The sequence below is a fragment of the Stenotrophomonas maltophilia genome (assembly GCF_003970865.1).
Taxonomy (GTDB): domain Bacteria; phylum Pseudomonadota; class Gammaproteobacteria; order Xanthomonadales; family Xanthomonadaceae; genus Stenotrophomonas; species Stenotrophomonas maltophilia_AR.
The window spans coordinates 1-51,642 of record NZ_RXLZ01000037.1 but is presented as its reverse complement, the minus strand read 5'-3'; the positions used below and the strand labels follow the sequence as shown (position 1 = coordinate 51,642).

The 51,642-nt window shown below is 66.8% G+C and carries 39 protein-coding genes and 2 pseudogenes; 32 read left to right on the top strand and 9 right to left on the bottom strand.

From position 1 onward, the window contains the following. Positions 1 to 179: 179 nt before the first annotated feature. The 3 genes and pseudogenes from EKL94_RS13545 to EKL94_RS13535 form a co-directional block, all read left to right on the top strand. Positions 180 to 1,985, top strand: a pseudogene (locus EKL94_RS13545) (M1 family metallopeptidase); the annotation flags it as partial. A gap of 127 nt (positions 1,986 to 2,112) precedes the next feature. Continuing rightward, on the top strand, positions 2,113 to 2,844 hold the full coding sequence (locus EKL94_RS13540; protein ID WP_126929474.1) for a hypothetical protein: 732 nt from the start codon (positions 2,113 to 2,115) through the stop codon (positions 2,842 to 2,844). Beyond that, positions 2,844 to 3,467 (top strand): HAD family hydrolase, encoded by a 624-nt coding sequence (locus EKL94_RS13535; RefSeq protein WP_126929475.1) that lies wholly within the window; start codon positions 2,844 to 2,846, stop codon positions 3,465 to 3,467. Before EKL94_RS13540 ends, EKL94_RS13535 begins: the two co-directional genes overlap by 1 nt. A gap of 179 nt (positions 3,468 to 3,646) precedes the next feature. Here the strand turns inward: EKL94_RS13535 and EKL94_RS13530 are convergent, their stop codons facing one another. Beyond that, complete coding sequence (locus tag EKL94_RS13530) at positions 3,647 to 4,585, bottom strand: carbohydrate kinase family protein (RefSeq protein WP_126929473.1); 939 nt, start codon at positions 4,583 to 4,585, stop codon at positions 3,647 to 3,649. A 283-nt stretch (positions 4,586 to 4,868) separates the two neighbouring features. Between EKL94_RS13530 and EKL94_RS13525 the strand changes: the two genes are divergently transcribed. The 9 genes from EKL94_RS13525 (at position 4,869) to EKL94_RS13485 (ending at position 16,978) form a co-directional block, all read left to right on the top strand. Beyond that, positions 4,869 to 5,915: a rod shape-determining protein gene (locus tag EKL94_RS13525; RefSeq protein WP_005419402.1), complete on the top strand. Its 1,047-nt coding sequence runs from the start codon at positions 4,869 to 4,871 to the stop codon at positions 5,913 to 5,915. Positions 5,916 to 6,036: 121 nt separating this feature from the next. After that, a complete protein-coding gene (gene mreC / locus EKL94_RS13520; protein ID WP_126929472.1) occupies positions 6,037 to 7,206 on the top strand; it encodes a rod shape-determining protein MreC in 1,170 nt (389 codons plus the stop codon). Next, complete coding sequence (gene mreD, locus EKL94_RS13515; RefSeq protein WP_021204559.1) at positions 7,203 to 7,688, top strand: rod shape-determining protein MreD; 486 nt, start codon at positions 7,203 to 7,205, stop codon at positions 7,686 to 7,688. Before mreC ends, mreD begins: the two co-directional genes overlap by 4 nt. A 3-nt stretch (positions 7,689 to 7,691) precedes the next feature. Further along, a complete protein-coding gene (mrdA, locus tag EKL94_RS13510) occupies positions 7,692 to 9,779 on the top strand; it encodes a penicillin-binding protein 2 (RefSeq protein ID WP_126929471.1) in 2,088 nt (695 codons plus the stop codon). After that, positions 9,776 to 10,888: a rod shape-determining protein RodA gene (gene rodA / locus EKL94_RS13505; protein ID WP_032130317.1), complete on the top strand. Its 1,113-nt coding sequence runs from the start codon at positions 9,776 to 9,778 to the stop codon at positions 10,886 to 10,888. Before mrdA ends, rodA (EKL94_RS13505) begins: the two co-directional genes overlap by 4 nt. Positions 10,889 to 11,086: 198 nt before the next feature. Then, the gene (rodA, locus tag EKL94_RS13500) at positions 11,087 to 12,166 is read left to right on the top strand and encodes a rod shape-determining protein RodA (RefSeq protein ID WP_185830032.1); all 1,080 of its coding nucleotides are present in this window, start codon (positions 11,087 to 11,089) and stop codon (positions 12,164 to 12,166) included. A 1,068-nt stretch (positions 12,167 to 13,234) separates the two neighbouring features. Beyond that, positions 13,235 to 14,380, top strand: a complete 1,146-nt coding sequence (gene mltB / locus EKL94_RS13495) for a lytic murein transglycosylase B (RefSeq protein ID WP_126929469.1) — start codon at positions 13,235 to 13,237, stop codon at positions 14,378 to 14,380. Then, entirely contained in the window at positions 14,377 to 15,660 is a 1,284-nt protein-coding gene (locus EKL94_RS13490; protein WP_126929468.1) for a septal ring lytic transglycosylase RlpA family protein, read from the top strand. The genes mltB and EKL94_RS13490 overlap by 4 nt, the downstream gene beginning before the upstream one ends. 100 nt (positions 15,661 to 15,760) lie before the next feature. Then, positions 15,761 to 16,978 carry a D-alanyl-D-alanine carboxypeptidase family protein gene (locus EKL94_RS13485; protein ID WP_126929467.1) on the top strand — a complete coding sequence of 406 codons (1,218 nt, stop codon included), beginning with the start codon at positions 15,761 to 15,763 and terminating at the stop codon, positions 16,976 to 16,978. 180 nt (positions 16,979 to 17,158) lie between these two features. Here EKL94_RS13485 and EKL94_RS13480 read toward each other — a convergent pair whose 3' ends face one another. Further along, positions 17,159 to 18,232, bottom strand: a complete 1,074-nt coding sequence (locus tag EKL94_RS13480) for a lipid A deacylase LpxR family protein (RefSeq protein WP_126929466.1) — start codon at positions 18,230 to 18,232, stop codon at positions 17,159 to 17,161. 263 nt (positions 18,233 to 18,495) lie between these two features. Between EKL94_RS13480 and EKL94_RS13475 the strand changes: the two genes are divergently transcribed. The 7 genes from EKL94_RS13475 to gnd all read left to right on the top strand — a co-directional run bounded on the left by EKL94_RS13475 (position 18,496) and on the right by gnd (position 26,011). Beyond that, positions 18,496 to 18,774 carry a YbeD family protein gene (locus tag EKL94_RS13475; protein WP_126929465.1) on the top strand — a complete coding sequence of 93 codons (279 nt, stop codon included), beginning with the start codon at positions 18,496 to 18,498 and terminating at the stop codon, positions 18,772 to 18,774. Further along, positions 18,762 to 19,472, top strand: coding sequence for a lipoyl(octanoyl) transferase LipB (gene lipB / locus EKL94_RS13470; protein ID WP_032130311.1), 711 nt, complete (start codon positions 18,762 to 18,764; stop codon positions 19,470 to 19,472). Before EKL94_RS13475 ends, lipB begins: the two co-directional genes overlap by 13 nt. A gap of 18 nt (positions 19,473 to 19,490) precedes the next feature. Beyond that, the gene (lipA, locus tag EKL94_RS13465) at positions 19,491 to 20,501 is read left to right on the top strand and encodes a lipoyl synthase (protein ID WP_049442836.1); all 1,011 of its coding nucleotides are present in this window, start codon (positions 19,491 to 19,493) and stop codon (positions 20,499 to 20,501) included. Positions 20,502 to 20,819: 318 nt separating this feature from the next. Beyond that, positions 20,820 to 22,997: a carboxy terminal-processing peptidase gene (locus EKL94_RS13460; RefSeq protein ID WP_126929464.1), complete on the top strand. Its 2,178-nt coding sequence runs from the start codon at positions 20,820 to 20,822 to the stop codon at positions 22,995 to 22,997. Between the two features lie 242 nt (positions 22,998 to 23,239). Beyond that, a complete protein-coding gene (locus EKL94_RS13455; RefSeq protein ID WP_126929463.1) occupies positions 23,240 to 23,839 on the top strand; it encodes a DUF2242 domain-containing protein in 600 nt (199 codons plus the stop codon). 17 nt (positions 23,840 to 23,856) lie between these two features. Continuing rightward, positions 23,857 to 25,095, top strand: a complete 1,239-nt coding sequence (locus EKL94_RS13450) for a hypothetical protein (protein WP_126929462.1) — start codon at positions 23,857 to 23,859, stop codon at positions 25,093 to 25,095. 10 nt (positions 25,096 to 25,105) lie between these two features. Then, positions 25,106 to 26,011, top strand: coding sequence for a phosphogluconate dehydrogenase (NAD(+)-dependent, decarboxylating) (gene gnd, locus EKL94_RS13445; RefSeq protein ID WP_014648435.1), 906 nt, complete (start codon positions 25,106 to 25,108; stop codon positions 26,009 to 26,011). Positions 26,012 to 26,194: 183 nt separating this feature from the next. Here the strand turns inward: gnd and EKL94_RS13440 are convergent, their stop codons facing one another. Then, positions 26,195 to 27,238: an oxidoreductase gene (locus EKL94_RS13440; protein WP_126929461.1), complete on the bottom strand. Its 1,044-nt coding sequence runs from the start codon at positions 27,236 to 27,238 to the stop codon at positions 26,195 to 26,197. Positions 27,239 to 27,409: 171 nt separating this feature from the next. Between EKL94_RS13440 and EKL94_RS13435 the strand changes: the two genes are divergently transcribed. The 4 genes from EKL94_RS13435 to EKL94_RS13420 all read left to right on the top strand — a co-directional run bounded on the left by EKL94_RS13435 (position 27,410) and on the right by EKL94_RS13420 (position 31,800). Continuing rightward, positions 27,410 to 27,796, top strand: coding sequence for a BON domain-containing protein (locus EKL94_RS13435; protein ID WP_126929460.1), 387 nt, complete (start codon positions 27,410 to 27,412; stop codon positions 27,794 to 27,796). Positions 27,797 to 28,029: 233 nt separating this feature from the next. Beyond that, a complete protein-coding gene (locus EKL94_RS13430; protein WP_126929459.1) occupies positions 28,030 to 29,847 on the top strand; it encodes a sensor histidine kinase in 1,818 nt (605 codons plus the stop codon). Further along, positions 29,844 to 30,284 (top strand): response regulator, encoded by a 441-nt coding sequence (locus tag EKL94_RS13425; RefSeq protein WP_005411057.1) that lies wholly within the window; start codon positions 29,844 to 29,846, stop codon positions 30,282 to 30,284. The genes EKL94_RS13430 and EKL94_RS13425 overlap by 4 nt, the downstream gene beginning before the upstream one ends. Positions 30,285 to 30,288: 4 nt before the next feature. Continuing rightward, on the top strand, positions 30,289 to 31,800 hold the full coding sequence (locus EKL94_RS13420) for a hybrid sensor histidine kinase/response regulator (protein ID WP_126929458.1): 1,512 nt from the start codon (positions 30,289 to 30,291) through the stop codon (positions 31,798 to 31,800). A gap of 75 nt (positions 31,801 to 31,875) precedes the next feature. Here EKL94_RS13420 and EKL94_RS13415 read toward each other — a convergent pair whose 3' ends face one another. Further along, positions 31,876 to 32,619 (bottom strand): proteasome-type protease, encoded by a 744-nt coding sequence (locus EKL94_RS13415; protein WP_126929457.1) that lies wholly within the window; start codon positions 32,617 to 32,619, stop codon positions 31,876 to 31,878. 90 nt (positions 32,620 to 32,709) lie between these two features. Here EKL94_RS13415 and folK point away from each other — a divergent pair, with 90 nt between their 5' ends. Continuing rightward, complete coding sequence (folK, locus tag EKL94_RS13410; protein ID WP_126929456.1) at positions 32,710 to 33,195, top strand: 2-amino-4-hydroxy-6-hydroxymethyldihydropteridine diphosphokinase; 486 nt, start codon at positions 32,710 to 32,712, stop codon at positions 33,193 to 33,195. 58 nt (positions 33,196 to 33,253) lie between these two features. Here the strand turns inward: folK and EKL94_RS13405 are convergent, their stop codons facing one another. Beyond that, positions 33,254 to 33,991, bottom strand: coding sequence for a pteridine reductase (locus EKL94_RS13405; protein WP_024957037.1), 738 nt, complete (start codon positions 33,989 to 33,991; stop codon positions 33,254 to 33,256). Positions 33,992 to 34,050: 59 nt separating this feature from the next. Between EKL94_RS13405 and EKL94_RS13400 the strand changes: the two genes are divergently transcribed. Then, a complete protein-coding gene (locus EKL94_RS13400; RefSeq protein ID WP_126929455.1) occupies positions 34,051 to 35,235 on the top strand; it encodes a class I SAM-dependent methyltransferase in 1,185 nt (394 codons plus the stop codon). Beyond that, positions 35,232 to 35,624 (top strand): VanZ family protein, encoded by a 393-nt coding sequence (locus EKL94_RS13395; RefSeq protein ID WP_126929454.1) that lies wholly within the window; start codon positions 35,232 to 35,234, stop codon positions 35,622 to 35,624. Before EKL94_RS13400 ends, EKL94_RS13395 begins: the two co-directional genes overlap by 4 nt. 117 nt (positions 35,625 to 35,741) lie before the next feature. Here EKL94_RS13395 and EKL94_RS13390 read toward each other — a convergent pair whose 3' ends face one another. From EKL94_RS13390 to EKL94_RS13380, 3 genes are all read right to left on the bottom strand, one after another. Beyond that, positions 35,742 to 38,099, bottom strand: a complete 2,358-nt coding sequence (locus tag EKL94_RS13390; RefSeq protein ID WP_126929453.1) for a beta-N-acetylhexosaminidase — start codon at positions 38,097 to 38,099, stop codon at positions 35,742 to 35,744. Positions 38,100 to 38,210: 111 nt separating this feature from the next. Next, on the bottom strand, positions 38,211 to 40,919 hold the full coding sequence (locus EKL94_RS13385; protein WP_126929452.1) for a TonB-dependent receptor: 2,709 nt from the start codon (positions 40,917 to 40,919) through the stop codon (positions 38,211 to 38,213). 143 nt (positions 40,920 to 41,062) lie between these two features. Next, complete coding sequence (locus EKL94_RS13380; RefSeq protein ID WP_126929451.1) at positions 41,063 to 42,082, bottom strand: glucokinase family protein; 1,020 nt, start codon at positions 42,080 to 42,082, stop codon at positions 41,063 to 41,065. Positions 42,083 to 42,458: 376 nt separating this feature from the next. Between EKL94_RS13380 and EKL94_RS13375 the strand changes: the two genes are divergently transcribed. The 6 genes from EKL94_RS13375 to EKL94_RS13350 all read left to right on the top strand — a co-directional run bounded on the left by EKL94_RS13375 (position 42,459) and on the right by EKL94_RS13350 (position 51,438). After that, positions 42,459 to 43,745 carry a sugar MFS transporter gene (locus tag EKL94_RS13375; protein WP_126929450.1) on the top strand — a complete coding sequence of 429 codons (1,287 nt, stop codon included), beginning with the start codon at positions 42,459 to 42,461 and terminating at the stop codon, positions 43,743 to 43,745. 39 nt (positions 43,746 to 43,784) lie between these two features. Continuing rightward, positions 43,785 to 44,852, top strand: a complete 1,068-nt coding sequence (locus EKL94_RS13370; protein WP_006391719.1) for a LacI family DNA-binding transcriptional regulator — start codon at positions 43,785 to 43,787, stop codon at positions 44,850 to 44,852. 7 nt (positions 44,853 to 44,859) lie between these two features. Further along, on the top strand, positions 44,860 to 45,888 hold the full coding sequence (locus EKL94_RS13365; protein ID WP_126929449.1) for an SIS domain-containing protein: 1,029 nt from the start codon (positions 44,860 to 44,862) through the stop codon (positions 45,886 to 45,888). Continuing rightward, entirely contained in the window at positions 45,888 to 47,036 is a 1,149-nt protein-coding gene (nagA, locus tag EKL94_RS13360) for an N-acetylglucosamine-6-phosphate deacetylase (protein WP_126929448.1), read from the top strand. The genes EKL94_RS13365 and nagA overlap by 1 nt, the downstream gene beginning before the upstream one ends. Then, positions 47,036 to 48,103, top strand: coding sequence for an acyltransferase family protein (locus tag EKL94_RS13355; protein ID WP_126929447.1), 1,068 nt, complete (start codon positions 47,036 to 47,038; stop codon positions 48,101 to 48,103). The genes nagA and EKL94_RS13355 overlap by 1 nt, the downstream gene beginning before the upstream one ends. A 299-nt stretch (positions 48,104 to 48,402) precedes the next feature. Continuing rightward, positions 48,403 to 51,438: an autotransporter family protein gene (locus tag EKL94_RS13350; protein ID WP_126929446.1), complete on the top strand. Its 3,036-nt coding sequence runs from the start codon at positions 48,403 to 48,405 to the stop codon at positions 51,436 to 51,438. Positions 51,439 to 51,531: 93 nt separating this feature from the next. Here EKL94_RS13350 and EKL94_RS13345 read toward each other — a convergent pair. After that, a pseudogene (locus tag EKL94_RS13345) lies at positions 51,532 to 51,642 on the bottom strand (IS110 family transposase); the annotation flags it as partial.

The following is a 51,642-nucleotide window of genomic DNA, read 5'->3' as shown; positions in this document are numbered from 1 at the left end:
TTTAAGGTTTCATCTTTTTTGTCTCATCTCCGCCCCTCGCGATGGTCGGATTTGTGAGTGATGTCCATGTAATAAATAGACATCTTTTTGAGCGGTATTATGTGTTTTTTTTTTTCCTCAAACGAACGCCGGCACACGGACTAGGACTCCGTCTGGTGGGCTCGGAGAGGGGTATAAGAGACAGCCGCAGCCACGACGAAAGCTCGTACGCCGAGCCGGACAAGGTCGTCATCAAGGACATCGCGCTGGACCTGAAGCTGGACTTCGACCAGAAGCAGATCGGCGGTACCGCCACCTACACCCTGGAATGGAAGCAGAAGGACGCCAAGCAGCTGGTGCTCGACACCCGCGAGCTGACCGTGTCCAAGGTCGAGGCCGTTGCCGCCGATGGCGCGCGCAGCCCGCTGCAGTTCGCGCTGGCCCCGGTCGACAAGGTGTTCGGCAGCAAGCTGACCATCGAGACCCCGGAACAGCCGGCCAAGGTGGAAGTGACCTACCACACCGCACCGACCGCCTCGGGCCTGCAGTGGCTGGCGCCGTCGATGACCGAAGGCAAGAAACTGCCCTTCATGTTCAGCCAGTCGCAGGCCATCCACGCCCGTTCCTGGGTGCCGCTGCAGGACACCCCGAGCGTGCGCTTCACCTACAGCGCGCACGTGGTCTCGCGCCCGGACGTGATGGTGCTGATGAGCGCCGACAACGATCCGAAGGCCGCGCGTGACGGTGACTACACCTTCAAGATGCCGCAGCCGATTCCGTCCTACCTGCTGGCCATCGCCGCCGGTGACCTGGTGTTCGAGCCGATCTCCGGCCGCTCCGGCGTCTGGGCCGAGCCGACCATGGTCAACAAGGCCGCCAAGGAATTCGAAGACACCGAGAAGATGATCGGTGCCGCCGAAAAGCTGTACGGCGAATACCGCTGGGGCCGCTACGACATGCTGGTGCTGCCGCCGTCGTTCCCGTTCGGCGGCATGGAAAACCCGCGCCTGACCTTCGCCACCCCGACCGTGATCGTCGGCGACAAGTCGCTGGTTTCGCTGGTCGCCCACGAACTGGCGCACAGCTGGTCGGGCAACCTGGTGACCAACGCCAGCTGGAAGGACATCTGGCTCAATGAAGGCTTCACCACCTACGTCCAGGGCCGCATCACCGAGGCCCTGTACGGCAAGGAAATGGCCGAGATGGAGAAGCAGATCGACCAGACCGACCTGCTGGCCGAAGTGAAGGACATGAGCCCGGCCGACCAGGCGCTGGCGCTGCCGCCGCTGAACGAGCGTGACCCCGATGAAGCCCTCAGCCAGGTTGCCTACGTCAAGGGTTCGTGGTTCCTGGAATTCCTGGAACAGCGCTTCGGCCGCGAGACCTTCGATCCGTTCCTGCGCGGCTGGTTCGATGACCACGCCTTCCAGAGTGCGAACACCGACCAGTTCGTCGAGTACCTGAAGAAGAACCTGCTGCCGAAGAATCCGTCGGCAGTGACCGAGGCCGAACTGAAGGCGTGGCTGGACGAGCCGGGCATCCCGGCGTTCGCGGCCAAGGCGCAGTCGCGCAACTTCAGCAGCGTCGATACCGCGCGCATCGCCTTCGCCAGCGCCGGTACCGTGCCCAGCAGCCAGGTCATCGCCGACTGGAGCACGCAGGAATGGGTGCGCTTCATCGACGGCCTTGGCGCCACCCAGCCGCTGGACAAGCTGGCCACGCTGGACAAGGCCTTCCACTTCACCGGCACCCCGAATGGCGAGATCGCCATGCGCTGGTACCCGTTGGCGATCCGCAGTGGCTACGAGCAGGCCAATGAAGGCGCCGCTGCGTTCATCGAGCGTGTCGGCCGTCGCAAGCTGATCCTGCCGATCTACGCCGAACTGGTGAAGACCCCGAAGGGGCTGGAGCTGGCCAAGGCGGCCTTCGAGAAGGCCAAGCCGGGCTACCACCCGATCACCACCGCCTCGGTGCAGGACATGCTGGCCAAGGCTGAAGCCAAGTAAGCGGTAGTGCTGGCCGCTGGCCGGTAGCCGGTCACTGCTTCACCACCAACGGCGGGGAAACCCGCCGTTGGTGTATCCGCTTTTCGCTGCCGATAGAATCGGGATGCACTCGCATAGGACCTCCGCCATGAAACGACTGATCCTGCTCACCGCCTGCACCCTGGCCTTGGCTGCCTGCAGCAATCCCGAGGAAGAGCGCAAGGCGCAGGAAGCCGCCGCGGCTGCCGTGCAGGCGCAGAAGGAAGCCAAGGCCGAAGACGTGGCCAAGCAGTACGACATGGCCGTGGCCGCGCAGGACTGGGAACGCGCGCGTCTGCATGGCGCCTCGCTGCTGGACCAGTACAAGGACACCGCTGCCGCCGAGCGCATCGCCGCAGGCTTCGACGAGGTCAAGGCCAAGGGCGATGCCGCGCGCGACCTGCGCCGCATGCAGGCGCTGTGGCAGTACAACCAGATCCCGGTGGGCAACAAGGGCAACCAGGTTTCGGCGCAGATCTACAGCAAGGAACGGGTGGACGTGGATGGCAGCGGCACCAAGCCGGTGCAGCTGGTGTTCCGCGATCATCCGGAGTGGAAGCGGCATGCGTATCTGGTGCTGCAGGCCGGCGATTTCCGTTGCCCGCAGTGCACGGTGAAAGTAACCGTGGACGACGGCAAGCCGGTGTCGATGGCGGCCTGGCGCCCGAAGACCGATGAAGCCATTGCCCTGTTCATCACCGACCAGAAGGCGCTGTGGAAGCTGGCGCGCAAGGGCAAGTCGATCAGCATCGAGTTCCCGGTCAAGGCCGGCGGCACGCGCACCGCGGTGTTCGAAACCGGTGGCGTCGACGCCAGCCGCATGCCGCAGTGGTGGCAGTGATGGTTGCGGCGGGCAGCGCAGTGCACGCGTTGTCCGCGATCCGGCACTGGGTCTTCGACATGGATGGCACGCTGACCGTCGCCGTGCATGATTTCGCCGCGATCCGCCACGCGCTGGAGATCGCCGCGGAGGAAGACATCCTCGACCATATCGCGGCGCTGCCGGACGCACCGGCGCAGGCCAAGCGTGAGTGGCTGCTGGATCACGAGCGTGCGCTGGCCGAGGAGGCGCTGCCGGCGCCGGGTGCGGTGAAGCTGCTGCGCGCGCTGTCGGCGGCGGGTTGCCGGCTGGGCATCCTGACCCGCAACGATCATGCGTTGGCGAAGCTGACGCTGGACGCGATCGGTGTCGGGGCGTTGTTCGACGATGCTGACATCATCGGCCGCGATGAAGCGGTGCCGAAGCCGTCGCCGGATGGCCTGCAGCAGCATCTTCATCGCTGGGGAATCGGGGCTGCAGAGGCGGTGATGGTCGGTGACCACGCTTACGATCTGGAGTGCGGGCGCGCCGCGGGCGCCCATACCGTGCTGGTCAACCTGCCGGAGAACCCGTGGCCCGGCAGCGCCGACTGGCATTTCGCCGATTGCCGCGAGCTGTTGGCGGCCTGGCAGCAGAAGGGGTAGTGCCGGCCGCTGGCCGGCAGTGTCGACCAAGGTCGACACCTACCAGGGCACAGCGTGTCGACCAAGGTCGACACCTACCAACAGCATTCCCAGCAGCGCATCGGGTGGTAAGCCCCCTTGTTGTTCAAGGGGGCGCGCCGAAGGCGCGGGGATAAGGTGGGATGCGCGGGCAGTTCGGCTTACGCGCCCAGCGCGTAACCGAACTGCTGCTTGAACTGCTCGTTGAACTCATCGAAGGTGAAGCGCTGGTTCTGGGTGCCCGGGTGCTCGACCTTCAGCGCGCCCATCAGGTTGCCCATGCGGCCGATGGTCAGCCAGTCGTAGCCCTTCTGGATGCCGTAGATCAGGCCGGCGCGGAAGGCATCGCCACAGCCGGTCGGGTCGACCACGCGGCGCTCGTGCGCCGGCGGGATGTCGTAGCTCTTTTCCGGGGTGTGGATGACCGCGCCCTTCGGGCCGCGGGTGGTGATGTAGGCCTTGACCCGGCTGACGATCTCCTTCTCGTCCCAGCCGGTGCGTTCTTGCAGCAGGTTCGACTCGTAATCGTTGACCACCACGTAATCGGCCTGCTCGATGAACTCGCGCAGTTCCGGGCCGTTGAACAGCGGCATGGCCTGGCCCGGGTCGAAGATGAACGGGATACCGTCCTCGTGGAATTCCTGCGCGTTCTGGATCATGCCTTCGCGGCCGTCCGGGCCGACCAGGCCCAGGGTCACGCCCGGTACGCCACGCACGTGGTTTTCGTAGGAGCGCATCATCGCGCCCGGGTGGAAGGCGGTGATCTGGTTGTTGTCGTGGTCGGTGGTGATGAACGCCTGCGGGGTGAACAGCTCGTCGATCACGCGCACGCGCGACAGGTCGATGCCCAGGCCTTCGAAGTACTCGCGGTACGGGCCGAAGTCCGAACCCACCGTGCCCATCGGGATCGGCTGGCCGCCCAGCAGGTGCAGGTTGTAGGCGATGTTGCCGGCGCAGCCGCCGAACTCGCGGCGCATGCGTGGGACCAGGAAGGACACGTTCAGGATGTGCACCTTGTCCGGCAGGATGTGATTCTTGAACTGGTCCGGGAACACCATGATGGTGTCGAAGGCAAGAGAACCACAGATCAGAGCGGACATCGATGTAAGCCTATGCGGTGAATTTTGGGGTGGGCCGGCCCGGTTCAGCGGGCAAGCAAACGGCGCCCTTGGGCGCCCGACGGCGCAAAGGTTACCCGCTGGTGCCGCTCAGGGCCAGAACCGGGTGAGACCCGATCAGGCCGAAAGCCTGTGAAGACGCGGGTTCAGCTAGTTTTTTCCTTGCTCGGCGGCAGGCGGGTTGCTAGGCTTGTCGGCCTCGATTTCTGCCCATTTTTTCGCCATCCCGCGGCGGGCACGACACCCCTCAGGACTCCTTCCTCAGATGTTCAAGAAACTCCGTGGCATGTTCTCCAACGACCTGTCCATCGACCTGGGCACGGCCAACACCCTCATCTACGTGCGCGGGCAGGGGATCGTGCTGAACGAGCCATCGGTCGTGGCCGTGCGTCAGGACCGTGCCATCGGTGGCACCCGCTCGGTGGCAGCCGTAGGCGCCGAAGCCAAGCAGATGCTTGGCCGTACCCCGGGCCACATCACCACCATCCGCCCGATGAAGGACGGCGTCATCGCCGACTTCACCTATACCGAGGCGATGCTCAAGCATTTCATCAAGAAGGTGCACAAGTCGCGCGTGCTGCGCCCGAGCCCGCGCGTGCTGGTCTGCGTGCCGGCCGGTTCGACCCAGGTCGAGCGCCGCGCGATCAAGGAATCGGCCGAGGAAGCCGGTGCCCGTGACGTGTTCCTGATCGAAGAGCCGATGGCCGCCGCGATCGGCGCCGGCATGCCGGTTACCGAAGCGCGTGGCTCGATGGTCATCGACATCGGCGGCGGCACCACCGAAGTGGCGGTGATCTCGCTCAACGGCATCGTCTATTCGGCGTCGGTCCGCATCGGTGGCGACCGCTTCGACGAGTCGATCACCAACTACGTGCGCCGCAACCACGGCATGCTGATCGGTGAAGCCACCGCCGAGCGCATCAAGGTCGAGCTGGGCTGCGCCTACCCGCAGGCGGAAGTGATCGAGATGGAAATCTCCGGCCGCAACCTCGCCGAGGGTGTGCCGAAGATGATCAAGATCAGCTCCAACGAGGTGCTTGAAGCCCTGCACGAGCCGCTGTCGGGCATCGTCAGCGCGGTCAAGCTGGCGCTGGAGCAGACCCCGCCGGAACTGTGCGCCGACGTCGCCGAGCGCGGCATCGTGCTGACCGGTGGTGGCGCCCTGCTGCGCGACCTGGACCGCCTGATTTCCGAGGAAACCGGCCTGCACGTGCAGGTGGCGGACGATCCGCTGACCTGCGTGGCCCGCGGCGGTGGCCGTGCGCTGGAGCTGGTCGACATGCACGGCAACGAGTTCTTTGCGCCGGAATAAGCCGTCCCGGCTGCCTGCGCCCGCAGCGCCCCTCCGGGGTGCGGCCCACCACGAGGGTGGGCCGGCACCGGCGGGGCGCCCGCGTGTTTCCCTTCCGCCTTCTGCCAGTTGAATCGTTGCCGTGCCGCCCTACGCCGGACCTCCCGTTGCTTCCCGATCCGGTGATGCCGCCAGCCCGCTGCGTCTGCTGGCTTATCTCGCACTGGCCATCACCCTGATCGTGCTTGACGACCAGGCCGGCTGGCTCGCGCAGCTGCGCGGGCAGGCCAACAGTCTGGTGCAGCCGGTATGGGCACTGGCGGGCCTGCCGGGCAAGCTCGGCAACCAGGTCAAGGACTCGGCGGCCAGCCACGGCCAGCTGGTCAACGAGAACCGTGAACTGCGCAACCAGCTGCTGCTGGCCAACGCGCGCCTGACCCGCCTGCAGACCGCCGCGCTGGACAACGCCCAGCTGCGCGAACTGCTGAACGTGGCCGAGCGCAGTGGCCTGGACGTGCAGCTGGCGCCGATCCTGGACATCGACCTGGACCCGGTGAAGCAGCGCCTGGTGCTCGACGCCGGCAGCCGCGAAGGCGTGCACGTCGGCCAGGCGGTGATCGATGCCGGCGGCCTGATGGGCCAGGTGATCAGCGTCACCGGCGGCACCTCCACCGTGCTGCTGCTGACCGACCCCGACCATGCCGTGCCGGTGACTGTGGCCCGCAACGGCGTGCGCCTGATCGTCTACGGCCGCGGCGACAAGCTGGAACTGCGCGACATCCCGCTCAGCGCCGGCGTGGAAGTGGGCGATGAGATCGTCACCTCCGGCCTCGGTGGTCGCTTCCCGGCCGGCTTCCCGGTCGGCAGCATCACCGGCCTGCGTCCAGACGATACCCATGCCTTCCTGGTCGGCGAACTAAAGCCGGCGGCCCAGCTCGACCGCGGTCGTGACGTGCTGCTGCTGCGCCCGGGCGCAGCAATTCGCTTGCCTGCGGCCAGCGAATTGCTTCAGCCAAGTTTGCCTTCGGCAAACCAGGCTGCCGGGGGGGCATTCCACCTTACCCCCGCGCCTTCAGCGCGCCCCCCTCAACAAGAGGGGGGCTCTCCACCCGATGCCGGGTCGGCGACGGTAGTGCCGGCCGCTGGCCGGCAGCAATCCCCGTCTGCGACGAGGAATGCTGCCCCCGCATCCTCCCTTGACCCCGCGCCTTCGGCGCGCCCCCTTGAACAACAAGGGGGCTCTACTCCGGCCAGCCCCACGGTAGTGCCGGCCGCTGGCCGGCAACCGACCACGCCGGAGGCCCGGCGATGAGCCGCCTGCGCGACAACCCGTGGGTGCTGCCGGCCAGCCTGGTGGTGGCGCTGCTGCTGGGCCTGCTGCCGCTGCCGGCGCTGCTGCAGCCGCTGCGTCCGTACTGGCTGGCGCTGGTGCTGGCCTATTGGGTGATCGAAGCGCCTGAGCGGGTCGGCCTGGGCATCGCCTTCGCCAGTGGCGTCATCGCCGACCTGCTGTACGGCGGCGTGCTCGGCGAACAGGCACTGCGGCTGGTGATGCTGGCCTTCATCCTGCAGCGCTTCCGTGCGCGCATCCGCTTCTTCCCGATGTCACAGCAGATGCTGGCCATCGGCGGCCTGCTGTTCAACGACCGCATCGTCAGCGCGCTGGTGCACATCCTGGTGGGTGAACCCACCCTGCCGTGGTCGTACTGGTGGGCACCGCTGCTGGGCATGGGCCTGTGGCCGCTGGTGTTCGTGCTGCTGGATGCGGTGCGCTTCGGTAAGCGCGGGCGCTGAGCCATGATCCCGCGCCGCCAGGTCAAGAATCCGCACGCCGAAGCCGAACAGTTCCGCCGCCGCGCGGCGCTGGGTTTCCTGGGCGTGCTGGTCTGCCTGCTGGGCCTGGGCGGCTGGTACTTCAAGCTGCAGGTGCTGGACCACGACGTCTACGCCACGCGCTCGGAAGCCAACCGCATCAAGCCGCGCCCGGTGGTGCCCGGGCGCGGCATGATCTACGACCGCAACGGCCGCCTGCTGGCCGAGAACGTGCCGGCCTTCCGCCTGGACGTGACCCCGGACAAGGTCAAGGACATGGACGCCACCCTGGAAGGGCTGGCCAAGATCATCAACATCAGCCCGGAAGAGCTGGAAGCGTTCAACAAGTCGCGCAAGGCGCGGCGCAAGTTCCTGCCGGTCACGCTGAAGCTGCGCATGAGCGACGAGGAGATGGCACGCTTCGCCGTCGATCGCTGGCGTTTCCCCGGTGTCGAGCTGGAACCCTACCTGACCCGTCGCTACCCGTATGGCGATCTGTTCGCGCACATCATCGGCTACGTCGGCCGCGTCGATGACAAGGACCTGGAGATCCTCGGCGAGGGCAACGCGGCACTGACCCACATCGGCAAGTCCGGCCTGGAGCGCTATTACGAGCAGCAGCTGCGCGGCAAGGTCGGCTACGAGCAGGTCGAGACCAACGTGCAGGGCCGTGCGATCCGGACCATTGGCCGCGTTGCCGCGCAGTCCGGCGCCGATCTGCGGCTGTCGATCGACGCCGACCTGCAGCGCGCCATGGTGGCCGCCTTCGGTGACCAGGAAGGTTCGGCGGTGGCGATGGACCCGCGCACCGGCGAAGTGCTGGCGATGGTCAGCCTGCCGTCCTACGACCCCAACCTGTTCGTCAACGGCATTTCCCATGCCGACTTCAAGGCACTGAACGACAACCCGTCGCGGCCACAGTTCAACCGCCTGGTGCTCGGTGGCGTCGCGCCCGGTTCCACGCTGAAGCCGCTGATCGGCCTGGCCGGCCTCGATTCCGGCGTGCGCCGCCCGGAAGACAAGGTGTTGTCTACCGGCATGTTCTACCTGCCCGGCACCTCGCGTGGCTGGGGTGACTCGCACCGCGGCGGCCATGGCTGGACCGACCTGCGCAAATCCATCGCGCAGTCGGTCAACACCTACTACTACAAGCTGGCGCTGGACCTGGGCATCGAGCGCTTCGACCACTACATGGAGTACTACGGCTTCGGCCAACCGACCGGTATCGACCTGACCGGCGAGATCGGCGGCATCCTGCCGTCGCCGGCCTACAAGCGGAAGAGCCGCAAGGAAGCCTGGTACCCGGGCGATACAGTCAACATCAGCATCGGCCAGGGTGACTGGAAGGTCACCCCGCTGCAGCTGGCACGGGGTGTCAGTGGGCTGGCCAACGGGCAGCTGCGCACGCCCCATCTGGTCATCCAGCAGCGTGCCGGGTTCGACCATGACTGGATGGCGACCGACCCGGGCGAGAGCAAACCGGTCAGTCCAAACCCGAACAACCTGCAGGCGGTGCGCGAAGGCATGATGGCCACCATGCTGCCTGGCGGCAGTGCGGCACGGATGGCGGCCGGCGCGCCGTACACGATGGCCGGCAAGACCGGTACCGCACAGGTCATCAGCCGCAAGGGCACCGCCGCGGTGAATCCGAAGAGCCTGCCGATGCACCTGCGCCACCGCGCGCTGTTCGTCGGTTTCGCGCCGGTCGACCAGCCGGTGATCGCGCTGGCGATCGCGGTGGAGGGCGGCGGCTACGGCGGTGCGGCGGCCGCGCCGATCGCACGCAAGGTGTTCGACGCCTATCTGCTGGGCAAGATGCCTGAAGGCATGCAGCCGCTGGACAGCGAACGCGGCACCACCGCGATCGGTGCGACCGCATTCGACAACGAAGACGTGGGCGCACGCCAGGCCGGTGACCTTGCTGCGGCACAGCTGGGCGAACACCCGGTGCTGGTCGGCGTGCCCGCGCCGGAACCGGCACCCGCACCCGCACCCGCACCGCAGCCGGGGACGCCGGTTGCGTCCGCGTTGCCGGCCACGCCGCGTCCGACCACCGCGGAGCCCGCACGATGAGAGTGTTCCTGCGTTGGGCCGGCGACATGCTGCGCCGCTTCTTCAGCACGCTGGACTGGGTGCTGTGCCTGGCCCTGGGCGCGCTGATGGTGATCGGCCTGGCCACGCTGAAGAGTGCCGGTGGCGACGGCCTGGTGATGGCCCAGGGCGCGCGCTTCGCAGTGGGCATGGCCGCGTTGTGGGGCATCTCGCGGGTACCGATCCTGCGCATCCGCTCGGCCACGCCGATGATCTACGCGATCTCGATGATCCCGTTGCTGGCGGTGTTCGTGCTGGGCACCGGCAAATACGGCCGGCAGTGGCTGGACCTGAAATTCTTCTACCTGCAGCCGGCCGAGCTGCTGAAGGTCAGCCTGCCGATGATGGTGGCCTGGTACCTGCACAAGATGCCGCTGCCACCGCGCTTCAACACCGTGCTCGTGTCCCTGGTCATCATCGGCGTACCAACCGGCCTGGTGATGTTGCAGCCGGACTTCGGCACCGGTGTGCTGATCGCCGCCAGCGGTGTGTTCGTACTGCTGCTGGCAGGCCTGCCATGGTGGTGGGTCGGCCTGGGCGTAGGCGGCGTGGCTGCGGTCGCGCCGGTGGCCTGGTTCTGGCTGCTGCGGCCGTACCAGAAGGACCGCATCATGATGTTCCTGGACCCGGAGATGGATGCGCTGGGGGCCGGCTGGAACATCATCCAGTCGAAGATCGCGATTGGTTCCGGCGGCTTCGATGGCAAGGGCTGGGGCGAAGGCTCGCAGTCGCACCTGAACTTCATTCCCGAGCAGACCACCGACTTCGCGTTCTCGGTGCTGAGCGAGGAATTCGGCTGGATCGGCGTGGCCACCGTGCTGGCGCTGTACCTGGTGGTGATCGGGCGCTGCTTGTGGATCGCCAGCCAGTCGCGCGATTCCTATTCGCGTCTGCTGGCCGGTGCCACCGGCCTGGCGTTCTTCGTCTACGTGCTGGTGAACGGCGGGATGATTTCCGGCCTGCTGCCGGTGGTGGGCGTGCCGATGCCGCTGATCAGCTACGGCGGTACCTCGGCGGTGTCACTGCTGGCCGGCTTCGGGTTGGTGATGGCGGTGCGCAGTCACAATCCGGTGCACGGCGGCTACGGTTAACTCGGCCGCGCTCTTCTGTAGAGTCGAGCCGGCGCAACTGCTTCCGCTTCCTGTAGAGCCGAGCCATGCTCGGCTGCCCTTTGTACCGTGCACGCAGGCCCCGAGCCGAGCATGGCTCGACACTAACAAACGCAGAAGCACCATGACAGCTTCACGCAAGCGCCCGTTGCTACCGTGGCGCGCGTGGAATGGAAACGAATGCTTGGCCGCTGCCGTGAGGCGGTGCGCACGATCGACCTGCCGTTGCTGGTCGCGTTGTTGATCCTGATGGGCACGGGCCTGGCGGTGCTGCACAGCGTGTCCGGCCCGGTAGCCGGGCAGGCGGCGCGCTTTGCCGGTGGCCTGGTGGCGATGTGGCTGCTGTCGCGTGTATCGCTGCTGCGCCTGCGCGCGTGGACACCGGCGTTGTATGCGTTGTCGATGCTGCCGCTGATGGCGGTGTATGTGATCGGTACCGGCAAGTACGGGCAGCGCTGGCTCAACTTGGGCGTCTTCTACCTGCAGCCATCGGAGCTGCTCAAGCTCAGCCTGCCGTTGATGATGGCCTGGTACCTGCACCGGCAGCCGTTGCCGCCCTCGCCACGTACGGTGCTGACGGCCGCAGTGCTGATCGGCGTTCCCGCCGTGCTGATCCTGATGCAGCCGAATCTCGGCACCGCCACCCTGGTCACTGCCAGTGGCGTGTTTGCGTTGTTGCTGGCCGGCTTGCACTGGGGCTGGGTGGCAACGGGTGCGGCGGGGCTGGCGGTGGCCGCACCGCTGGCGTGGTTCGGTCTGTTGCGTCAGTACCAGAAGGATCGCGTGCTGACCTTCCTCGATCCGGCGGCAGATCCGCTTGGCACCGGCTGGAACATCCTGCAATCGCGCATCGCGATCGGGTCCGGTGGCTGGCAGGGGCGTGGCTGGGGGCAGGGCACGCAGGCCACGCTGGATTTCCTGCCCGAGTACACCACCGACTTCGCGTTTTCGGTGCTGGCCGAGGAGTTCGGCTGGATCGGTGTGGCGACGCTGTTCGCGCTGTACCTGTTCGTGGTCGGGCGTTGCCTGTGGATCGCAGTGCACGCGCGCGACACGCATGCGCGATTGCTGGCCGGCAGCCTGGGGCTGGCGTTCTTCGTCTACGTATTGGTGAACGGTGGAATGATTTCCGGCCTGTTGCCGGTGGTGGGCATTCCGATGCCGTTGATCAGTTATGGCGGGACATCGGCGGTCTCGCTGTTGGCCGGCATCGGGTTGGTGATGGCGGTGCGTGGGCACCGGCCCGTGCACGGGGGATAGGGTTTCCAGCCAACGGCGCAGCCCCTCGTGGGTGGTGTCTGGGTGGTCGCGGAAAGCAGAAGCCGCGGGATGGGCCGGTCGGGTTGGGTACGCGGAGGACGCCGTGAATCCGTCCCTGGAGGCTTGGCAGCCGCATCCATGCGGCTGACACCCCCGCGTACCCAACCCGACCGCCCTCTGACAGATTTTGGCGGCCCGCCACCCACGGAGAAGAAAGAGAAGATCAAAAGCGGGTCGCGGCGCTGCGCTTGCTCGTGAGCCGAGCATGGCTATGCCGGTCGTCCTGACCGGCACCCTTCGGGCCGTCGCCATGGTCGACGTTGGCAGCGGCTCCTGCCGCTGCCTTCGGCTCCACACAAGGCAATGAAGCGACCCGCCAAGCCGTTTTTGCTTTTGATCTTCTCTTTACTTCTCCGTGGGTAGACGCGCACGGAACCTGTCCGTGGCCGGGTAGATGGGCTGCGCAGGGGCGTGAGCCGCATGGATGCGGCGACCGAGCTTACATGGATGTACTTGCAGCGCCCCCTGCGCAGCCCATCTACCCGGCCCCACCCGTGAACTGCTTTTCGCGGCCACCCGCGAGGGGCTGCGCCGTTGGCTGGAAACTTCCTGACTCTGCGCAACGCCCGTTGTGGAAGCGTTCTCACAACGATGCACGACAGCACACCCGCGGACCAAAGTCCGGAAAAAGCGTTAGCTGGTTCACACTTTTACAGCGCGTTGATCCTGATCAATGGACTTGTCGTAATCGGCCTGCACAATGGCGGCCCGTTCGGCACGGCGCGCCGTCAATCGTTGCAGCGCGAGGGGGCGTCGGGCGGGAAGCAGTACTGATCCAACGGGTACAGGGAGCGCGGAGCACTGCCACTGGGGAGCGGCAGCCGCGCGGGTACCGACCGGATCCGGTCGCCGGTTGCGTCTGCGGGGATGGGGACGCAACCGGCAACCTCTATCTGAATGGGGAAGTGCGATCACGACGTCTTCACATTTCCCGCTGTTCGCAGGCAAATCGTTGTGATTCATGGTGTTAGGGGTTTTAATTCATCCATGACCTGCTAACCTGCGACGATGATTCGACGCACTCTGGCCTGCATGCTCACCCTCGGCCTGGTCGCCTGCGCGACCCAGCCGAAGTCCCCACCGTCTTCGCCCCAGGCCAGCAGTACGCCGCGCCAGCCCGCCGCCAAGGCCCATGGCCCGGCCGAGGCCGCGCCCGAAGCCGCCGCTGCCACCGCGCCGCCGGTCGATCTCACCCCGGTGCCGTTCGAGGTCGCACGGGCCCGCTTCATTGCCGATACCGCCAAGCGCTATGGCCTGAAGCCGGAGCAGATCAGCAGCGTGCTCGACCAGGCGCAGGTGCGCCAGCCGATCATCGCCGCGATGTCGCGCCCGGCCGAACGGGTCAAGCCGTGGAACGAATACCGGCCGATGTTCATCAGCAAGGCGCGCATTGATGGCGGCCGTGCGTTCCTGGCCCAGCATCGCGCCGAACTGGATCGCGTGCAGCAGCGCACCGGTGTGCCGGCCGAAGTGATCGTGGCGATCATCGGCGTGGAAACCAGCTACGGAAAGAATGCCGGCAGCCATCGCGTGCTCGATGCGCTGTACACGCTGGCGTTCTATTACCCGCGCAGCGGCGACCCGGCCAAGCTGGAACGCGAAGTGCGCCGCGAGCTGTTCTTCCGCGATGAACTGGCCAAGCTGTTCGAGCTGGGCCGCGAAGAAAACCTGAACATCACCACGCTCAAGGGCAGTTATGCCGGTGCGATGGGCATGGGCCAGTTCATGCCGTCCAGCTATCTGGATTACGCGGTGGACGGCAACGGCGATGGCCGCCGCGATCTGTTCACCAGCTACGACGACGTGTTCTCGTCCATTGCCAACTACTTCGTGAAGAAGGGCGGCTGGGTGCGGGGTGGCCAGGTGGCCGTGCCGGCCACGTTGGCGCCGGGCCGCGAGGAATTCAATCCGACCGAGTGGATGCCGACCTGGTCGCTGGCCGACCTGGCGCAGCGCGGCTACCAGCCCAGCACTGCAGTGCAGCCGGGCGCCACGGCCACGCCGATCACGCTTGAAGGCAGCACCGGCAAGCAGTACTGGCTGGGCTTCCAGAACTACTACGCGATCACCCGCTACAACCTCTCGAAGATGTACGCGATGGCCGTGTTCCAGTTGTCCCAGGCCATCGCCGGACAGGAGCTGCCCCCGGCATGAACATCAGATGGCTGGTCCCAGGCTTGATCGTCCTCGCGCTGGCTGCCTGCAGCAGCGCGCCGAAGAAGCCGGCCACGGCCGGCCATGGTGGCAAGTCGGGTGGCACCCTGGTGCAGGGGCGCGGCTCACGCCCGGCCCACTGCCCGGAAGGCTCGCCCTACGCGGCGGCCAAGGAAGACCTGAGCACGCGCGGCAACTACACCGCCGGTGGCCTGTACAAGCCGGGCGTGCGTGACAGCACGCCGGACTACATTCCCAACGTGGCCTGCATCCCCGAGCCGGAAGTGACCGCGGAAGAACGCTCGGCGATCGGCAACAAGACGCCGTACGTGGTGCTGGGCAAGTCGTACAAAGTGCTCGACGACACCCGCAACTATGTCGAGCGCGGCACTGCGTCGTACTACGGCGCCAAGTTCCATGGCCGCCTGACCTCCAACCGCGAGGTCTACGACATGTATCAGTTCACCGCTGCGCACAAGACGCTGCCGCTGCCCAGTTTCGCCCGCGTGACCAACCTCGACAACGGCGAGTCGGTGATCGTGCGCGTCAACGATCGCGGTCCGTTCCATGATGGCCGCGTGGTCGATCTCAGCTATGCCGCCGCTGTGCGCCTGGGCATCACCCAGCGTGGCACCGGCAACGTGGAGGTACGCGCGCTGCAGCCGGGTGAGGGCAACCTGCTGGCGCAGAAGCCGTCGCGCCGCGAGCGCCGTGCCGCCGAAGCAGCAGCTGCGGCCGCTGTGGCCAGTGCGCGCCCGACGCCGGCCGCACGCGCCACCGCCGACAGCGACATCGATCGCCTGGTCAAGCGCCTGCCGGGCGACAGCATGCCTGCGCGTGGCCAGCCGGCCACCACCCAGGGCGTGGCCAGCACGCTGCCGGACGTGGCGGTCAGCAGCCTGCCGCCGAGCGCGCCGCCGGTGCGCAGCACGGCGCCGGCGCCCGCTGCGGCTGTCGTGGCCAGCACCACTCCGCGCGCAGTGGCGCCGGCACCGGTGCGCAGCGCATCGACCACGCCGGCCGCACCCAGCCTGTCGCAGCAGGTGGTGGGGGCGGTGATGGTGCAGGTCGCCAGCTTCTCCAGCCGCGACAATGCCAACCGTGCGATGGGCCAGCTCAACGCCGCCGGCATCGTTGGCGCGACCATCAGTGACATCGCCGCCGGTGGCCGCACGCTGTTCCGCCTGCGCGTTCCCGCCAGCGACCATGCCAGTGCTGCGGAACTTGCCGGCCGCATCGCCGGTCTGGGCCTGGGTTCGCCGCAGATCGTCAAGGATTGATCCGCCCGGGCCGGTGCTGCCGGCCCATGCTCCCCCGGCCTTACAATGGCCGTTACGTTCCACCCTCCATTCCCGGCCGTCCCCTGGAGCCTGCTGTCCAATGAATTTCCGTTCCGCCGCCACCGCCCTGGCCGCCACCCTGGTGGTGGGCCTGGCTTCCGCCCAGACGCCGCTGCCGACCCCGGCCACGCCGACGCCTGCCGCCGCTGCCGCCCCGGCCACTGTTGCCACTCCGCCGGCGCCCGCGCCCAGCGTGTCCAAGGCCTGGGTGCTGATTGATTACGCCACCGGCCAGGTGCTGGCCGGTGAAAACATCAACGAACAGCTGGCTCCGGCCAGCATCACCAAGGTGATGACGTCCTACGTGATCGCTGCCGAGGTCAAGAACGGCAAGGTCCGTGCGGATGACCAGGTGATGATGAGCGAGCGCGCCTGGCGCGAAGGTGGCGCGGGTACCGATGGCAGCTACAGCGGCTTCCCGGTCAACCAGACCGCGCGCCTGGAAGACATGGAAAAGGGCATGGCGATCCAGTCCGGCAATGACGCCGCGATCGCCCTGGCCGAACACGTGGCTGGCAGCGAGGAAGCCTTTGCTTCGCTGATGAACAGCTATGCCGCCAAGATCGGCATGAAGAATTCGCACTTCGTCAACGCCCATGGCCTGACCGCTCCGGGTCACCACAGCAGCGCCTACGATCTGGCACTGCTGGGCCGCGCGATGGTGCGCGATTACCCGGAAACCTACGCGTACAACAAGATCAAGGAATTCCAGGTCGGCAACATCAAGCAGCCGAACCGCAACCTGCTGCTGTGGCGCGATGGCAGCGTGGACGGCATCAAGACCGGTCACACCTCGGAAGCCGGTTACTGCCTGATGAGCTCGGCCCAGCGTGGTGACCAGCGTCTGGTGGCCGTGGTGCTGGGCGGCCAGTCGGAAAAGCAGCGTGCCGATGACAGCCTGGCCCTGCTGAACTGGGGCTTCCGCTTCTTCGAGACCCACCGTCTGTACGAGCCGGGCAAGGCCGTGGCCGAGCACAAGGTCTGGAAGGGCACCACCGACAAGGTGCAGCTGGGCGTGGCCCAGCCGATGCTGGTGAGCGTGCCGCGCGGCCGCTACAACGACCTGAAGCCGAGCATCGATGTGCCCAAGACCCTGGAAGCACCGTTCACCGCCGGCCAGCAGATCGGCACCGTGAAGGTGATGCTGGATGGCAAGCTGGTGGCCGAAGCGCCGCTGGTGGCGGTGGCTGCCGTTGAACAGGCCGGTTTCTTCAAGCGCCTGTGGGACAGCTTCTGGATGTGGTGGGAATCGGAATGATCCACGCCACGGCGTGGTGATCGAAAAGGCCGGCAAATGCCGGCCTTTTCCGTTTCGGGATGCCGGCTCCGCATGATTCCCGCCGGATTTGGGTAGTGCCGGCCGCTGGCCGGCTCCTCATGAACCCATCCGGATATGCCGGCAGCCGGCCAGCGGCCGGCACTCCCATCAGCGCTTCGCTTACAGCGATCGGCTGATGGTGAAGCTGCCGAACACCGGTGCTTCGCGCTGGCCGTTGAACTCGCGCGTGCTGTGGTAACGCGCCGCGGCGAACTTCCAGCGTCCGTACATCACGGCCACGCCATAGCCGCCGTAGGCCACCACATGGCGCTTGTCCACGCTGTGACTGTTGCGGAACGTGTTGCCATCCAGCGTGATGTCGCGGATCACCCAGGCAGCGTCCGAGGTCGCGAACAGGTGCCAGGACCAGCCATTGGGCCGTCCGCCGCGGGTCGGTGCAGTGTTCTCACCGGCCGGGCGCAACGGCGTGCTGCCGAAGTCGTCCGGCAGCTTCCAGCCGAAGCGCACTTCACCGCCGAGGTTGGCCTTGGTTTCCAGGTTGCCGATCGACCCACCGTAGTGGCTGATCGCGTCCCAACCCCAGCCATCGGCATTGACGCTGGCATCGCCCGGCCAGCGGCGCATGCGCTCATGGGTCAGCATGAACAGGGGCTCGTTGTGCAGCTGGTTGTCCCAGCCCTTGAATTTCTCGTCGCCCAGCACTTCGTGCACGGCATTCTGCACCTGCTTGCCCTGTGCCCACGGGCCGACCACGCCCAGCGTCAGCTGGGTGGTTTGCAGGCGGTCGCCGCTGCGCGCATTGAAACCGAAGTTTGCGATCAGTACGCCGGCGTAAGGACGGTCGTCCTCGATCAGGTCCCTGCGGCTGAAATCGGTCGGGGTGAAGATGCCCTGGCCGATGCTGAAGATCATGTTCTGCTGTTCGAACTTGCCCGGATGCAGCCCTTCCAGGTACTGGTTCACCCAGCGCGCCATGCGCGGCAGGCAGGGGTCGTCGGTGTAATCGACCAGATTGGGCGAGACCAGGGTCAACAGTGCACCGTTGGTGTAGCCCTGGTCCTGGTGGCGGCCGCCGAACAGGTCATTGTCGACGCGGAAATTGATCTGCGGCGGGTGGTCGCGCATCGCGTCCGGGCCACATTGTTCGGCCGCCTGGGCGGCGAGGGGGAGGGCAGCAGCCAGCAGGCCGGACAGCCCGAGGGCTGCAAGGCGGCGTTGGGAAGGGGGGCTCATGGGAGAAGTTGTTTCTGTCTGTCGTTATATGCTGCGACACGGTACTCGCGCGAACGTGATGGAACGAGCGCGTTCGAATCACTTGTCTGTTCCGAAAACGACATTGTCTCGTGAAGACAATCCTGCACCGTCCTGCGGCGCCCCATGGGGCAACGGCCAATACTGAACGGCCGTTCAGCTGCAACGCAGCGACTCACCGGTGCACTGTTTGACGTTGATGAATACTCTTGGGTTTGTTGCCCTGCGGCCCGATAATGGGGGGCATGGAAATCAAGTCCGACAACCCCGACCACGGCTTCCAGTTCCCCGGCCAGTTCGAGCTCAGTGCCATGGGCCCGGCCAACCGCGGCCTGGAACATGAGCTTCCCCGCCTGCTGCTGGCTGCCGGCATCGATGTGGTGAACGAACGCATCAGCTGGAAGCATTCCACCAACGGCAAGTACGTCTCCGTCCGCATCGTGTTCAAGGCCGAAAGCCGCGAACAGTACGATCTGGCGCACCAGGCGCTGCGCGACCACCCGGAAGTGAAGTGGACGCTGTAGCCGACAGCTGCCCGGCCGAAGCCGCCCCGGAAGACCGCGCGCCGCGTCCGGCGCTGGTCCGCGACCTTGGCCGCCAGGCCTATGAACCGGTGTGGCGCGCCATGCAGCGCTTCACTGACCAGCGCAGCGAGGCCGACGCCGATGAGCTGTGGGTGGTCGAGCACGACCCGGTATTCACCCTGGGCCAGGCCGGCAAGGACGAGCACGTGCTGGCGCCGGGCGAGATCCCGGTGCTGCACGTGGACCGTGGCGGCCAGGTGACCTATCACGGCCCCGGCCAGCTGGTGGTCTATCCGCTGCTGCGCCTGCCACGGCTGGGCATCGGTGTGCGCGACTACGTGTGCCGCATCGAGCAGGCCATCATCGATACCCTGGCCGAGTGGAACATCGGCGCCGAACGCCGCGAGGGCGCCCCGGGCGTCTACGTCGGTGGCGCCAAGATCGCCGCGCTCGGCATCCGCGTGCGCCGCGGCTGTACCTTCCATGGCCTGGCCTTCAACGTGGCCATGGACCTGGAGCCTTTCCACCGTATCAACCCCTGTGGCTATCAGGGGTTGCAGGTGACCTCGGTAGTAGACTTGGGCGGGCCCTCCGGGATGGAGGCCGTCAAGCCGGTGCTGCTGGACCACCTGGCCCGCCAGTTCGGCCTGCTGCTGCAGCCCACGCCCGAACTGCCTGATCTTTCTGCGGCCGCCTGACCGCCCCCCGGAACTGCCATGACTGAAACCACCGCCCGTTCCATTCCCCTGCAGATCGTGCAGGGCGACTCTCCGTCCGCCGCGCCGTTGCAGGCCGGGGTCAAGCAGCTGGGCGGTGACAAGATCAACCGCTCGCCGGTGCAGTTCGCCGACGCGCCGGTGCTGCGCAAGCCGTCCTGGATCCGCGTGCGCATTCCCTCGGGCAATGCCGTGCAGAACCTGAAGGCCAAGCTGCGCGAGAACCGCCTGGTGACCGTGTGCGAGGAAGCCAGCTGCCCGAACATCCACGAGTGCTTCGGTCACGGCACCGCCACCTTCATGATCCTGGGCGAGGTCTGCACCCGCCGCTGCTCGTTCTGCGACGTGGCACACGGCCGACCGAAGCCGCCCGATGCCAACGAGCCGGCCAGCCTGGGCCAGACCGTGGCCGACATGGGCCTGAAGTACGTGGTGGTGACCAGCGTCGACCGCGATGACCTGCGCGACGGCGGTGCACAGCACTTCGTCGACTGCATCACCGCCATCCGCGCGAAGTCGCCGGGCACCCGCATCGAAGTGCTGACCCCGGACTTCCGCGGCAAGGGCCGCATGGAGCGCGCGCTGGAGATCCTGGCGCAGAACCCGCCGGATGTGTTCAACCACAACATCGAAACCGTGCCGGACCTGTACCGCAACGTGCGCCCGGGTGCGGACTACCAGTGGTCGCTGAACCTGCTGAAGAACTTCAAGGCGCAGCACCCGGACGTGCCGACCAAGAGCGGCATCATGCTGGGCCTGGGTGAAGAGTTCGAACAGATCAAGGCCACCATGCGCGACCTGCGCGCGCACGACGTGGACATGATCACCATCGGCCAGTACCTGCAGCCGACCGCGCACCACCACCCGGTGCTGAAGTACTGGACCCCCGAGGACTACAAGGCGCTGGAAGACTACGGCTACGAGCTGGGCTTCAGCCACGTGGCCTCCGGCCCGATGGTGCGCTCGTCGTACCACGCCGACGTGCAGGCCAAGGGCGCCGGCGTCCGGTAAGCGGTTGCGCGATGCGCGCTACCGCTTCCCACGCTGCGCTGCGCACACCGTGGGCCCCGGCTTACCACCACCCACACCCCCGCCGCTTCGCGGCCGCCCCCTGACTCAGGGGGCTTGCAACCCCATGCCCTCTGCAACCGGACAGACGGCACCGCTGGGTGCGCCGCTCTTCAGCCATTCACAATTTGCTACACCGGCCCCGCTAGGCTGGTTTTCCACCGAGCGCGGCCGGGTGACAAACCCGGCAACTTTCGGCACTGTCGTGGTGTCTTAACACCCCGCAGTCTCCCCCTTGGCAAGGCGCCTTCGAGCACGTCAATGAAATTCAAAGCCCCCGCATTCCTGATGGCCCTGGCGCTGGTCGCGCCGCTGGCGCTGGCGGCCAAGGCCGACTCGCCGGCATTGCCCGCCGCGGCAACCGCCGATCAGGTGACCACCTCCAAGCTGGTGTACGGCCTGCTGTCCGACAGCCGTTACGCCTACCGCCCGCGCGCGCTGGACGAGGCCACCTCCAAGGACGTGTTCAAGCGCTACCTGGAGACGCTGGACGGCGGCAAGCAGTACTTCACCCAGGCCGACGTGGCGCGCTTCGCGCCGTTTGAAGCCAACATCTCCTCGGCCATCCGTGGCGGCGAGCTGGAGCCGGCGTTCCAGGTGTTCGCGGTCTACAAGCAGCGCGTTGGCGAACGTGTGGCCTATGCGCGCAAGCTGCTCAAGCAGGAGCCGGACTTCACCACCGACGAGCGCTTCGAATACGACCGCAAGAAGGTGCCGTGGGCGGCCAGCAGCGCCGAACTGGATGAGCTGTGGCGCAAGTCGGTGAAGAACGACTGGCTGCGCCTGAAGCTGGCCGGCAAGAAGCCGGATGACATCCGCAAGACGCTGGACAAGCGCTACGCGACGCTGGAGAAGTCGGTCAATGAACTGAAGGGCGAAGACGTCTTCCAGTTCTTCATGAATTCGTACACCAGTGCCGTCGATCCGCACACGGACTACTTCACCCCGCGCACCGCCGAGAACTTCAACCAGGCGATGTCGCTGTCGCTGGAAGGCATCGGTGCGCAGCTGCAGCGCCAGGATGACGTGGTGGTGATCCGCGAGATCATCGCCGGTGGCCCGGCCGCGGTGGATGGCACGCTGAAGCCGGGTGACCGTATCGTCGGCGTCGGCCAGGGCAAGTCCGGCCTGGTCGAGGATGTGATCGGCTGGCGTATCGACGATGTCGTGGCCAAGATCCGTGGCGCCAAGGACACCCAGGTCAAGCTGGAATTCATTCCGGCTGCCGAAGGTGCCGACGGCAAGCACCACACCCTGGTGCTGACCCGTCAGAAGGTGCGCCTGGCCGAGCAGGCCGCCAAGGGCGAGACCATGACCATTCCGGCCGCCAATGGCGAACCGGCGCGCAAGGTCGGCGTGATCAAGCTGCCGACCTTCTACCAGGACTTCGAAGGCCGTCGCCGCAATGCGGCCGACTACGCTTCGGCCACCCGCGACGTGGCCAAGCTGCTGGCTGGCTTCAAGAACGACAAGCTGGACGGCGTGGTGCTGGATCTGCGCAACAACGGCGGTGGTTCGCTGGATGAAGCCATTGAATTGACCGGCCTGTTCATCGAACAGGGTCCGGTGGTGCAGGTGCGCGAGTCCGGTGGCCGCGTCACCGTCAACAGCGACCGCAACCAGGGCGTGGCATGGGATGGCCCGCTGGCGGTGCTGATCAACCGCGGTTCGGCCTCGGCTTCGGAAATCTTCGCCGGTGCCATCCAGGACTACGGTCGTGGCCTGGTGATCGGTGAGACCAGCTTCGGCAAGGGCACCGTGCAGAACATCGTCGACCTTGACCGGTGGCCGAGTGGCGAGACCCAGCGCTTCGGCCAGGTCAAGCTGACCATCGCCCAGTTCTTCCGCATCAGCGGCAGCAGCACCCAGCACAAGGGTGTGGTGCCGGACCTGGCCTTCCCGGCCAGCGTCGATGCCACCGAGTTCGGCGAGAGCACCTACGACAACGCGCTGCCGTGGACCCGCATCGCTGCCGTGCCGCACACCCAGTACGGCAACTTCGCGCCGTTGCTGCCGAAGCTGGAAACCCGCCATGACGCGCGCATTGCCGCCGACAAGGAATTCCAGTGGTGGAACGAGGACGTGGAGCAGTTCCGCACCGAGGCCGCGAAGAAGTACATCTCGCTCAACGAGGCCACCCGCCGCGCCGAGCGTGAGCGCCAGGACACCCAGCGCAAGGAGCGCCAGGCGATGCGCAAGGAACTGGGCCTGGCCCTGGACCCGCTGGCCGATGACAGCAACGACGACGGCCTGACAGGCAACGAGCGCGACATCGTCAAGGATGCCGCCCGCGAGAAGGCTGCCGAGAAGCGTCCGGACCCGCTGCTGCGCGAGTCGGCCTCGATCCTGGCCGATGCGGTGAACCTGCTGGCCAATGACCGCCCGCTGTCGGCGCAGGTGCTGCCGCAGTCGACCGGCGCCGGTCGCTGGGCGGACTGAGCCGGCGACGGCATGTGATACCCGAGGGGCCGGCATTGCCGGCCCCTTTCTGTTTGGGGAGCTCGTTCACGGTGGCACTGGGCCATGCCCGGCGAGCGAAGTGCCACAAACGACTTAATCCCCTCCGTCCCCTTTTACGTGCATGAACCGGCAGCAACGCGGTGGCCCGGTCACGCCGGTTTCGACCTGCCGCACACGGCCGCGGGACTACCCTTGGCGGTACCGTCCTCGCAGGAGTACCCATGCGGGCCTCCCGTCTTTCCAGTGCTGTTGTGGTGCTTGGCAGCGCCCTGATCCTGTCGGCCTGTGGTGGCCGCGCCGCCGACAGCACGTTGCTGCGCGAATCCTTCGATTCCGGCGACACGTTCTCGCGGACCGTCGATGGCCGCCCGGGTGAAGCCTGTGAAGCCGCGCGACGCACCCTGCTCAGCCAGGGCTATGCCATCGCTCGTGCCGATGACGCACAGGTGGAAGGCAACAAGAACTTCCAGCCGCGCGAAGACGACCACGAGCAGCTGGTGTTGCGCATCTCCTGCGCGCCGCGTGGCAACCAGACGCTGGTATTCGTCAGTGCGGTGCAGGACCGCTATGCGCTGAAGAAGAGCCCGACGTCAGCCAGTGTCGGCGTCGGTGCGCTGGGCTCGGTATCGCTTCCGTTCGGCAGCAATGACGACTCATTGGTGAAAGTGGCGAGCAGCACGGTCACCGACGCCGATTTCTATCGCCGCTTCTTCCAGCGCCTGCAGCAGTACCTGCCGCCGGCTGCGGGCACGCCATCGCCGTTGCCGCCGCCACCCGTTGCAGCTCCTGAGCCCGCACCGGCCCGCACGGACCAGGGCTGAACGTGCACGGCGGGTTGATGGGCGCGGCCCTGTTGCTGGCGCCCGTGCTGGGCATGGCGGCCACACCGGCCGACTGTACGCAGGGGCTGCTGCAGCGGCTGGGCTGGCGTTTCGATGAAGCCGCGCTCGGTACGCCGCAGGTGCACGGCGGCGCGGTGTGTACGCGTGCGTCGCTGGCCGAGGCGCAGGCTGCCGGCGATCTGCACGTGCGCTGGCCGGCAGACATGCCCGCTGCAGCGCGCCAGGCGTTGCTGCAGCAGCTGCTGGACGATCCGGCCACGGTCTGCGCCTATGCCTTCCAGTTGGGCGCAGCCACGCAACGCGCGACCTCGGCATTGCAGGCCAATACGCGCTTCCGCTTTTCCGGCCCGCAGCTGGGCTGGATCGGCTTCGGCCTGCAGGGCCCACGCGCGCAAGGCTGGCAGCGCACGCGCAGTTTTGGCCGTGGCTTCGTGCCCAGCGCGGGCAACAGTGAGGCACTGCAGTCGTTCTACAGCGGTGCGGTGCGTGCCGAGTGCGGGGTCGGTCGCCAGGTCGCGCAGCTGGCCACCCAGCGCGAGCTGTATGGCGATGCGGCATTCGACGCCGGATTCGCGGCGGATGAACTGTCGATCGGTACGTTCCTCGCGCTGCACGATACCGACAGCATCCTGCTTGGCGCACACGCCGGTGACTTCTTCGCCGATGGCAAGGCGGTGCGTACCTCAGCGATGGGACGGCAGGCCTTCGTCGGCGTGCCTGGTTTCATCGAGCACGTGTATGACAAGAGCACGCTGGACGATCTGAGCAACCAGGCCGAGAACTTCGTGGTGGTCGACGTGGGTGCGGACGCTGCGCAGGCATTGGCCACGCATGGTGGCCTGGCCTGGTATGACCAGCGCAATACTGAACTTTGGACGCTGGCGCAGCGTATCCCGCGCATCGGCCAGCGCTACTTCGAGCGCCTGCTGTTCGAGCGCGACCCGGACCTTCGTGCACGGCTGGAACCGCGCTACCACGCCACGCTGGCACGCATGGACCAGCTGCTGGACGATCCGTTCTACCAGCAGTTCGCGATCTATGTGCATCCGCGCGGTATACGTCCCATCGGCTACCACATCGCCCGCCTGCTCGATCGCAATCCGCGAACACCGTTTTCGATCGACCTGGCGGTGCACAATCTGCATACCACGCTCTACCGGCGTTGGCGCGAGGCGCAGCTGCGCCACTGCGCGGCTACCGGCAGGCCAGGCAGCCTGACCCTAGACCCCAACTGAAGGTGAAACAATGGATATTGCAATGATCGGCCTCGGCCGCATGGGCGCCAACATGGCCCAGCGCCTGCATCGCGGTGGCCACCGCGTGGTCGGCTACGACCCGGGCGAAGGTGCCCGCCAGCGCGCCGCCGAGGCCGGCCTGGAGGTGGTCGATTCGCTGGCCGCCGCAGTTGCCGCGCTGCCGGTGCCGCGCGTGGTGTGGCTGATGGTGCCGGCCGGCGAAACCGTCGACCAGACCCTGGGCCAGCTGACCCCGCACCTGGCCGAGGGTGACATCGTCATCGACGGCGGCAACTCCAACTACCAGGACTCGATCCGTCGCGCCAAGGCGCTGGCCGAAGACGACCTGGGCTACGTCGACTGCGGCACCAGCGGTGGCGTGTGGGGCCTGCAGGAAGGCTACAGCCTGATGGTCGGTGGCGAAGCGTCGGTGGTAGAGCAGATTGCACCGCTGCTGCGCACGCTGGCACCGGCCGAGGACCGTGGCTGGGGTCGTGTCGGCCCGTCCGGCGCTGGCCACTTCACCAAGATGGTCCACAACGGCATCGAGTACGGAATGATGCAGGCCTACGCCGAAGGCTTCGCGCTGATGGAGCGCAAGCAGGAAATGGAACTGGACCTGGCCCAGGTCGCCGAAGTCTGGCGCCACGGCAGCGTGGTGCGCTCGTGGCTGCTGGACCTGAGCACCGAAGCCCTCAAGCGCAATCCGTCGCTGGATGGCATCGCGCCGTACGTGGAGGATTCCGGTGAAGGCCGCTGGACCGTGGCCGAAGCGATCGCGCTCGATGTGCCGGCACCGGTGATCACCCTGTCGCTGCTGGAACGCCTGCGCTCGCGCGAATCCAATTCGTTCACCGACCGCCTGCTGTCGGCGATGCGCAACGAGTTCGGCGGCCACGCGATCAAGAAGTCGTAAGCACCGATTGGCGTAGATCCACGCATGGCGTGGATCTACGTGTCGACCAAGGTCGACACCCACCAGGAGCCGGTCATGCCATCCTGCCATCTCGCGGATAGCCGGCTTTTGTTGTTGCTGTTGAGGTTGCCGGCCAGCGGCCGGCACTACCGCTTCTGCGGGTGCAGGGCGCAGCCCTGCCAATCACCCCAACGCGATTCGCCGCCCTTCGCGCGCACTGTCCATGCCAGCCTGCAGCAACCGCATCAGCTGCAGCGCCTGCACCGCGCTGACCGTCGCTTCGCCGTCGCCATGCATCGCCGCCGCGAACCGTGCATACAGCCGCCGGTAGTCGCCGGGCAGATTGTCGACCGTCGTGCGCTGCACGTTGTCTTCGGCATCGCAGCGCACCAGCTCACCATGCCGCGGATCGATGCCCCAGCCCGGCGCACCGGGTGCCACACCGCGGCGCAACTGTGCCTCCTGCACGTCCAGGCCGTGCTTGATCCAGCTGGCCTGGCTGCCATGCACGCTGAAGTGCGGCGTCTGCGCCGGCACCAGCGAACCGGAATGGATGATCGCGCGATGCCGCGGGTAGTGCAGTACCGCGTGGAAGTAATCGATGCCGCTGCCACCTTCGCGCTGCACGGCCAGATCGGCATCGATCGCCTCGGGCCAGCCGAACAGCACCAGCATCTGGTCCAGCAGGTGCGGGCCCAGGTCGTACCACAGGCCACTGCCAGGGCCGTCCTGCTCACGCCAGCGCTCACGCACCTGTGGCCGGTAGCGGTCGAAGTGCGCATGGCACTCGGCCACGTCGCCGAGCGTGCCTTCGGTCAGCAGCGCCTGCAGGGTGAGGAAATCCGCATCGAAGCGCCGGTTCTGGAACACGGTGGCGATGCGTCCGGCATCGCGTGCCGCAGCCAGTACCGCTTCGGCTTCAGCGACATCGAGCGCGAACGGCTTGTCGACCAGCACGTGCTTGCCGGCGGCCAGTGCCGCGATCGCAAGGGGGGCGTGCTGTTCGTTCGGTGTAGCGATCACCACCGCGTCCACCGCCGGGTCGTCGAACACCTCCTGCGGCGTGGCTCGCACGTGCACGTCGCTGAACGCGCGCAGCAGCGTGTCGCGCTGCGAGCTCACGATGCTGTGCAGTACCAGGCCCGGCGTGTGCTGGATCAGGGGCGCATGGAAGACGCGGCCAGCAAGGCCGTAGCCGATCAGGGCCAGATGCAGGTCGGGGCGCATGGCAGAGCTCCGGCAGTGGGGAAGGGCAGGGTAAACGACCCGCGACGACAACCCCAAACTGAACCGTTGCCGTTGAATGCGGGGCGATTCACGGCAGCGTGACCGCAGCGCCACGCGTGCTCTACGCCTGCTTGTCCAGACTGGCAGCACATTCCGCAGGAGTACGACACGATGAGCAATACGACCCGCACGCTGATTGCCTCGGCCCTTACGCTGGGCCTGGCGCTGTCCTCCTCGGCCGCATTCGCCAAGGATCCGGCCGCGAAGAGTCCTCCCAAGACCGATCATTCGGCAATGACCCACGCCGACCGCCATGATTCCAACGAGCCGGTGACCGACAGCTGGATCACCACCAAGGTGAAGGCTGATCTGCTGGCCAGCAGCAACGTTCCGGGCACGGAGATCAAGGTGGAAACGGTCAATGGCGTGGTCAGCCTCAGTGGCGCCGTGGCGACCCAGGCCGAGCATGACAAGGCGGTCACCACTGCCAAGGGCATCAAAGGCGTGACCCGCGTCGATGCCGCTGCATTGAAGGTCAGCGCTGCTGCCAAGCGCTGACCCCGATGGGCGCCCCGGCATGGGGCGCCCGCTGCCTGGGTAGAGTCGGGCTTGCTCGACTGCCCTTCGGGTTGCAGCCGAGCGTGGGCTCGGCTCTACAGCACCGGATTCCAAACCCGTTCAGCCAACCACGCTGGAAATTCCAGAGTTGTGACCGCCTGCGCTATATTGCCGGTTCCGCCGCAGTGGGGCCGGTAACGGCAGACGCTTTGCGGCCGTGCTGACGAGGAACTATGGCGCTGGTTTTCAGTGATGACATCTGGGACCGCTGGCGGTTGCCGGCCCTGGCGCTGGCCGCTGCCGCGATCATCGTGGTGCCGTGGTTGACCCTGCGCAAACTGCAGCAGGACAGCGAAGATGCGATGGCCTGGGTCAACCATACCCAGGCCGTCGGTGTGGCCCTGCAACAGCTGCAGGCCGATGTACGCGATGTCGAATCGGCCGCGCTGACCCTGTCCAAGGGCGTGGACGCACCTGGCCTGCGCGAGCGCATGGCCAAAGCCAATGACCTTCCTGGGCGCCTGGCTGAACTGGGGCGGATGACCCGCGACAATCCTGATCAGCTGATCCGCATCGGCCGCATCGAGTCGATGCTGGAAGGGCGCATGGCGCTTGCCCGCGAACTGGCAAAGTCCGAGCCCAACAGTGATCAGCGCGAGCTGGTGCAGGATCTGAGCACGCGTTATCCAATCCGGGGCCTGGTGGAGGAACTGCAGGCCAGCGAGCAGAAACTGCTGACACAGCGAGCCGAGCAGGCTGCCCGCCAGCGCAAGCAGACCGAGCTGGTGTCGTGGAGTTCGCTGGTGATCCAGCTGGCGCTGCTCGGCCTGGTGCTGTGGCTGCTGCAGCGGCAGATCGGTCGCCGCCTGCATGCCGAACGGCAGTCGCTGCGTTCGGCCGCACGTGCAGCCTCGGTGCTGCAGACCGTGCGTGAGCCGATCGTGCTGCTCGACCGCGACCTGCGCGTGCAGCTGCACAATCCTGCCTTCGCCGAGCTGTACGGGCTGCAGGATGAACGCGCCGATGGCCTGTTGCTGGACACTGTCGGCGATGGCGCGTGGAAAGACCCCGTGATGCGCCAGCGACTGTCCGATGTGCTGTTGCGCGGCCGCGAACTGTGGGACTTCGAGCACGAACAGCGCGCCGCCGATGGCATGGTGCGCTACATGCTGCTCAACGCGCGGCGCATGCCGCTGCCGGACACCGACGACGAAGTGGTGTTGCTCACGGTCAGCGACGTCACCGTGCAGCGTGCCGTGCAGCTGCGGGTGGAGGAACTGAACCGCCAGCTGGAAGGCAAGGTTGCGCAGGTGTCCGAGGTCAACAGGGAACTGGAAGCCTTCAGCTACTCGGTCTCGCACGACCTGCGTGCACCGCTGCGCCACGTCGCCGGATTCTCCGACAAGCTGTCGCGCCACCTCGGCGACGCCGCCGACGACAAGAGCCGCCACTACCTGGAAGTGATCTCCAGTTCGGCGCGGCGCATGGCGGCATTGATCGACGATCTGCTGGTCTACTCGCGGCTGGGCCGTGCGGCGATGCGCCAGCAGGCGGTGGACATGCAGTCGCTGGTGGCCGATACCCGCGCCATGCTCGATTCCAACCTGCAGGCCGAGGCCGAGAACAGCGGCCATGCGCACCAGGTGGAGTGGAGCATCGCGCCGCTGCCGATCGTGGTCGGCGATGAGAACATGATCCGCCAGGTCTGGCTGAACCTGCTCGGCAACGCGGTGAAGTATTCGGGCAACCGCGAACCGGCGAAGATCCGCGTGGACTACCAGCCGCAGCCTGACGGCGGTCATCAGTTCACGGTCAGCGACAATGGTGCAGGCTTTGACATGGCCTACGCCGGCAAGCTGTTTGGTGTCTTCCAGCGCCTGCACAAGGCCAGCGACTACCCGGGTACCGGCATCGGCCTGGCCAGCGTGCGCCGCGTGCTCACCCGTCATGGCGGCCGTATCTGGGCTGAGGCCGAACCGGACGTCGGCGCCACCTTCCACTTCTACCTGCCTCCCGCGATCGATGCGGACAAACAAGGGCCTTCTGCATGACCACTCTGCGCACCATTCTTCTCGCCGAAGACAGCCCGGCGGATGCCGAAATGGCGATCGACGCCCTGGAGGAGGCGCGTCTGGCCAATCCCATCGTGCACGTCGAAGACGGCGTGGAAGTGATGGACTACCTGCTGCGCCGCGGCGCCTTCGCCAACCGCGAGGAAGGCCTGCCGGCGGTGCTGCTGCTGGACATCAAGATGCCGCGCATGGATGGCCTGGAAGTGTTGCGGCAGATCCGTGAACACGAAGAGCTCAAGCGCCTGCCGGTGGTGATCCTGTCGTCCTCGCGCGAGGAAAGCGATCTGGCCCGCAGCTGGGACATGGGCGTGAACGCCTACGTGGTCAAGCCGGTGGACGTGGACCAGTTCTTCGGCGCGGTGCAGACCCTGGGCAAGTTCTGGGCGTTGATCAACCAGGCACCGGAACTCGAGTGAGCCCATGCCCCTGACCGGTCCCGCCCTGGGGGCGCTGCGCATCCTGCTGGTGGAAGACTCACCGGAAGATGCCGAGCTGATGTCCGAACAGATGCTCGACGCGGGCCTGGAGGCCCGCTTCGAGCGTGTCGAGAGCGAGGCTGAACTACGCCAGGCGCTGGTCGCGTTCCAGCCGGACATCGTGCTGTCCGACCTGAGCATGCCGGGGTTCTCCGGTGACGACGCGCTGCGCATCGTGCGCGAGACCTCACCGGAAGTGCCCTTCATCTTCGTCTCCGGCACCATGGGTGAGGAGAACGCGGTGGCGGCGCTGCAGAAGGGCGCCAACGATTACATCATCAAGCACCTGCCGGCGCGCCTGCCGTCGGCGGTGGCGCGTGCGATCCGCGATGCCCGCAGCGCCATAGAGCGCGCACGGGTGGAAACCGAACTGATGCGCGCGCAGCGCCTGGAAAGCCTGTCGCTGCTCGCCGCCGGCCTCAGCCACGACCTGCGCAACATCCTGCAGCCGCTGCTGATCATGCCGGACCTGCTGAAGGCACGTACCGAAGATCCGCAGCTGCACCATCTGGCCGATGTCATCGCCGAGTGCGGCCGCCGTGGCCACGAGATGGCCGAATCGATGCTGTCGTTCGTGCGCGGCTCGCGCAAGCCGAGCGAGCGCATCGAGATCAATGGCCTGTTCGATGCGGTGGCGCTGCTGTTGCGCAGCAACGTGCCCGATGCGGTGCGCCTGGAATTGCAGGTGCAGGACGAAGGCCTGGTGGTCGACGCCAATTACACCGAACTGCAGCAGGTGATGCTGAACCTGGCGCTCAACGCAATCCAGGCGATGCCCAATGGCGGCCGCCTGAGCCTGACTGCCAGCCATGCCGGCCAGCGCGATGGCGTGGACTGGATGCATATCCGGGTCGCCGACGAAGGCATCGGCATGGATGCGGATACGTTGTCGCACCTGTTCAATCCGTTCTTCACCACCAAGGCCGATGGTACCGGCCTGGGGCTGATTTCCTGCAAGCGCATCGTTGAAGGCGCCGGCGGCAGCATCCACGTCAGCAGCCAGCCGGGGCAGGGCACCTGCTTCGAACTGCGCCTGCCGATGCACGACGCCATCGACGGCAGCGAGCCGATCGAACAGCTGGTGGCGCTGGGCAGCGGCCAGTCGATCCTGGTGGTCGATGGCGAAGCCACGCGCCTTTCGCTGCTCGGCAACGCGTTGTCCAGCCAGGGTTACCAGCTGCAGCTGGCCTCCGATGGCCCGGCGGCGTTGCGCTGGATGCAGCAGGAGGCGATGCCGGCACTGGTGATTGCCGATGCCGGCTCCAAGCTGCTGCCGGCCAGCCAGCTGCTGGGCGAGATGGCTACGCTTGGCTACCGCGGTCCGGCGCTGGTGCTGGAGGACCCTGCGGTGCCGGTCGCGGCCGACGCGTTCCCGGCCGGTGTGGAGGTGCATGTGCTGCACAAGCCGCTGCAGATGCAGCAGGTCTTCCGCGCGGTGGCCGAGGCGCTGGGCTGATGCCACGGTAGTGCCGGCCGCTGGCCGGCATCCCTGTGTGGTGGGATCAATGCGGTTGCCGGCCAGCGGCCGGCACTACCGGTCCAGGGTTTCCCAGGGGAACCGCGGCAGGGCGTCCACCGCCTGTTCCAGCCGCCGCGACCAGTTCTGATGGATGTCGGCATACAACGCCGAATCCGCGCCCAGCCGCAGCTGCTGGCCAATGCGCAGCTCGCCGTCGCGCAGCAGCGCCAGGTCGATCGGCAGGCCCACCGACAGGTTGGAACGGATTGTGGAGTCCAGCGAGACGATCGCCGTGCGCGCGGCGTCCTCCAGGTGTGTGGCCGGGCTGAGGATGCGGTCGAGGATCGGCTTGCCGTACTTGGACTCACCGATCTGCAGGTAGGGCGTTTCCGGCGAAGCGGCGATGGCGTTGCCGAGCGGGTAGATCATGTACAGCCCGGGCCGCTCGCCGGCGATCTGGCCGCCGAAGATCAGCGTGGCCTGGGTGTTGACCCCGTCATGGCCGTGTTCGCTGTGGCTGCTGTGCACCTGGCTGTCCACCAGCAGTTGGCCGACGTACTCGGCGGCTTCGAACAGATGGGTCATGTCGCGCAGGTTGGGCGTGCGCCCTTCGCCGGCATCGCGCCCCAGGCGCGACACCAGCAGCTGGGTGGTGGCCAGGTTGCCAGCCGCCATCAGCACGTAGGCTGCCTGGCCGGGGTACTCGAACACGTGCAGCTTGCGGTGCACGCGCACATCGTCCAGCGAGGCATTGGTCCGGGTGTCGGCAGCGAAGACCAGGCCTTCGTCCACCTCGATTCCAACGCAATAGGTCATGTCGGTGCCCTATCATGTGCGTCCCGGATTGTAGGCACGCCGCCGTGACGACGGCATGTCCACGCCCCCCAAGTGCCGTCACCTGAACGCATGACCACCGTGCTCCTGAGCCTGGGCAGCAACGTCCAGCCCCGCCGCTACCTCCACGCCGCGGTGACGGCCCTGCGCGAGCGCTTCGGCGCGCTGCAGGTGTCACCGGCCTACCGTACTGCCGCGGTCGGCTTCGAGGGTCCGGCCTTCCTCAACAATGCGGTGGCGATCGAGACCGATCTTCCGCTGCAGGAACTGGACGACTGGCTGCATGCGCTGGAAGACGCGCACGGCCGCGACCGCAGCGGGCCGCGCTTCTCCGACCGGACCCTGGACATCGACGTGGTGTTCTATGGCGACCTGGTGGTGGAAGGCCCCGGCCATCTGCGCATCCCGCGCCCGGAGCTGAAGCATGCCTTCGTGCTGAAGCCGCTGGCCGACATCGCGCCGGACTTCATCGACCCGATCAGCGGGTTGGACCTGGCGACGCTGTGGCGCGCGCACACGCAGTTTGGCGAGGCGTTCGAGGTGGTGGACCTGGAATGAAGGGTTGCCGGCCAGCGGCTGGCACTACCGCTCGCGCCGGCCGCTGGCCGGCAACATTTCAGCTGACCGTGCGCCCACCATCCACGCGCAGGGTGTGGCCGGTGACGAAGCTGGCCTCGGCCACCAGCCAGTAGACCGCTTCGGCGATCTCCTCGACTGTGCCGATCCGCGCCAGCGGCGTGCGTGCCAGCAGCGCCTCGCGGGCGAAATCGTCCTTGCCCTGTTCCGGCCACAGGATCGCACCCGGTGCTACTGCATTAACCCGCACCTTCGGCGCCAGCTCCAGCGCCAGTGAGCGGGTGGCCATCTCCAGCGCGGCCTTGGCCATGGTGTAGGCGATATGGTCGCGCATCGGGTCGGTGCCGTGCAGGTCGGTCAGGTTGACGATGCAGCCCTGCTGGCGGCGCAGGTAGGGCGCCGCCGCCTGTGACAGCAGCAGTGGCGCGCGCGCGTTGACCGCATACAGCTCGTCCATTGCTTCGGCGGTGACCTGGCCGAGCGGGGTGGGGAAGAAGTTGGAGGCGTTGTTGACCAGCGCGTCCAGTCGCCCGAAGTGGGTGACGGCCTGTTCCACCAGGTCGGCCAGGGCGTCGGCGTCACGCAGGTCGGCCTGCAGGGCCAGCACGCTGCCGGGGCGCACGTTGTCGAAATCGAACGCGGCCTGCTGCAGCTCGGCGCTGGAGGTATTGGCGTGCAGCACCACCGACCAGCCACAGGCGTGGAACTGGCGGGCGATGGCCGCACCGATCCGGCGCGCGCTGCCGGTGATCAGGACCACGGGGTGGGTGTCGCTCATCGAGGGTCCTCCAAGGCTCGGCTATCCTGTGCACCATTGTCACCGCATTCGAAGACGCCATGCAGCCCACCTTCCCCCTGCCCGAAGCCGATGCCCTGGCCCACAGCGACCAGCTGGCCGCCGCCCTGCGCGCCGAAATCCTTGCGCAGGGCGGGGCGATGCCGTTCTCGCGCTTCATGGAACTGTGCCTGTATACCCCCGGCTGGGGCTATTACAGCGCCGGCGCCAGCAAATTCGGTGGCAGCGGCGACTTCACCACTGCGCCCGAGCTCGGCAGCCTGTTCGCCGGCAGCGTAGCCAATGCGCTGGCGCCGGTGTTCGCCCAGCTGGGTGCGCAGGCGCGGATGCTGGAGCTGGGCGGTGGCACCGGCGCCTTCGCCGAGGCGGTGCTGCTGCGCCTGGCCGAGCTCGACGCACTGCCGTCGCACTACGCGATCCTTGAGCCCAGCGCCGACCTGCGCGAGCGCCAGCAGCAGCGCCTGCAGCAGAACCTGCCGGCCGAGCTGGCCGCGCGCGTGGACTGGGTCGACCGCCCGTTCGACGAGGAGTGGGAAGGCGTGGTGTTCGCCAACGAGGTGATCGATGCGCTGCCGACCCCACGCTTCCTGATCCGGGACGGCGAGGTCTACGAGGAAACCGTCGAGCTAGATGCCGAAGGCAACTTCATCCGTGGTGCGCAGCCGGCCGACATCCTGCTCAACGGTGCGGTGCGCCACATCGAACGCTACCTGGAAAAGCCCTTCGCCGAGGGCTACCGCTCCGAGGTGCTGCCGCAACTGCCGTACTGGCTGCAGGCGGTGGCCGGTGGGCTGCAGCGCGGTGCGCTGCTGTTCGTCGATTACGGTTACAACCGCGGCGAGTTCTACCAGCACGACCGCGACGATGGCACCGTGCGTGCGTTCTACCGCCACCATGTGCACAACGACGTGCACCGCTGGCCGGGCCTGCAGGACATCACCGCGTCGGTGGATTTCACCGCGATGGCCGAGGCCGGCATGCACGGCGGTTTCGAGCTGGCTGGCTACTGCAGCCAGGCCAGCTTCCTGCTCGGTAATGGCCTGGACCAGGTGCTGCTGCTGGCCGAGGAACGTACCGACGAGGTCGGCCGCATCCAGCTGCGCGACCAGGTGAAGAAGCTGACCCTGCCGACCGAGATGGGCGAGCGCTTCCAGGCCATCGGTCTGCAGCGTGGCGTCGACTTCGAACCGGCCTTCGAGCTGGGTGACCTGAGCTGGCGCCTGTGAGCCACGCGTTGCCGGTGATCAAGCCGCTGCGGCGGCCCCGGTTGTGGGCTGCGCTGTGGGCGACGGCAGTACTGCTGGTGATCGTGGTCTGCCTGATCCCACCGCCGCCGATTCCGTTGCCGGAAAACAGCGACAAGGGCGAACACTTCCTCGCCTATTTCATCCTGGCCGGCAGCGCGGTGCAGCTGTTCCGTCGGGGCCGCCCGCTGCTGTGGGTGGGCGTGGGCCTGGTGCTGATGGGCATCGGCATCGAGTTCGCGCAGGGCGCGCTGACCAGCAACCGCATGGCCGACCCGATGGATGCCATCGCCAACACGATCGGCGTGCTGGCCGGCATGGCCACCGCACTGACCCCGCTGCGCGACCTGCTGCTGCGCTGGCGCGGGTAAAGGCGTGCCAACCAAGGTTGGCACCCACCCTGGATGGAATTAGTAGATCCACGCCATGCGTGGATGAACTGCCCGAGTTGCCGACCAAGGTCGGCACCCACCAGGACAAACCTGCCGTCATTTCCCCAGCGTGACCTCATCCAGCACCCACATCGCCGGGCGCGTGTCGCCGGTGAAGTTGATGCACAGGTCACCGGTGCCCTGGGTACCCTTCGGCAGCGCTGCACGCAGTGTCACGAAGCCATCGGCACCGGGCTTGGCCGGCAGCGGTACCTCAGCCACCACTTTGCCGCTGCAGTCGCCGCGGCGCACCTGCATCTCGCCGTGCGCGCGCTTGGCCTTCCCGAAGCGACGCTTGGGCTCGTCGTGGGCCAGCTGGAAGTAGTACGGAATACGCCCCGCACGCACTTCCACGCTGCCGATACCGTCCAGCTGCGCCTGCGGCCAGCGCCAGCACGGCTGGAAGATGTCCACGTTGAACACCGCACGCGTTCCCTCGCGCGGGCCATCGTCTTCCAGGCGCAGCACCAGACCCTTCTTGCCCACGCAGCTGAGCAGCTCATCGCTACGGCGGCTGAGCAGCGACTGTGCGGTGAAGGTGGCGATGGTCGGTTGCGCCGCCAGCATCTGGCCCTGATAGAACGCGGCAGCCTGCACGGTGGTTGGCAGCTTTCCGGTCAGCGGCTGCTGGTACAGCGGCGACTGCGCGGTCACCGGCTGGCCATCGGTGCTGTAGCGCACTTCATAGCCCAGAGGATTGGCCAGCGACACGGTCACCGTGTCGGTCGCGCGGCTGTCGGTGTAGTCCACGCCCACTTCGAACGGGGTCTGCGCGTAGGCCAGGCCCCAGGCACGGTAACGCTGCAGCTGTGCCGGCAGGCGCGCGAGGAAGTCGCGGAAGTCGCGATGTTCCGGCGTGCTCCAGCCGGTCTCGGCCACCGCAGCCAGGCGCGGGAACAGGTTGTGCTGCAGGCGTGCGTAGCTGCGCGTGTGCTCGGTGAACATGTTGGCCTGCAGGCCGAGGATGTGCCCGCGCTTGTCGGCGGCCAGCTCGGCCGGCACCGGCTCGAAGTTGTAGAGCTTGCCGAGGTTGACCTGGGTCGGGCGGCCGGGCGGCTCGTTCGGCGAGGCCGTCTGCAGGTAGTCCAGGTACAGGTAACCCACCGGCGACATGATCACGTCATGCCCGGCACTGGCGGCGGCCAGGCCGCCTTCGGTGCCCTGCCAGGACATCACCGTGGCCTGCGGCGGCAGGCCGCCTTCGAGGATTTCGTCCCAGCCGATCAGGCGCCGGTCGTGCTCCTCAAGGAAGGTCTCCAGGCGCTTGATGATGTGGCTCTGCATGGCCATTTCATCCTTGATGCCCAGCGCACGCATGCGCTGCTGCACCTGCTTCGAGGCTTCCCACTGGTCCTTGACCGCCTCGTCGCCGCCCACGTGCACGTACTTGGCCGGGAACAGTTCGATCACTTCCTCCAGCACGTTCTCGAGGAAGGTGACGGTGCTGTCTTCCACGTTGAACAGGTTCGGGAACACGCCCCATTCGCTGATCGGCTTCAGCGGGGTGTTGATCGAACCCAGTTCCGGGTACGCGGCAATCGCAGCGGTGGCATGGCCGGGCACGTCGATTTCAGGAATCACCTGGATATGCAGCGCGGCGGCATAGGCGATCACCTCGCGGATCTGCTCCTGCGTGTAGAAGCCGCAGTACGGGTGCTCCTGGCCGCTGACAGGATCGATGCCACCGTCGCCGGCCGGCAGGCGGCAGCTGCCCACCTCGGTCAGCTTCGGATAGCGCTTGATCTCCATGCGCCAGCCCTGGTCATCGGTCAGGTGCCAATGGAAGGTGTTGAGCTTGTGCGCGGCCATTGCGTCGAGCACACGCTTGATCTCGTCCAGGCTCTGGAAATGCCGCGCCGAATCGAGCATGAAGCCACGCCAGCTGAAGCGTGGCGCGTCCTGGATCTGCACCGCCGGCAGTACGCCGTTGCTGCCACCCGTGGCCAGCTGGGCAAGCGTGGTGGCGCCGTAGAACAGGCCGGTTTCGTTGCCAGCCTGCACCAGCACGCCTTGTGCGGTGCTTTCCAGCGTGTAGCCCTCACCGCTGTCGCGGAAGGTCGGCACGATCTGGAAACGGATGCCGCCACTGCGGGAGGGCACCTTGCCCTTGGCCAGTGCAAGGCGCGGTCCGCCGCTGCGGGCCAGCAGATCGGCGAACTGGGTGGCGACCCGTTGCGCAGCCTCACCTTCGGCCTGCAGCACGGTATCGGCACGTACGGTGATGCCGCTGCCCTGGCCGGCCTGCACATGGGTGGGGGCGGGAATCAGCATCAGGCTGCCGGCGCGCAGCTGCGGACCGGGTGCTTCAGCGGCCGGCGTGGGATCGGCGGCAAGTGCCGGCATCGCCGGCAGCATGGCGAGCAGGCTGCCCAGCAGCACTGCGCTGCGCATCCGGGCGCGGAAAGGCTTGACCATCGGAACGACTCCTTGGAACGGTGCGATGAACGCTATACATGAAAAACGCCGGGCCCGGAATGACCCAGGCCCGGCGTGCGTGCACGACTCGGCGATGTTGCCGCCGCTGGATCAGTACTTGAAGCGGAAGTTGAGGTAGTACTGGCGACCGTTGCTGTAGAACGAGGTCGGGATGGCCGCGGTCTGGTAGTACTTGTAGGTCGGGTTGTTGAGGTTCAGCGCATCGAAGCTGATGCTCAGCCAGTCGGTGGCCTTGTAGCTCAGCGATGCCGACAGGGTGCCGAAGTCATCCTGGTAGTACGGGTTGGCACCGGACAGGCCGATCAGGAACGACGACCGGCGCGTGTAGCTGACGCGTGCACCGAAGGTGTCGTTCTCGAAGTAGGCACCCACGTTGTAGGTGTTCTTCGAAGTGCCCAGCAGGTTGTCGCTGCCGTCGGCCCAGGTGTGTTCGGTGCTGCCATCGGCGTAGGTGTAGTTGGCGTTGACGCCGAAGTACTCGCCGATCGGCTGCTCATAGGCCACTTCGATGCCGCGTACCTTGCCGTCGGCGTTCCTCGGCCGGGAAATGTTGTACTCCTCGAGCCGGTTGGTCAGCTCGCTGAACAGCATTTCCTTCTCGGTGCTGAAGGCCACGTAGTCCTTCAGGCGCATCGAGTAGGCACCGATCGACAGCATGCCGCGCGGCATGAAGTACCACTCCAGGTTGGCGTCGAAGTTGGTCGACACCACCGGCTTCAGCTTCGGATTGCCGCCGCCGCCGGTACGGTTCAGGTCCGAACCGTAGGATGAAGCGCCCAGGGCCGAGAAGTCCGGCAGAGTCTGCGTCTGCGACGCGGCCACGCGCAGCACCAGATCGTCACGCAGGTCGTACTTGAAGTTGGCGCTCGGCAGCACACGGTTGTGCTTGTTCTCGAAGGCCTGGCGGGTCCAGGCACCGAACAGGCTGCTCACGTCCGGCACGGTCGAACCGGTGGCGGCCGCGTAGGTATCGATGTCCTGCTTGATGTTGACGTAGCGCAGGCCGACGTTGCCGCTCCAGCGGTCGCCGCTGAAATTGCCCTGCACGTAGGCAGCGAAGTTCTTCTCCGACACCTTCCATTCGGCGCCGTAGTTGTGGCGGCCGGTCGGGCCGTCATTGCCGGACAGCCAGGTGGAGTTGTTGGTCACCGCATCCTTCAGTGCACCCGGGGTGAAGTACCACAGGTCGCGCGGGAAGCTGCCACCGATGCCGTTGGCGAAGCCACCGGGGAAGTTGGCGGTCGCGCCGTTCTTCAGCGCATTCCAGATCGCGCCCGGGGTTGCGCCTTCCGGCGACTTGGCCTCGCGCTTGTGGTCGCCGAAGCGGGCGCCGAAATCGATCGAGTTCAGTACGCCGGCATCGGCGAAGTACTGGTTGAAATCGAGCGTGGCCCACTTTTCCTTGTCGATCGCGGTGACCTGCTGGTTGCCCCAGGTGCCGAAGTCGGTCACGCCGCCCGGACCGATGTTGCCACCGACGTTCCAGTCGATCGGCGAGCCGTTGCCATGGGTCGACCAGTTGGCGCCGCCACCGCGGGCCAGATTGACCTCGGCAATGTACTGGCGCGGCGTATCGCCGGTGCCCTTGGTATTGCCGGCCTGGAACTTCATGCCCAGGTTGTCGCTGATCTGCCAATCGGCGTCGAAGGTGATGTAGTTGGTCTTGGCCTTCGATTCGCGGTAGATCATGTCGTAGACCGCGTAATCGCGATCTGCCTGGCCGGAGAACGTGGCGTTGGTCAACACGCCATCCTTGACCACGTAGCCAGGGTTCGGTGCCTGGCCGGGGATCAGGATCTTGTTGCCATTGGCATCTTCAACGGTGCGGTCGTTGAGGATGCGGCCGCCCCACAGCATGAAGTTGCGGTTGTAGTTGTTCGCCTTCAGTTCCGAGCTGAAGCCTTCCAGGCCCAGGGTCAGATTGTCCAACGGCTTGAACTGCAGCGAGATCAGGCCGCCCTTGCGCTCGCGGGTCTGTTCAAACAAGGTCGAACCGAGCAGGCCGGGGGCGTACACGCCCGCCAGGTCCGGGTTGGACTTGGCAACGGTGCCGTTGGGATCGATCTGGAAGAAGCCGCCGGGTACTTCCTGCGCCTCGCGGCGCAGCTCGCGCTTCTGGCTGAAGGCCTGCACCATCACGCCGAAGTTGCCTTCATCGTTCTTGTAGTTGAACAGCGCCGACAGCTGCGGGTCGTTCGACTTGGCCTGGTCCGAACGCACCATGCCGACCGAGCCTTCCGCGGTGAACTGCTTGGAGAATTCCAGCGGCTTGCGGGTAAGAATGTTGACGGTACCGGTGGTCCCACCGTCCTGCAGCTTGGCCTGCGAGGACTTGTTCACTTCCACCGAGCGCACCAGTTCCGACGGCAGCAGCGAGTAGCTGACGCTGCGGCCGACGTTGTTGCCCTGGCTGAGCACGAACCAGTCGGCCGAACCGACGGTGTGGCCGTTGATCAGGGTCTGGGTCAGGCTCGGGCTGGTGCCGCGCAGGCTGACACGGTCGGCTTCGTCGAAGCCGCCTTCGTCGGCGCTGGACGAGCTGATGTTCACGCCCGGCAGGCGCTGCAGGGTATCGGCGACGTTGTGCGCGGGCAGCTTGCCCACGTCTTCAGCGGTGACCACTTCCACGCGCGCATTGGCTTCGCGCTTGGTATCCAGCGACTTTTCCATCGAACCACGGATGCCGGTGACCTGCACGGTATCCAGGTCGGTGGCGGTCTGGGTGGCCTGCTGCGCGTGCGCGCTGAAGGCGAGGCAGCTGACGATGGCGGCCGAAAGCAGGGTCTTGCGGGTGTTCATGATGTCTCTCCTCATCACTCGATTGGATGCCGGCGGCGGTGTTCGATTACGGTTGCGATGACATGCGCGGGGCGGCGGCGAAGTCCCGTGCGTTGGCGTGCCACGTACTGCGTGCTGCGATTGCGTTGAAGCCTGTTGCGGTGTCAGGCGGCCGACTGCTGCTGCAGGTACCAGCTGGCAGCGCCGACCACGCCCAGCTGGCCGTGCTCGACGACCTTCACCGGGATGCGTGCCAGCGCTTCGCCCATCGGCCCCTTCTGCAGGTAGCGTTCGACGAACGTGCTGGCGTGCAGGTATTCACGGATCTGCGGCAGGATGCCGCCGGCCAGGTAGACGCCACCGTGGGCGCCGTAGAACAGCGCCATGTCGCCGATGGTGCTGCCGAGCAGGCCGCAGAACACATCCAGCGCTTGGCGCGCATGTGCATCGCTATCGGCCATGGCCGCGGCGGTCACCGCATCCGGGCTGGCCAGCGTCGGCGCCTGACCCTGCAGTGCGCACACCGCGCGATACAGGTTCATCAGCCCCGGGCCGGAGATCGCGTGTTCGATCGACACGTGCGCGCGGTCGCGCTGCATGTGGCGGACGATGGCCATTTCCAGTTCGGTGCTGGCCGCCAGGGTCGGTTGGCCGGCTTCGGTCGGGAGCACCACCGGGCCGTGCGCGGAGGGGATCCACAGCGCGGCGCCGAGGCCGGTACCGGGGCCGACCACCAGGGTCGGGCCGCGGGCGGCGGTTTCCGGTCCGCACAGGTGCAGCACGCCACTCGCGTCAACCTGCGCGGCGGCATAGGCCACGGCTTCAAAGTCGTTGACGATGTAGACCCGCTGCAGGCCGACGTCGGCTTCCACCTGGCGCGCCGACAGCGGCCACGGCAGGTTGGCGGTGATCACCGTGCCGTCCTCGCGGGCGTAGCCGGCACTGGCGACCACGCAATGCGTGGGCCGCGGGCCTTCGCCGAGGAAGTCGGACAGGATCGCGCTGAGGCCGGCATGGTCGGCGTTGCGGTATTTGCGGTACTCCAGCACCTGCACCGGATGGGCGGCATCACCGCTGGCCTGGACCCGGGCCACGCGCACATGGGTGCCACCGACGTCGGCGGCCAGGAACGTCGGCGCGACTCGGGACAGGACATGGGCCGGGGCGGGGTGGCTGGCGGTCACGCGGGCTCCTGCTGCAGGTGGGGCCGGCCCCGGGATCGGGGGCGGCGATTGGGGCGGAGTCTGTAACCCCGCTGACAACGATGTCAACGAGTTCGTGACACTTTCGTTGCTGCATCGCAACGAATGCGACATGCAGTAAACGTTTACATGGCGTGAGCGTGGGTTTCACGTGGGAACCGTTGCCGCACATGGGCCAAGGCCTCCGGCGCATTCAGCACGATGCGTTGCGATCGGGTTGCGCAGTGCAGCACGAGGTTCACAGGGCTGCGCGTGGAAGTTGACAAACCGCGGCTGTCCATCGAAAGAATGTGACAACGTTGTTCCCAGCCACTCTCCGACGCCGCGTTCTGCGGCCGTCGCCGCAGGAGCCCTCCTGATGTCCGCCGTCCCCGCTGCAAGCGCGCGCCCGAACGTGGCCACCTCGATCGCCATCGTTGGCGTGTTGTTCTTCCTGATCGGCTTCTTCACCTGGCTCAACGGCCCGCTGATCACCTTCGTCAAGCTCGCCTTCGAACTCAGCGAGGTCGGCGCCTTCCTGGTGCTGATGGTGTTCTACCTGTCCTACTTCTTCCTGGCCTTGCCGGCATCGTGGATCCTGCGCCGCACCGGCATGAAGAAGGGTCTGAGCCTGAGCCTGCTGGTGATGGCCGGTGGTGCCGCGTTGTTCGGTGAATTTGCCACCCAGCGCTGGTATCCGGGCGCGCTTGGCGGCCTGTTCGTGATCGGCAGCGGCCTGGCCCTGCTGCAGACCGCGATCAACCCCTACATCTCCATCCTCGGCCCGATCGAGACGGCGGCACGCCGCATCGCGCTGATGGGCATCTGCAACAAGATCGCCGGCATGCTGGCGCCGGTGCTGATCGGCACGCTGGTGCTGCATGGCATCGGTGACCTCGATGCGCAGGTGCAGGCGGCAGATGCGGTCACAAAGGCCGCGCTGCTGAACGAGTTTGCCGCCAAGATCCACACCCCGTACCTGGCGATGGCTGCGCTGCTGGTGGTGCTGGCGGTGGCGGTGCTGTTCTCGCCACTACCGGAAATCAAGTCGTCCGAAGCCAATGCCACGCCGGTTGCGGCCGGTGCCGCCGAACGTCGCAGCATCTTCCAGTTCCCGCATCTGTGGCTGGGCGTGCTGTGCCTGTTCGTCTACGTGGGCGTGGAGGTGATGGCCGGTGATGCGATCGGTACCTACGGCCATGGTTTCGACCTGCCGCTGGACCAGACCAAGATGTTCACCTCGCTCACGCTGGGCGCGATGCTGGTCGGCTATGTGGTCGGCCTGTTGCTGATTCCCAAGGTGGTCTCGCAGTCGCGCTACCTGACCATTTCGGCGGTGCTGGGCGTGGTGTTCTGCCTCGGCGCCTGGGCCACCCACGGCTACGTATCGGTGGCCTTCGTGGCCCTGCTGGGCTTCGCCAACGCCATGATGTGGCCGGCGATCTTCCCGCTGGCGATCCGCGGCCTGGGCCGCTTCACCGAGACCGGCTCGGCGCTGCTGGTGATGGGCATTGCCGGTGGCGCGATCATTCCGCAGCTGTTCGCCGTGCTCAAGCAGCACATCGACTTCCAGCTGGTGTTCGTGCTGCTGATGGTGCCCTGCTACCTGTACATCCTGTTCTATTCGGTGGTCGGCCACCGCGCCGGCCTGCCGCAGGAGCGCTGATCGGCGATGATGGACGGCAGCCAACCCCAGGGAAAACCCATGCGCAGAGCGACCATCAAGGACGTTGCGGAGAAGGCCAAGGTCTCGCTGAAGACAGTCTCGCGGGTGATCAACAACGAGCCCTCGGTGATGCAGGCCACCCGTGCGCGGGTGCTGCGTGCCATCGCCGAACTCGATTACGAGCCCGATCCGTCCGCGCGCAACCTGCGCAGCGGCACCACCTTCGTGATCGGGCTGGTCTACGACAACCCGAACCCGTACCACATCATCGGTGTGCAGAACGGCGTGCTGGCCGCATGCCGCGAGACCGGTTTCGGCCTGCAGATCCATCCCTGCGACTCCAGCTCGCCGCTGTTGGCCGATGAGCTGGCCGACTGGGTGCAGCGTTCGCGGCTGGCCGGGCTGGTGCTGACCGCACCGATGTCCGAGCGCCGCGACCTGATCCAGGCGTTGACCGCGCGCGGCATCAAGCTGGTGCGCATCATCGCCGCCACCGAAGACCCGGCCGATGGCGCCTGCGTATTCGTCGACGATCGCGAAGCGGCCTATGAGATCACCGAGCACCTGATCCAGCTGGGTCACCAGCGCATCGGCTTCCTCTGGGGCGGCATCTCGCACCGTTCCTCGGGCGAGCGCTATGCCGGTTACGAAGCCGCGCTGAAGGACTACGGCATGACCGTGGACAAGCACCTGGTGGTGCAGGGTGACTACACCTTCGACGATGGTTTCCGTGGTGCGCGCCGCCTGCTGGCGCTGCGCGAGCCGCCCACTGCCATCTTCGGTTCCAACGACGAAATCGCCGCCGGTGTGCTGGCCGCTGCCAAGTCGGCCGGCATGAACGTGCCGTACGACCTGTCCATCGCCGGTTTCGAGGACAGCCCGTTCTCGCGCCAGTCGTGGCCGCCGCTGACCACCGCCAAGCAGGCCACCGAGGACATCGCCCGCCACGCCGCGCGCCTGCTGATCGCGCAGCTGCGCAGCGACGCCTACGACGATGCGCCGGCACCGCTGCACAACCAGGGCTTCGTGCCGCAGCTGGTGGTGCGCGGCTCGACCGCGCCGATGCGCCCGGCCGGCGCACGCCCCCTTCCTTCCGATCCTGCCTGAGCCTGCCATGTCGCTGTCAGACCCCACTTCCACCCTGATGTTCGCCGAGGCCGCTGAAGCGGCTGACGTGGTTGCCCGCCAGTTCTCGCGCAACCACGCCACCATGGAATCCCTGGCCGCCAGCCTGCGCGCGGCGCCGCCCCCGTTCGTGGTCACCTGCGCACGCGGCAGCTCCGACCATGCCGCCACCTATGGCAAGTACCTGCTGGAAACCCAGCTGGGCCTGGTGGTCGCATCGGCCTCGCCGTCGGTGGGTTCGGTCTATGCCGCACCGCTGCAGCTGCGCGGTGCGCTGTTCATCGTCATTTCGCAGTCGGGCAAGAGCCCGGACCTGCTGCGCAACGCGGAAGCTGCCAAGGCAGCCGGTGCGCGCGTGATCGCGCTGGTCAACGTCGAGGATTCGCCGCTGGCGCAGCTGGCCGACACGGTCATTCCGCTGCATGCCGGCGCCGAAAAGAGCGTGGCGGCTACCAAGAGCTACCTGGCCTCGTTGGCTGCGCTGCTGCAGCTGGCTGCGTACTGGAAGCAGGACAGCAGCCTTCGCGCCGCACTGGACCTGCTGCCGGATGCGATGCGCGAAGCCTGGCAATGCGACTGGACGCCGGTGACCGAGGGCCTGGTCGAGGCGACCAACCTGTTCGTGCTCGGCCGTGGCCTGGGCCTGGGCGCGGCCCAAGAGGCCGCACTGAAGTTCAAGGAAACCTGCAGCCTGCATGCCGAAGCCTACAGCTCGGCTGAAGTGAAGCATGGCCCGATGGCGCTGGTCGACCGCGGTTTCCCGGTGCTGGCCTTTGCCCAACCTGATGAAACCGGCGCCGGCACCCGTGCCGTCGTCGAGGAATTCACCGCGCGCGGTGCACAGGTGTGGATGGCCGGTGCCGGTGGCAACCTGCCGGTAGCGGCCGCGCCGCATCCGCTGTGCGCACCACTGCTGACCGTGCAGAGCTTCTACCGCGCGATCAACGCGCTGGCGCTGCGTCGTGGCTTCAACCCGGATCTGCCGCCGCACCTGAACAAGGTCACGGAGACGGTGTGATGGCCACGGTCCTGCGCAATGCCCGCATCCTGGCAGGCGACGAGTTCCGCGACGATCTGGCGGTGGTGATCGAGCACGGCCGCATCAGCGCGCTGCTGCCCGATGCAGCGCCGCAGCTGGGCCAGGCCGCCGAGCAGGTTGATCTGGGCGGTAGCTGGCTGCTGCCCGGTTTCATCGATGTGCAGGTCAATGGTGGCGGCGGCGCGCTGTTCAACAACACGCCCGATGTCGCCTCGCTGCGCACCATCGCGCAGGCGCACCGCCGCTTCGGCACCACCGCGATGCTGCCAACGCTGATCAGCGACGACATAGGCGTGATGCGCGAAGCAATCGCTGCGATGCGCGAAGCGATCGCGCAGGGCGTGCCCGGCGTGATCGGCATCCACCTGGAAGGCCCGTACATCGCGCCGGCGCGCAAGGGCACCCACGATCCCAGCAAGTTCCGCGTGCCGGACGAAGAAGAAATCGCGCTGGCCGCCTCGCTGGACAACGGCGTGACCCTGCTGACACTGGCACCGGAGCGCGTGCCGCTGGAAACCATCCGCGCGCTGGTCGAACGTGGCGTGATCGTTGCTGCTGGCCACACCGCTGGCACGTACGAAGAGATTCGTGCCGGCCTGGATGCTGGCGTGCGTGGCTTCACCCACCTGTACAACGCGATGTCGCCGTTGCAGGGGCGTGAGCCCGGTGCGGTGGGCGCTGCGCTGGAAGACCGCGACAGCTGGATCGGCATCATTGTCGATGGCGTGCATGTGCACCCGGCCAGCCTGCGCGTGGCGCTGGCAGCCAAGCCGCGCGGTCGCCTGCTGCTGGTGACCGATGCGATGCCGCCGGTTGGCGCCGACGATCCCAGTTACGTGCTGTATGGCGAAACCATCACCGCCATCGACGGCGTGGTGCGCAATGCTGCCGGTTCGCTGGCCGGCTCGGCGCTGGACATGGCCACTGCGGTGCGCAACACCGTGCAGCTGCTCGGCCAGCCGCTGGCCGAAGCCGCACGCATGGCCTCGACTTACCCGGCGCAGTTCCTCAACGTCGACGACCGCCTGGGCCATATCGCCGAGGGTTACCAGGCCGACCTGGTGCTGCTGGATGATGCCCTGCAGGTGCGGGGCACCTGGATTGCCGGGCAGTACGAGGCCGCCTGATGAACAGTTCGCCGCCACGCCGGCTGGGCTCGATCGATGCCCTGCGCGGCATCACCGTGGCGGCGATGCTGCTGGTCAACAACCCGGGTGACTGGAGTGCGGTGTTTGCACCGCTGCGTCATTCGGACTGGCACGGCTGCACGCCGACCGATCTGGTGTTCCCGTTCTTCCTGTTCCTGGTCGGCGTGTCGATGGCCTTCAGCGTGGCGCCGCGCGCGCTGGACGCGGCGGCGCGACCTGCACTGGCGCGTGGCGTGCTGGAGCGCGCGCTGCGCATCCTGCTGGCCGGTGCGCTGCTGCACCTGCTGATCTGGTGGGCGCTGGAGACCCATCACTTCCGCATCTGGGGCGTGCTGCAGCGGATTGCGGTATGCGCGGCGCTGGTGGGTGTGCTGGCGGTGTATGCGCGGCCGCGCGTGCAGGCGGGCGTGCTGGTCACGTTGCTGGTGGGGTACACGGTGCTGCTGCTGGGCATCGGTGAGCTGGCGCCGTGGACCAACCCGGCCAGCCGTTTGGATACCGCACTGTTCGCACCGTGGATCTATCAATGGCACGCCGATACCGGGCTGGGCCATGATCCGGAAGGCTTGTTGAGCACGCTGGGTGCGCTGGCCAGCACGGTGCTTGGCCTGCTGGCCGGTGGCCTGCTGCGCAGCGGACGTGCCGGGGCGCTGGCCGGGCTGGGTGTGGCGACCGCTGTGCTGGGCCTGCTGTTGGCCCTGGTGCTGCCGTTGAACAAGCAGCTGTGGACGCCCAGCTACGTGCTGTGGACCGGCGGCCTTGCGGCGCTGGCGCTGTGGCTGGGCCACGTGCTGATCGACCAGAAGGGTTGGCCGGCACTCGGCCGGCGCTTCGGGGTCAATGCGATCACCGCGTATCTGGGGGCATCGGTGATGTCGGTGGTGCTGATGGCTACCGGTGTTTGGGGGTGGGTCTGGCAGCAGCTGGCCACCGCGATGCCGCAGGCGCCGGAGCTGGCGTCGATGCTGCAGGCGCTGGCGTTCGTCGCGCTGTGGTGGGGCGTGGCGTGGTGGCTGGACCGGCGAAGGATCTATCTGAAGATCTGACCCCATCCGCCAACGGCATCCACGCATGGCGTGGATCTACCAGGTGCCATGAGTGAATCGATTGGCGATGCAGGGTCAGTAGATCCAGGCCATGCGTGGATGCTTTGCGCGTGATTCCCGAATGCCGAAGAAATGAACGATTTCAGCCACATCACATCGGCGTGAGGGCTGGTCGATTTCACATCTGAACTGTGATTTCCCGCACGCAAGTTCACCTATCGAAACGGTTCACCACACGGCAGACTGCAAGCGCAGTGCCGCACATACGCAGTTCCTGATTTCCCGCCCAGGAGTGCTCCATGTACCGTGCCGTTCCGCGTGCGTTCCGCCCGCGCCGCCTTGCTGTTTCCGTGTTGCAGGCTCTCGCCGTTCCCTCCCTGCTTCTGACGACCGCCAGCGTCGCCTGGGCCGGCTGCAACAACCCGGTACCGACCGCCGGCCAGACGGTCACCTGTGATGCCAACGCGCCGAATCCGCAGACCACTCCCGTTACCGCAAATGGTGCGGCCGGCATCACCGTCAACGTCGCCAGCGGTGCACAGTTGCAGCAGAGTGGTGGTGGATCGGCCATTGCGCTGGTCGGCGCCGGTGGTCACCTGTTGTCAAACCAGGGCGCGATCAGTTCGGTGGGCGGTGTGGCCGTGCAGCTTGGGGGTGGCAGCCGCGTCGACAACGCCGGCAGCATCAGCACCGGCAACAACATTGCCCTGCAGTTCGTCGGCGGCGGTAACAGCGTGGTGATCAACCGAGGAACCATCGGTGGCCGTACAGGCGTGCAGTTCGATGCCGGCAACGATCGCCTCGAGATGCAGAGCGGCAGCATCACCGGAGGCGTACTGCAGGGCGATGGAAACGATGTGCTGCTGCTCAGTGACGGCACGATCGACAGCGTCGACCAGGGCAGTGGCGATGACCAGATGACCGTCACCGGCGGCACCGTCACCGGTGTGGTGGTGCAGGGCAGCGGTCGCGATGATTTCGTCATGAGTGGCGGCACGATCGGCGCGCTGCAGCAGGGCGACAACATCGATACCTTCCGCATGAGTGGCGGCCGCATCATCGGCGCGTTCGAGGATGGCGACCAGGCCTGGATGACCGCTGGCCGCATCGGCCGCGTCAACATGAAGCTGGACAAGAACCTGTGGGACCAGTCCGGCGGTACGGTTGACGGCAACGTGGTGACCGGCTTCGACACCGATACCATCATCATTTCGGGCACTGCCTACATCGGCGGCAACATCAGTGTCAGTGGCGGCAACGACAGCGTGACCATCACCGATGGCACCGTGCGCGGGCAGGTGCTGCTCAGTACCGGCAACGACACCTTCAACTGGAGTGGCGGCGGCATCGTCTACGGCGCGATCGACATGGGCCCGGACAACGACGTGGCCAACCTCAGCAGCCTCAACCAGGGCAACCTCGGTGCTGTGCCGCTGTTCGACGGTGGCAGTGGCATCGACCAGCTCAACTTCAGCAACGTCAAGGCTGCGGGCGTGGGGCGTTTCCAGAACTGGGAGGCGGTCAGCCTGGCCAACAGCACCGAGCTGACCTTCGATGGTGATCTGGTGCTGGGTGACAGCGGAACCGGCACCGGTACGCTCACCGTGGATGACACCAGCACCGTCTACGCGGGCAGTGGCGGCCATGCCGTCCGTCCGTTCAATAGTGGCGCACTGGTGGAGATGGTCAATGCCGGGCGCATCGACCTGACCGGTACCGGCGCCGGCGACGTGTTCACCGTGCGTGGCAACTACCGCGGTGACGGTGGTGGCCTGTACCTGCGCACCGTTCTGGGGGCGGATGATTCCACCAGCGACCGCCTGGTGATCGATGGCGGTGCCGCCACCGGCACGACCGGCATCGGCGTGCTCAATGCCGGCGGCAGCGGCGCTGCCACGTTGGCCGATGGCATCCTGGTGGTGCAGGCCTTGAATGGTGGCCGCACCGCGCCGGGCGCGTTTTCGCTGTTCGCACCGGTCGCGGCCGGCGCCTACGAGTACTTCCTGTTCAAGGGTGGTGTCAGTGCCGGTACCAGCGAGAACTGGTACCTGCGCTCGACCCTGGTGGCCGGCCCGGCACCGGCGCCAAACGGAAGCGGTATCAATGGCGTGCCGCCACCGCCACCGCCGACGCCACCCGTCGCACCACCGCCACCGATCACCCCGGCACCGCCGCCGCCGCCCGAAGGCGCCACCGATCCAGACCTGACAGCCGGCGAGACCGCACCACCGCCGCCGCCGCCGGAACCGGCGCCTGTGGCGCCGCCCAGTGATCCAGCGGTGCCGGACGTGCCGGTGGCCGGCGGTGCGCTGCCCGGAACCGGTGCGCCTCCGACGCCGGGCGCACGCCCCGCCGAGGGCGCAGTGGTACCGCTGTACCGCGTGGAGACTGCCACCTATGCCGTGGTGCCGCCGCTGCTGCGCGAGACCTCGCTGGCCAGCCTCGGTACCTTCCACGAGCGGCAGGGCGAGCAGCGCCTGCTGTACAACCAGGGTGCGTTCCGCACCGCCTGGGGCCGCTTGGTGGGGCAGAGCAGCGAGATCCATTGGAAGGGGGATGCGCAGCCCGGCTTCGATGGCGATGTGATGGGCCTGCAGGCCGGCCTCGACGTGTGGGCTGCTGCTTCTGACAACCACCGCAACCAGATCGGCGTGTTCGTCGGCCGCACCCGCGCGCAGGGCAAGACCACCGGCCTGGCACTGGGCTGGGAAAACGTGCAGGTAGGCCAGAACCGCCTGGAGGACAAGCACGTGGGCCTGTACTGGACCTTCACCGACAGCAGCGGTGGCTACATCGACGCCGTGGCGATGCAGAGCCGTTACGACGGCCGCGTGCGTTCCTCGCGCGGGCTCGGCTTCGGGATCAAGGGCGATGGCACCAGCGTGTCGGTGGAGGCGGGCAAGCCGCTGCTGCACTTCGGTCAGTCCGCATGGTGGCTGGAACCGCAGGTGCAGGTGATCTGGCAACGCACCTCGCTGGACGACCGCCGCGATGAGGTGTCGAGCGTACGCTTCGACAACGACAACGCCTGGACCGGCCGCGCCGGCCTGCGCCTTGCCGGCGACTACCAGCTGGCCGACAACGGCTGGCAGCCGTACTTCAAGCTCAACTACTGGCATGGCCGTTCCGGCGAGGACCGCATCGGCTTCGACAACGGCACGATCATCAATTCGCAGCGCTCGCGTGCACTCGAAGCCGGTGTCGGCGTGGTCGGGCGCTTCAACCGCACCATCAGTGCGCATGCCGTGGCCGACTACACCCGTGAACTGGGTGGCGACCGCAACGAGAAGCGCCGCATTATCGAAGGCAACATCGGCCTGCGCGCGGACTGGTAGCGCGTGGTATGGATGTCATGGCTCGCTCTGGTGGGTGCCGACCTTGGTCGGCACGAACCGTGCCGCTGTCATGATCTTGTAGCAACTGTCTTGTCAGGCGGAGGCCATCTGGGCCTCCGCATCCCGTTTGCGGGCGTTGAGGATCACCAGCATCTTGCGCATTACCGCGACTAAAGCCACCTTGCCCGGCTTGCCCTGGTTGAC

Bases quoted from the DNA above. Each gene is read 5' to 3' on its own strand.
- mrdA (WP_126929471.1), top strand. From the start codon at position 7,692: ATGATCCCGCGCCGCCAGGTCAAGAATCCGCACGCCGAAGCCGAACAG.
- EKL94_RS13455 (WP_126929463.1), top strand. From the start codon at position 23,240: ATGCGGGCCTCCCGTCTTTCCAGTGCTGTTGTGGTGCTTGGCAGCGCC.
- mltB (WP_126929469.1), top strand. From the start codon at position 13,235: ATGATTCGACGCACTCTGGCCTGCATGCTCACCCTCGGCCTGGTCGCC.
- EKL94_RS13375 (WP_126929450.1), top strand. From the start codon at position 42,459: ATGTCCGCCGTCCCCGCTGCAAGCGCGCGCCCGAACGTGGCCACCTCG.
- EKL94_RS13385 (WP_126929452.1), bottom strand. From the start codon at position 40,919: ATGAACACCCGCAAGACCCTGCTTTCGGCCGCCATCGTCAGCTGCCTC.
- EKL94_RS13490 (WP_126929468.1), top strand. From the start codon at position 14,377: ATGAACATCAGATGGCTGGTCCCAGGCTTGATCGTCCTCGCGCTGGCT.
- EKL94_RS13425 (WP_005411057.1), top strand. From the start codon at position 29,844: ATGACCACTCTGCGCACCATTCTTCTCGCCGAAGACAGCCCGGCGGAT.
- EKL94_RS13435 (WP_126929460.1), top strand. From the start codon at position 27,410: ATGAGCAATACGACCCGCACGCTGATTGCCTCGGCCCTTACGCTGGGC.
- EKL94_RS13405 (WP_024957037.1), bottom strand. From the start codon at position 33,991: ATGAGCGACACCCACCCCGTGGTCCTGATCACCGGCAGCGCGCGCCGG.
- gnd (WP_014648435.1), top strand. From the start codon at position 25,106: ATGGATATTGCAATGATCGGCCTCGGCCGCATGGGCGCCAACATGGCC.
- EKL94_RS13535 (WP_126929475.1), top strand. From the start codon at position 2,844: ATGGTTGCGGCGGGCAGCGCAGTGCACGCGTTGTCCGCGATCCGGCAC.
- EKL94_RS13440 (WP_126929461.1), bottom strand. From the start codon at position 27,238: ATGCGCCCCGACCTGCATCTGGCCCTGATCGGCTACGGCCTTGCTGGC.
- EKL94_RS13480 (WP_126929466.1), bottom strand. From the start codon at position 18,232: ATGAGCCCCCCTTCCCAACGCCGCCTTGCAGCCCTCGGGCTGTCCGGC.
- EKL94_RS13530 (WP_126929473.1), bottom strand. From the start codon at position 4,585: ATGTCCGCTCTGATCTGTGGTTCTCTTGCCTTCGACACCATCATGGTG.
- EKL94_RS13450 (WP_126929462.1), top strand. From the start codon at position 23,857: ATGGGCGCGGCCCTGTTGCTGGCGCCCGTGCTGGGCATGGCGGCCACA.
- rodA (WP_032130317.1), top strand. From the start codon at position 9,776: ATGAGAGTGTTCCTGCGTTGGGCCGGCGACATGCTGCGCCGCTTCTTC.
- EKL94_RS13350 (WP_126929446.1), top strand. From the start codon at position 48,403: ATGTACCGTGCCGTTCCGCGTGCGTTCCGCCCGCGCCGCCTTGCTGTT.
- rodA (WP_185830032.1), top strand. From the start codon at position 11,087: ATGCTTGGCCGCTGCCGTGAGGCGGTGCGCACGATCGACCTGCCGTTG.
- EKL94_RS13460 (WP_126929464.1), top strand. From the start codon at position 20,820: ATGAAATTCAAAGCCCCCGCATTCCTGATGGCCCTGGCGCTGGTCGCG.
- mreD (WP_021204559.1), top strand. From the start codon at position 7,203: ATGAGCCGCCTGCGCGACAACCCGTGGGTGCTGCCGGCCAGCCTGGTG.
- EKL94_RS13400 (WP_126929455.1), top strand. From the start codon at position 34,051: ATGCAGCCCACCTTCCCCCTGCCCGAAGCCGATGCCCTGGCCCACAGC.
- lipA (WP_049442836.1), top strand. From the start codon at position 19,491: ATGACTGAAACCACCGCCCGTTCCATTCCCCTGCAGATCGTGCAGGGC.
- EKL94_RS13390 (WP_126929453.1), bottom strand. From the start codon at position 38,099: ATGGTCAAGCCTTTCCGCGCCCGGATGCGCAGCGCAGTGCTGCTGGGC.
- EKL94_RS13540 (WP_126929474.1), top strand. From the start codon at position 2,113: ATGAAACGACTGATCCTGCTCACCGCCTGCACCCTGGCCTTGGCTGCC.
- EKL94_RS13365 (WP_126929449.1), top strand. From the start codon at position 44,860: ATGTCGCTGTCAGACCCCACTTCCACCCTGATGTTCGCCGAGGCCGCT.
- EKL94_RS13485 (WP_126929467.1), top strand. From the start codon at position 15,761: ATGAATTTCCGTTCCGCCGCCACCGCCCTGGCCGCCACCCTGGTGGTG.
- EKL94_RS13355 (WP_126929447.1), top strand. From the start codon at position 47,036: ATGAACAGTTCGCCGCCACGCCGGCTGGGCTCGATCGATGCCCTGCGC.
- EKL94_RS13430 (WP_126929459.1), top strand. From the start codon at position 28,030: ATGGCGCTGGTTTTCAGTGATGACATCTGGGACCGCTGGCGGTTGCCG.
- nagA (WP_126929448.1), top strand. From the start codon at position 45,888: ATGGCCACGGTCCTGCGCAATGCCCGCATCCTGGCAGGCGACGAGTTC.
- folK (WP_126929456.1), top strand. From the start codon at position 32,710: ATGACCACCGTGCTCCTGAGCCTGGGCAGCAACGTCCAGCCCCGCCGC.
- EKL94_RS13370 (WP_006391719.1), top strand. From the start codon at position 43,785: ATGCGCAGAGCGACCATCAAGGACGTTGCGGAGAAGGCCAAGGTCTCG.
- EKL94_RS13415 (WP_126929457.1), bottom strand. From the start codon at position 32,619: ATGACCTATTGCGTTGGAATCGAGGTGGACGAAGGCCTGGTCTTCGCT.
- EKL94_RS13420 (WP_126929458.1), top strand. From the start codon at position 30,289: ATGCCCCTGACCGGTCCCGCCCTGGGGGCGCTGCGCATCCTGCTGGTG.
- EKL94_RS13525 (WP_005419402.1), top strand. From the start codon at position 4,869: ATGTTCAAGAAACTCCGTGGCATGTTCTCCAACGACCTGTCCATCGAC.
- EKL94_RS13475 (WP_126929465.1), top strand. From the start codon at position 18,496: ATGGAAATCAAGTCCGACAACCCCGACCACGGCTTCCAGTTCCCCGGC.